Annotated in this window: 34 protein-coding genes, 1 pseudogene and 1 riboswitch (1 of these 36 only partly in view); of the genes and pseudogenes, 21 read left to right on the top strand and 14 right to left on the bottom strand. The window is 63.4% G+C overall.

Annotated features, from left to right (window positions below; genetic code table 11):
• The 3 genes and pseudogenes from GM676_RS19295 to GM676_RS19285 all read right to left on the bottom strand — a co-directional run.
• Nucleotides 1-242, bottom strand: a pseudogene (locus tag GM676_RS19295) (chemotaxis protein CheA); the annotation flags it as partial.
• A gap of 15 nt (nucleotides 243-257) precedes the next feature.
• On the bottom strand, nucleotides 258-911 hold the full coding sequence (gene ribA / locus GM676_RS19290; RefSeq protein WP_155465504.1) for a GTP cyclohydrolase II: 654 nt from the start codon (nucleotides 909-911) through the stop codon (nucleotides 258-260).
• A 99-nt stretch (nucleotides 912-1,010) separates the two neighbouring features.
• Complete coding sequence (locus GM676_RS19285) at nucleotides 1,011-1,712, bottom strand: pirin family protein (protein WP_155465502.1); 702 nt, start codon at nucleotides 1,710-1,712, stop codon at nucleotides 1,011-1,013.
• Between the two features lie 110 nt (nucleotides 1,713-1,822).
• Here GM676_RS19285 and GM676_RS19280 point away from each other — a divergent pair, with 110 nt between their 5' ends.
• The 6 genes from GM676_RS19280 (at nucleotide 1,823) to GM676_RS19255 (ending at nucleotide 7,354) form a co-directional block, all read left to right on the top strand.
• A complete protein-coding gene (locus GM676_RS19280; protein ID WP_155465500.1) occupies nucleotides 1,823-2,752 on the top strand; it encodes a LysR family transcriptional regulator in 930 nt (309 codons plus the stop codon).
• Between the two features lie 60 nt (nucleotides 2,753-2,812).
• A complete protein-coding gene (locus GM676_RS19275; RefSeq protein WP_155465498.1) occupies nucleotides 2,813-3,796 on the top strand; it encodes an EAL and HDOD domain-containing protein in 984 nt (327 codons plus the stop codon).
• Nucleotides 3,789-5,945: a putative bifunctional diguanylate cyclase/phosphodiesterase gene (locus GM676_RS19270; protein ID WP_155465496.1), complete on the top strand. Its 2,157-nt coding sequence runs from the start codon at nucleotides 3,789-3,791 to the stop codon at nucleotides 5,943-5,945. Before GM676_RS19275 ends, GM676_RS19270 begins: the two co-directional genes overlap by 8 nt.
• A 71-nt stretch (nucleotides 5,946-6,016) precedes the next feature.
• Complete coding sequence (locus GM676_RS19265; RefSeq protein WP_155465494.1) at nucleotides 6,017-6,589, top strand: BPSL1445 family SYLF domain-containing lipoprotein; 573 nt, start codon at nucleotides 6,017-6,019, stop codon at nucleotides 6,587-6,589.
• Nucleotides 6,590-6,596: 7 nt separating this feature from the next.
• On the top strand, nucleotides 6,597-6,962 hold the full coding sequence (locus GM676_RS19260; protein WP_155465492.1) for a glutaredoxin: 366 nt from the start codon (nucleotides 6,597-6,599) through the stop codon (nucleotides 6,960-6,962).
• Nucleotides 6,963-6,964: 2 nt separating this feature from the next.
• Complete coding sequence (locus GM676_RS19255) at nucleotides 6,965-7,354, top strand: PPC domain-containing DNA-binding protein (RefSeq protein ID WP_155465490.1); 390 nt, start codon at nucleotides 6,965-6,967, stop codon at nucleotides 7,352-7,354.
• On the opposite strand, the gene GM676_RS19250 is transcribed toward GM676_RS19255, so the two are convergent.
• Genes GM676_RS19250 through GM676_RS19240 form a run of 3 tightly spaced genes read right to left on the bottom strand, consistent with a single transcriptional unit; the run spans nucleotide 7,351 to nucleotide 8,978 of the window.
• Nucleotides 7,351-7,656 (bottom strand): protealysin inhibitor emfourin, encoded by a 306-nt coding sequence (locus GM676_RS19250; RefSeq protein ID WP_155465488.1) that lies wholly within the window; start codon nucleotides 7,654-7,656, stop codon nucleotides 7,351-7,353. The two genes, GM676_RS19255 and GM676_RS19250, sit on opposite strands and share 4 nt — an antisense overlap.
• A 10-nt stretch (nucleotides 7,657-7,666) precedes the next feature.
• A complete protein-coding gene (locus tag GM676_RS19245) occupies nucleotides 7,667-8,695 on the bottom strand; it encodes a M4 family metallopeptidase (RefSeq protein WP_155465486.1) in 1,029 nt (342 codons plus the stop codon).
• A 58-nt stretch (nucleotides 8,696-8,753) separates the two neighbouring features.
• Nucleotides 8,754-8,978: a DUF3820 family protein gene (locus GM676_RS19240; RefSeq protein WP_155465484.1), complete on the bottom strand. Its 225-nt coding sequence runs from the start codon at nucleotides 8,976-8,978 to the stop codon at nucleotides 8,754-8,756.
• 223 nt (nucleotides 8,979-9,201) lie between these two features.
• Here GM676_RS19240 and GM676_RS19235 point away from each other — a divergent pair, with 223 nt between their 5' ends.
• The 3 genes from GM676_RS19235 to sppA are packed head-to-tail and all read left to right on the top strand — an operon-like array spanning nucleotide 9,202 to nucleotide 13,822.
• Nucleotides 9,202-10,413, top strand: a complete 1,212-nt coding sequence (locus GM676_RS19235; protein WP_371866296.1) for an MFS transporter — start codon at nucleotides 9,202-9,204, stop codon at nucleotides 10,411-10,413.
• 45 nt (nucleotides 10,414-10,458) lie between these two features.
• Nucleotides 10,459-11,916: a sodium:solute symporter gene (locus GM676_RS19230; protein WP_155465482.1), complete on the top strand. Its 1,458-nt coding sequence runs from the start codon at nucleotides 10,459-10,461 to the stop codon at nucleotides 11,914-11,916.
• Nucleotides 11,917-11,935: 19 nt separating this feature from the next.
• Nucleotides 11,936-13,822, top strand: coding sequence for a signal peptide peptidase SppA (gene sppA / locus GM676_RS19225; protein ID WP_155465480.1), 1,887 nt, complete (start codon nucleotides 11,936-11,938; stop codon nucleotides 13,820-13,822).
• Here the strand turns inward: sppA and GM676_RS19220 are convergent.
• From GM676_RS19220 to GM676_RS19210, 3 genes are read right to left on the bottom strand one after another with little or no spacing between them, the layout of a single operon-like run.
• A complete protein-coding gene (locus GM676_RS19220) occupies nucleotides 13,819-15,054 on the bottom strand; it encodes a sensor histidine kinase (protein WP_155465478.1) in 1,236 nt (411 codons plus the stop codon). The two genes, sppA and GM676_RS19220, sit on opposite strands and share 4 nt — an antisense overlap.
• The gene (locus GM676_RS19215) at nucleotides 15,054-15,782 is read right to left on the bottom strand and encodes a response regulator (RefSeq protein WP_155465476.1); all 729 of its coding nucleotides are present in this window, start codon (nucleotides 15,780-15,782) and stop codon (nucleotides 15,054-15,056) included. Before GM676_RS19215 ends, GM676_RS19220 begins: the two co-directional genes overlap by 1 nt.
• Before the next feature lie 13 nt (nucleotides 15,783-15,795).
• Nucleotides 15,796-16,230 carry a Spy/CpxP family protein refolding chaperone gene (locus GM676_RS19210; RefSeq protein WP_155465474.1) on the bottom strand — a complete coding sequence of 145 codons (435 nt, stop codon included), beginning with the start codon at nucleotides 16,228-16,230 and terminating at the stop codon, nucleotides 15,796-15,798.
• A gap of 243 nt (nucleotides 16,231-16,473) precedes the next feature.
• Between GM676_RS19210 and GM676_RS19205 the strand changes: the two genes are divergently transcribed.
• From GM676_RS19205 to GM676_RS19175, 7 genes are read left to right on the top strand one after another with little or no spacing between them, the layout of a single operon-like run.
• Entirely contained in the window at nucleotides 16,474-17,784 is a 1,311-nt protein-coding gene (locus tag GM676_RS19205; protein ID WP_155465472.1) for an efflux RND transporter periplasmic adaptor subunit, read from the top strand.
• Nucleotides 17,781-20,888 (top strand): efflux RND transporter permease subunit, encoded by a 3,108-nt coding sequence (locus tag GM676_RS19200; RefSeq protein ID WP_155465470.1) that lies wholly within the window; start codon nucleotides 17,781-17,783, stop codon nucleotides 20,886-20,888. The genes GM676_RS19205 and GM676_RS19200 overlap by 4 nt, the downstream gene beginning before the upstream one ends.
• Nucleotides 20,885-24,196 carry an efflux RND transporter permease subunit gene (locus GM676_RS19195; RefSeq protein ID WP_371866295.1) on the top strand — a complete coding sequence of 1,104 codons (3,312 nt, stop codon included), beginning with the start codon at nucleotides 20,885-20,887 and terminating at the stop codon, nucleotides 24,194-24,196. Before GM676_RS19200 ends, GM676_RS19195 begins: the two co-directional genes overlap by 4 nt.
• Nucleotides 24,193-25,614, top strand: a complete 1,422-nt coding sequence (locus GM676_RS19190) for an efflux transporter outer membrane subunit (protein WP_155465468.1) — start codon at nucleotides 24,193-24,195, stop codon at nucleotides 25,612-25,614. Before GM676_RS19195 ends, GM676_RS19190 begins: the two co-directional genes overlap by 4 nt.
• 56 nt (nucleotides 25,615-25,670) lie before the next feature.
• The gene (locus GM676_RS19185) at nucleotides 25,671-28,214 is read left to right on the top strand and encodes a chemotaxis protein CheB (protein ID WP_229262767.1); all 2,544 of its coding nucleotides are present in this window, start codon (nucleotides 25,671-25,673) and stop codon (nucleotides 28,212-28,214) included.
• Nucleotides 28,211-29,884, top strand: coding sequence for a PAS domain-containing sensor histidine kinase (locus tag GM676_RS19180; protein ID WP_155465466.1), 1,674 nt, complete (start codon nucleotides 28,211-28,213; stop codon nucleotides 29,882-29,884). The genes GM676_RS19185 and GM676_RS19180 overlap by 4 nt, the downstream gene beginning before the upstream one ends.
• 32 nt (nucleotides 29,885-29,916) lie before the next feature.
• On the top strand, nucleotides 29,917-32,037 hold the full coding sequence (locus tag GM676_RS19175) for a S46 family peptidase (protein ID WP_155465464.1): 2,121 nt from the start codon (nucleotides 29,917-29,919) through the stop codon (nucleotides 32,035-32,037).
• A 42-nt stretch (nucleotides 32,038-32,079) separates the two neighbouring features.
• On the opposite strand, the gene GM676_RS19170 is transcribed toward GM676_RS19175, so the two are convergent.
• Nucleotides 32,080-33,063 (bottom strand): hypothetical protein, encoded by a 984-nt coding sequence (locus GM676_RS19170; protein ID WP_155465462.1) that lies wholly within the window; start codon nucleotides 33,061-33,063, stop codon nucleotides 32,080-32,082.
• A 180-nt stretch (nucleotides 33,064-33,243) separates the two neighbouring features.
• Between GM676_RS19170 and pnuC the strand changes: the two genes are divergently transcribed.
• Both pnuC and GM676_RS19160 read left to right on the top strand, forming a co-directional pair.
• Nucleotides 33,244-33,891, top strand: a complete 648-nt coding sequence (pnuC, locus tag GM676_RS19165; RefSeq protein ID WP_155465460.1) for a nicotinamide riboside transporter PnuC — start codon at nucleotides 33,244-33,246, stop codon at nucleotides 33,889-33,891.
• The gene (locus GM676_RS19160; protein ID WP_155465458.1) at nucleotides 33,888-34,403 is read left to right on the top strand and encodes an AAA family ATPase; all 516 of its coding nucleotides are present in this window, start codon (nucleotides 33,888-33,890) and stop codon (nucleotides 34,401-34,403) included. The genes pnuC and GM676_RS19160 overlap by 4 nt, the downstream gene beginning before the upstream one ends.
• Here the strand turns inward: GM676_RS19160 and GM676_RS19155 are convergent.
• On the bottom strand, nucleotides 34,400-36,532 hold the full coding sequence (locus tag GM676_RS19155; RefSeq protein WP_155465456.1) for a TonB-dependent siderophore receptor: 2,133 nt from the start codon (nucleotides 36,530-36,532) through the stop codon (nucleotides 34,400-34,402). The two genes, GM676_RS19160 and GM676_RS19155, sit on opposite strands and share 4 nt — an antisense overlap.
• 54 nt (nucleotides 36,533-36,586) lie before the next feature.
• Nucleotides 36,587-36,686: riboswitch (TPP riboswitch) on the bottom strand.
• A 72-nt stretch (nucleotides 36,687-36,758) separates the two neighbouring features.
• On the opposite strand from GM676_RS19155, the gene GM676_RS19150 reads away from it, so the two are divergent.
• Nucleotides 36,759-37,250, top strand: coding sequence for an Imm26 family immunity protein (locus GM676_RS19150; RefSeq protein ID WP_170304321.1), 492 nt, complete (start codon nucleotides 36,759-36,761; stop codon nucleotides 37,248-37,250).
• Here GM676_RS19150 and GM676_RS19145 read toward each other — a convergent pair.
• The 3 genes from GM676_RS19145 to ompR all read right to left on the bottom strand — a co-directional run bounded on the left by GM676_RS19145 (nucleotide 37,231) and on the right by ompR (nucleotide 40,198).
• On the bottom strand, nucleotides 37,231-37,959 hold the full coding sequence (locus GM676_RS19145; RefSeq protein WP_211923264.1) for a hypothetical protein: 729 nt from the start codon (nucleotides 37,957-37,959) through the stop codon (nucleotides 37,231-37,233). The two genes, GM676_RS19150 and GM676_RS19145, sit on opposite strands and share 20 nt — an antisense overlap.
• Entirely contained in the window at nucleotides 37,959-39,308 is a 1,350-nt protein-coding gene (locus GM676_RS19140) for a sensor histidine kinase family protein (protein ID WP_155465454.1), read from the bottom strand. Before GM676_RS19140 ends, GM676_RS19145 begins: the two co-directional genes overlap by 1 nt.
• A gap of 122 nt (nucleotides 39,309-39,430) precedes the next feature.
• Nucleotides 39,431-40,198 carry an osmolarity response regulator transcription factor OmpR gene (gene ompR, locus GM676_RS19135; protein WP_155465452.1) on the bottom strand — a complete coding sequence of 256 codons (768 nt, stop codon included), beginning with the start codon at nucleotides 40,196-40,198 and terminating at the stop codon, nucleotides 39,431-39,433.
• A gap of 235 nt (nucleotides 40,199-40,433) precedes the next feature.
• On the opposite strand from ompR, the gene GM676_RS19130 reads away from it, so the two are divergent.
• A complete protein-coding gene (locus GM676_RS19130; RefSeq protein ID WP_229262766.1) occupies nucleotides 40,434-40,751 on the top strand; it encodes a hypothetical protein in 318 nt (105 codons plus the stop codon).
• A gap of 302 nt (nucleotides 40,752-41,053) precedes the next feature.
• Nucleotides 41,054-41,218 carry the start of a flagellar assembly protein A gene (locus GM676_RS19125; protein WP_155465448.1) on the top strand. Its footprint extends 1,632 nt past the window's final position, so 165 of the gene's 1,797 nt are visible here — the first part of the coding sequence; its start codon is at nucleotides 41,054-41,056; its stop codon lies beyond the right edge, outside the window.

Here is a 41,218-nt window from a genome sequence, read left to right as displayed (position 1 = left end):
GCCGGCGCTGCCGTGGCTGCTGTGGCGGCGGCCGGCGTCGCTGGGGGCTTGACGCCGCGCGCGGCGGCGATCTCGGCCGCCGTAGGAGCCGGAGTGCGTGGCGCCTTGATGCCGTGGGCAGCGGCGGGGCCGGCGCCAGGCGCCGATGGTTGCGTGACGGGATCGGCGGCGGAGGCGGTAGCGGCCGCTCCGGCGCAGGCCCAGGTGAATGCAAGTATGCTGGCGAGCTTGGTGACTTTCATGCAGTCCTTAAAACGTTACAGCGCGCCATCCTCCACTGGCGCCGGTGTCAGCGGCGTCATCATGTGGCCCAGCTTGGCGGCCTTGGTATCCAGATAATACTGATTGAATGCATTGCGGTTGACCAGCAGCGGCACGCGCTCGGCAACCTCAACACCCAATTTGGTCATGGCATCGATCTTACGCGGATTATTGGTCATGAGGCGTAAGCTTGTCACGCCGAATTGTTCCAGCATCGGTTTCACCAGCCCGTAGGTGCGCTGGTCGGCCTTGAAGCCCAGCTGCTCATTGGCCTGCACCGTGTCGGCGCCGGCCTCTTGCAGGCGATAGGCGCGGATCTTGTTGACCAGGCCGATGCCGCGGCCTTCCTGGCGCAGGTACAGCAGCACGCCGCGGCCTTCGTCGGCGATCTTCTTGAGCGCGCCTTCCAGCTGGGCGCCGCAGTCGCAACGCTGCGAGAACAGCACGTCGCCGGTCAGGCATTCCGAATGCACGCGCGCCAGCACCGGCGCGCCATTGCCGATATCGCCCAGCACCATGGCCAGATGCTCCTTGCCGGTGGTCTTTTCAACGAAAGCGTGCAGGGTGAACTGCGCCCATGGGGTTGGCAGGGCGCAGGAGGTGACGTAATTCAGTTCGTCCGGGGAAGGGATTTCTGCGCTCTGCGACATGGTTTTGCTCTTTAATCTATTCATGTAAAGTAAAAAAGGCGCGCCGGGCTGTTCCAACAGACCCGGCGCGCCCTTCATGATACCAAAATTGGCGGAAACTTATTTCGGCAGGTCAAATACCAGCAATTCCGCGTCTTCCGCCTGTTCCAGCGTCACCAGCGCTTCGTCGGTGATCTTGAGCGCATCGCCGGCTTTCAGGTGCACGCCGTTGACCGTCACCGCGCCGCGGATCAGGTGCACGTACGAGATGCGGCCCGGTTGCAGCGCATGTTTCAGGCTATCGCCCTCGGCCATGATGGAGGCGTAAATCTCCGCATTCTGGTGGATCAGCACCGAACCGTCGCGGCCATCGTTCGAGGCGATCAGGGCCAGCTTGCCTTTTTTGCTCTCCGGCGTGAAGTTTTTCTCTTCATAGCTGGGAGGAATGCCGAGCTGGTTGGGCTGAATCCAGATTTGCAGGAAATGCACCTGCTCCGTGCGGTCGCCGTTGAATTCGCTGTGGCGCACGCCGGTGCCGGCGCTCATGCGCTGGACATCGCCGTAGTGCAGCACCGAGCCGGTGCCCATGCTGTCCTTGTGCTCCAGCGCGCCGCTCAGCACGTAGGAGATAATCTCCATGTCGCGGTGACCGTGGGTGCCGAAGCCCTGGCCGCCCATGACCTTGTCTTCATTGATCACCAGCAGCGGGCCGAAGCCGACGTGCTCGGGATCGTGGTAATGGCCGAACGAGAAGCTATGTTTGGAATCCAGCCAGCCGTGGTTGGCTTTGCCGCGGGAATCGGAATGACGTACTTGTAACATGGTGGGCTCCTTTGAATGTGCGATAATTTTGAAAGCGATGGACACATTGTAGACGTCCGTTCCGGGATAAAAAAACGGAAAATTTACCCCTCTACTATCGAAAATATCGAATGCTCAGATTAAGCCTGGAAGCCCTGCAAATCGTGGACGCCATCGACCGGCGCGGCTCGTTTTCCGCCGCCGGCAAGGAATTGCACCGCGTGCCGTCGACGATTTCCTACACCGTCAGCAAACTGGAGGACGATCTGGGCGTGCAGGTGTTCGAACGCAACGGCCCGCGGGTGGAGCTGACCGCCGCCGGGGCCGAGCTGCTGAAGGAGGGGCGCTACCTGCTGAAGGCGGCGCAGGATCTGGAGCACCGGGTGCGCCGCGTGGCCTCCGGCTGGGAGACCGAACTGACGGTGGCCATGGATTCCATGTTCTCGCCCTGCCTGTTCCACGACGACGTGCCGGCCTTTTACGAGGTGGCCAGGCAAACCCGCCTGCGCATCATGCAGGAAGCCCTGTCGGGCACCTGGGAAGCCTTGCTGGACCGCCGCGCCGACCTGCTGGTGGGCGCCGCCGGTGACGGTCCGGCTGGCGGCGGCTACATCTCCGAGCCGCTCGGCAAGGTCAACTTCGTGTTCGCGGTGGCGCCATCGCATCCGCTGGCCGGTGTTCAGGACAAACTGGGGCGGACGCATTTGCAACACCACCGCGCCATCAGCGTGGCCGATTCCGCGCGCCAGATGGCGCCGCGCACGGTGGGATTGTTGCTCGGCCAAGACACGCTGACCGTGCCCGACATGAAGACCAAATTCCAGTATCAGCTGGCCGGCATGGGATTCGGTTTCCTGCCCGAACCGTGTGCGCGTGCCGCCATTGCCGCCGGTCTGCTGGTCGAGAAGCAGGTGGAGGAGCCCAAGCCGGCCGAAACCTTCTATCTGGCCTGGCGCAGCGGCGAAAATGGCGCGGCGTTAAACTGGTGGCTGAACCGTATGCGCCAGCCGGGCCTGTTCGATCGTTTGCTCACCCATCTTCCGCATCATAATATTGACTAACGCCAATAGTTTCGGAGTACCATAGCAGGATAATCGTTTGTCCCCAGCTGGAACTTCTTCATGACTGTATCGACTGCCACGCCTTTGTTTTTGCAACCTCTGGCCGACCGCAACGGCAGTCCGGCAGCATTGCTGTTCGACGCATCGTGCGTGCCGGCTGGCGCCGCCGGGTTGCCGCTGAAACTGCTGGAGGAGCTGGCGGCCGGCGGCATGGCGTGCTACTACCGTCCCGGCGCCAGCCAGGACTTGAACCAGGCGTTGGGCCAGGCCGGCCTGAGCGCGCTGACCGCGGACAAGATCGCCCGCGCCGATGACGCCTTGCCCAAGGATTTGCCGCCGGCGGTGCAGTGGATCGAGGGCGACTGGTTCCTGGCTCCGCCGGCCAAGCCGGTCGGCACCCAGGCCGCCTCGCGCGCGCTGGCGCTGCAACTGGTGCAACTGGTGTCGGCCGATGCCGATACCCACGAAATCGAAGCGCTGCTGCGCCAGGACCCAACCCTGTCGTATCACTTGCTGCGGCTGGTGAATTCGCTGGGCATGGGCACCGGCCGCCGCGTCACCAGTTTTTCGCAGGCGATCCTGATCCTTGGCCGCTCGCAACTGCGGCGCTGGCTGAATCTGATGCTGTTCTCGTCGCGCGAGGGCGACCAGCGCTCGGCCATGCTGCTGTCGCGGGTGGCGGTGCGGGCCCGTTCGATGGAACTGCTGTCCAAGGCCAGCGGCGAGGACAAGCATCACCAGGAGCAGGCTTTCATGGTCGGCATGTTCTCGTTGCTGGGCGTGCTGTTCGGCATGCCGCTGGAAGAGGTGCTGAAACCGTTGACCATCAGCGAATCCGTGCAGCAGGCCTTGCTGTCGCACGAGGGCGAGCTGGGCCATTTGCTGTGCGTGGTCGAATCGGCCGAGCGCGAGGAATACGAATGCCTGGCCAGCTGCCTGGCGGGGCTGCAAATCGACACCGATACCTACAACCGCATCGCCGTCGACGCCCATCTGTGGATGCAAAGCGTGGCGGCCGGCAAAGCAGGAAGCCCCCATGCGTGATGCCATCGAGCGTTGTCTTGCCCTGAGCCGCCAAGCCCGGAGTGAACAAGGCGACGCGCTGGCACAGACATTGACCGCGCTGGAAGCGGCACTCAAGCGAGCGCAAACGGCCCTGCAGCCGGCCGACATGCCGGCGCTGGACGCCACCCTCGAACTGGACCTGACCGGCTACGTGACCGCGTGGAGCGCCGGCGCCGAGCTGATGTTTGGCTACACGGCGGCCGAGGTGACCGGGCAGCACGTGCTGTTCCTGTACGCCGAAGACGATGACGACGGCAATATCGCCGAGCTGTTCTTCGAGCACAATCCCGGCGAGGCGGCCGCCCGCACCGAGGTGCGGCGCCGCAAGAAGAACGGCGAGATCATCTGGGTGCATCTCGACATCGAACTGCGCCACGAGGAGGGCGAGCCGGCCGGCATGCTGGTGCGGCTGTCGCAGGCCAACCAGGCCTTGTCGGACTTGGACAAGGTCGACCTGCACGCGCGCATCATCGAGGACAGCGAGCAGGGCGTGCTGATCACCGATGCGCATGAACGCATCGTCTCCATCAATTCCTCCTTCACCCGCATCACCGGCTACACGCCGGCCGAATCGATCGGCAAGACACCGGACCTGCTGCGCTCGGGCGTGCACGACGCCGACTTCCGCGCCAGGGTGCGCGAGGCCATGCAGGGCGGCGGGCCGTGGCGCGGCGAGATCGTCGGCAAGCGCAAGAATGGCGAACTGTTTCCGCAATCGGTGACCATCAGCGCGGTGCGCGACCACAGCGGCAAGATCAGCCACACGTTCTCGCTGTTTTCCGATATCAGCGTGCACAAGGATGCCGAGGCGCGCATGCAGCGCATGGCCAACTACGACCCGCTGACCGGCCTGCCCAATCTGTGCCTGCTGTCGCAGCTGGTGGGGCAGGCGCTGACCGAGACCAAGCGCTCCGGCGAGCACGGCGCGCTGTTGGTGATCGAGATCACCCGCGTGGGCGCCATCAGCGACACGCTGGGCCACGAGATCGGCAACGAGCTGCTGTGCGAGATCGGCCGCATGTTCCGCGGCTCGCTGCGCGAAGGCGACGTGCTGGCGCGGCTGGACGGCCACCGCTTCGCCATCGCGCTGCTGCACGTGGAAAAGCGCGAGCATGCCGGCATCGTCGCCAAGAAGCTGCTGGAAACGCTGGCCGCGCCGATCGCGATCGCCTCGCACAGCTTGCAGGTGGGCGCGCACATCGGCATCACCTCGTACAGCGAGGACGGGCTCGACGTGCCGACCCTGATCCGCTGCGCCGACGTGGCGGTGGCCAAGGCGGCGCAAAGCATCGAGTCCAACTTCCTGTTCTACAGCGAAGAGATGAACCAGCGCGCCAAGGAGCATTTGCGCATCGAGAGCGAACTGCGGCAGGCCCTGCTGAAAAACGAACTGCAACTGTACTACCAGCCCAAAGTCAGCCTGCGCAGTGGCCGCATCGTCGGCGCCGAGGCGCTGCTGCGCTGGCGCCATCCGGTGCGCGGGCTGGTGTCGCCGGGCGTGTTCATCCCGGTGGCGGAGGAGACCGGGTTGATCCTCGAACTCGGCACCTGGGTGCTGGAAGAGGCATGCCGGCAAGTGCGCGAGTGGCGCGACGCCAACCTGATCATGCCGCCGATCGCGGTCAACCTGTCGGCGCGCCAGTTCGACAACGAGCTGCCCAAGCGGATTGCGGCCGTGCTGGAAAAACACCGCGTGCAGCCGGACCAGATCAACCTGGAAATCACCGAAAGCCTGCTGGTGCGCGGCACCGACAAGGTGATCGCCATCATGAACCAGCTGGTGGCGATGGGCATGGCGCTGGCGCTGGACGACTTCGGCACCGGCTACTCCAGCCTGGCCTACCTGAAAAAATTCCCGATCAGTACCTTGAAGATCGACCGTTCCTTCGTGATCGGTCTGCCGTACGAAGAAAACGATTGCGCGATTGCGCGCGCCATCGTCACCATGGCGCAGCAACTGCGCCAGGAAATCGTGGCGGAGGGCGTGGAGACGGCCGAGCAAATGGCCTTCCTGCGCGAGCTGGGCTGCGATCAGTTGCAGGGCTATCTGTTCAGTCAACCGGTGCCGGCGGCGGAGTTCGCCGCCATGCTGCGCGAGGGCAAGCGCCTGGCCTTCGGCAGCCGCTGAGCAGTGCGGGGCATCGGCGGATAGCGTGGTATGTTAGGCGCTGTTTCCATCCATCTTACAGGGAGAATTCCATGCTTAAACGTACTTTTGCAGCCGTGGCCCTGGCATGTGCCGGCCTGGCGTTGAGCGGATGCACCACCACCACCGGCGCGGCCAAGCCGAGCAGCGCCGCCGTCAAGACCGAGATCGAGCAGGGCGCCTACACCACGCTGGAGCGCCTGTACAAGGAAGTCAAGGGCTCGCGCGAGCTGGTGCGCAAGGCCAACGGCGTGCTGGTGTTCCCGAATGTGGTGGCGGCCGGGCTGGTGGTCGGCGGTGAATACGGCAAAGGCGTGCTGCGCACCGGCGGCGCGGTGGCCGATTACTACAGCGTGGCTTCGCTGTCGGTCGGCTTCCAGGCTGGCGCCCAGTCCAAGGCGGTGGTGCTGTTGTTCATGAGCCGCGAGGCGCTGGACAAATTCCGCAATGGCAACGGCTGGACCGCCGGCGTGGATGGCTCGGTGGCGCTGATCAAAGTGGGCGCCAATGGTGAAATAGATACCGCCACAGCCAATAATCCGGTGCAGGCATTCGTCTTGACCAATGCCGGGTTGATGGCCAACCTCAATCTCGAAGGCACCAAGATCACCAAACTCAATTTATAAGGCAATAATGACTCGTCTCATCCTGGACCAAGCCCGCATCCATCCCGCCGCCCTGGCGCAGATTGAAAACAACCATCCATCGCTGGTGGCCGAGGTCGAGGCCGCCATCGCCGCCCACAAGGTGGTGGTGGTCGGCATGGGCTTGAATCCATTCCCCGCCAAGGCGCGCAAGCTGCTGGACGCGCAAGGCACGCCATATCACTATCTCAGCTATGGCAACTACTTCTCGCAATGGCGGCCGCGCCTGGCGCTCAAGCTGTGGAGCGGCTGGTCGACCTTCCCGATGATTTTTGTGAACGGCACGCTGATCGGCGGGGCGAATGATCTGCAAAAGCTGATCGCCAGCGGCGAGTTCACGCGCATGCTGGGCTGACCATGCTGCCTTTGCCGCTGCGCTTGCATCCCGGCGACGACCTGCGGGCGTCGGTGGTGGCGGCCTTGCTGGCCAGCGGCCATGAGGCGGGCTTTGTGTTGCAGGGTATCGGCAGCTTGCGCGTGGCGCAGCTGCGTTATGCCGGTCAGCCGGCCTGCGCCGAGCTACGCGGGGATCTGGAGATATTGACGCTGGCCGGTTCGCTGTCGTCGGATGGCGCGCACCTGCACATGTCCGTGTCCGACGCGGATGGCCGGGTGTGGGGCGGGCATGTGGGCGCGGGCTGCATCGTGCGCACCACGGCCGAGTTGTTGCTGGTGCTGCTGCCCGGCCAGCGCTTCACGCGCGAGCATGATTTGCGGACGGGCTATCCGGAGCTGAAGATAGGCTAGTCCGGCGCGACTTCGTCGTTGATTTTTTCGGTCAATTGCCTGAGCGACGGCGGCGCTTCGTCCAGATGATAGCGGACGCAGTGAGTCTGGCCGCCGTCTTCCACTTGCAGATCGTATTGAAAGTCCCAGGACTTGGGCGCCTCCTTCACCAGCTTGGGATGCAGGGCGAAGAAGTCGCTGGCGTGCAGCAACTGCGCCAGTTCGCTGGCTTGCTGTTGCGGCAATTGGGCCAGATCGACCGTGCGCGTTTGCGCGCCGGCCGGTCCGGTAAAGCCGCCTGTGCATTTCAGAGTCAAGCGCATGGCATTTCCTTTATGCTGACACCCCGACCACTTTCCACGCCGCCTGCACCGCATGCTGCTCGGCCGAGTCGGCGCCATACAACAGCGCCGCCGATTCCGAGGTGGCCGTGGCCATGTCGGCAAAGGTGGCGTTGGGCGTCAACAGCGACAAGGCCTTGTACCAGATCGGCGCGGCCTTGTCCCACGAGTTGCCCTTGAGCGCGATGGCGGCGGCGTAGAAGGCGTGGTTGGGGATGCCGGAATTGGTGTGGACATCGCCGCCTTCCACATATCCTGCCATGGTTTTCGGTTGATCGTCGCCCGACCAGGTGAGCTCCTTGTTGCCGGGATCGGCCATCGAGCGCAGCGCTTTGCCGACCTTGGGCGCCATGATGCCGGCGCCGATCAGCCAATCGGCCTGCTCGACATTCTGCTTGAGCGTCCACTGCTTGACCACGCTGCCAAACACGTCGGAAATCGATTCGTTGAGCGCGCCGCTCTGGTCCGCGTACACCAGTCCGCCGGGCACGGCATACTGCGTGACGCCGTGCGTGAGCTCATGCGCGATCACATCGATAGCGCCGGTAAAGCCCAGGAACAAATCGCCGTCGCCATCGCCATACACCATCTGCTGGCCATTCCAGAAGGCGTTGTTGAACTTGACCTGATAGTGCACGGTGGAGTCCAGGCGCAAGCCCTTGCCGTCGATGGAATTACGCTTGAGCACCTCGCGGTAGAAATCGTAAGTGGCGCCGGCGCCGTCGAAAGCCTGATTGACGGCCTGGTCGGTGGACGGTTTGCCATCCTCGCTGCGCACCAGCTTGCCGGGCAGGGAGGACTTATGCTGGGCATCGTACACCGTGCGGCGCTTTTCGCCGGTCGCCGCGACCAGGCCCATCACCACTGGCGCCACCGAGCGCTGACCGCGCAGATGGGCGGACAACTCCACCTGATCGAGCAGGCAATGGCGTTCCTTGACGTTGTCGGTCTCATCCGCCAGCTTGCGCAGCATTTTCGACGGAATGATGAAGCAGGTACAGCCCTGTGGATGAGCAGCCATGACGTTCCCCTAAACAATGCAATAACGTATTTATACACGCATTTTCATTGCCGGGATGTCACTGTTGCCGATGTGCTTGCCGTAGGGGATCGAGGAGGCTGCGCAAGTTATTGTGATCGATTTCGTACATGAGAGCGAGCAGAGCGCCCAGCTCACCCGCCGGAAAGCCCTCGCGCGCAAACCAGCCAAGATAATGCCCCGGCAGATCGGCAATCTTGCGCCCCTTGTACTTCCCATAAGGCATTTCACGGGTGAGGAGCAGGGCGAGTTTTTCAGAGTTCATCCCGTAATTCTAGCGATTAAGCAATTTAGGGTCAGCTCTGTCATTCGGACATTTAAAAAACATTTTGATATTTCTCAAATATTGTTTGCGCGTGTCCGAATGACAGAGCTGACCCTGACGTTGATCGTTGCGTGGGGTGCAAAGGTGTTTTGGGTTTTGACGGCTTTTTCTCATCGGAGGACATCCCGATATTGCATGGCATTAACTTTTCAGGAGTGACGCCGTGCCTATTGCACTGCTTGCGCTGACTATCAGCGCGTTTGCTATCGGGACTACCGAGTTTGTTATCGTCGGCCTGTTGCCGACTATCGCCGCCGATTTGGGCGTGAATTTGCCGTCGGCTGGCTTGCTGGTCAGTTTGTACGCCATGGGCGTGGCCGTCGGTGCGCCGGTGTTGACGGCGCTGACCGGCAAGGTGCCGCGCAAGGCGCTGCTGGTGGGGTTGATGCTGTTGTTTACACTCGGGAATCTGCTGGCCTGGAAGGCGCCCAGCTATGAGTCGCTGGTGATCGCCCGCATTCTTACCGGTCTTGCGCATGGCGTGTTTTTCTCGATTGGTTCGACCATCGCCACCTCGTTGGTGCCGAAGGAGAAGGCGGCTAGCGCGATCGCGATGATGTTCACCGGTCTGACGGTGGCGCTGGTGACCGGCGTGCCGCTTGGGACTTTTATCGGCCAGCACTTCGGCTGGCGCGAGACTTTCCTGGCGGTGTCGGCGCTGGGTGCGATCGCGATTCTCGGCAGCGCCATTTTTGTGCCGTCGTCTATTCAGCACAATAAGCCGGCGTCGCTGATGCAGCAGGTGAAGGTGCTGGCGGAACCGCGCCTGTTGCTGGTCTACGCCATGACGGCGATCGGTTACGGTGGCTCCTTCACCGCCTTCACTTTTCTTGCGCCCATCCTGACCGATATTACTGGCTTTAGCGTGAACGCCGTCGGTCTGGTGATGCTGGTCTACGGTGTATCGGTCGCGGTGGGGAATATCTGGGGCGGGAAGTTGGCTGATCGCCGTGGCCCTGTCGGCGCGCTGAAGATTATTTTCCTTGGCCTGGCAACTGTACTGTTTGTGCTGACGTTTACCGCGCCATATAAATGGCTGGTGCTGGCAACTGTACTGCTGTGGGGCGCGGTGGCCTTTGGTAACGTGGCCGGCTTGCAGGTGTATGTCGTGCAGCAGGCGGAACACTTTACGCCGCGCGCGGTGGATGTGGCTTCCGGGCTGAATATTGCGGCGTTTAATCTCGGTATTGCCGGTGGCGCCTGGGGCGGCGGTTTGATCGTCGAGCATCTGGGACTGGTGCATACCGGCTGGATCGGTGCGCTGGTGGTGCTGGTCGCCTTCGGGTTGACTGCGCTGAGTGGTCGCCTGGATCGCTTGAATCCACGTCCGGCCAGCGTTGGCGGCGGCAAGTCGATCCACGCCGTGGCCCATTGATTGAGGTATATTGGCGGCGATTTGATCATTCGCCGCCAATATCTCATGTCCGCAGTCTCCCTGTTTTGCCTCGTCTCCGCCTATTTCGTCTTGCTGCTCCTGGTGGCGTGGCGCACCTCCCGCAACGCTGACAACGACAGCTTCTTCATCGGTAACAAGCGCAGTAACTGGATGCTGGTCGCGTTCGGGATGGTGGGCACGACGCTCAGCGGCGTCACGTTCATCAGCGTGCCCGGCGCCGTCGGCCGCGATGGTTTCGGTTATCTGCAAGTGATACTCGGCTATGTGCTGGGCTACATCGCGGTGGCTTACCTTCTGCTGCCGCTGTATTACCGTCTCAAGGTCACTTCCATCTACACCTATCTGGAGCAGCGCCTCGGCCCGCGTTCCTGCCAGAGCGGCGCGGCGTTCTTCATTATCTCGCGCACGTTGAGCGCCTCGGCGCGGCTTTATCTGGTGGTGAATATTTTGCAGCTCACCATCCTCGATAGCATGGGCGTGCCGTTCTGGCTGACCACCACGGTCATCCTCGCCATGATCCTGCTGTACACCTATGAGGGCGGCGTGAAAACCATCGTCTGGACCGATATGTTGCAAACCACCGGCATGGTGCTGGGATTGCTGATCTGCGCCGGCTGGCTGCTGCATGAGATGGATCTCGGGCCGCTGGAGAGCATCGCCCAAATGCAGGCGCATGGCCTGACGCGCGTGGTCACCAGCTCGGTCGACAGCCCGGCTTATTTCTGGAAGCAGGTGCTGGCCGGTTTCTTCATTGTGCTGGCCATGACTGGCATGGATCAGGAGACCATGCAGAAAAACATCTCGGTCGCCACCCTGCGTGATTCGCAAAAGAATATGCTGCTGCTCACCGCTGTACTGACAGCTGTACTGGTACTGTTCATGGTCCTTGGCGGGTTGCTGTACCTGTACGCGCCCATTGCTGGTGTATCGGCCACCGGCGACAAGATTTTCCCGACTGTAGTGATGGCGCACATGCCCGCTGTACTGCAACTGATTTTCTTCATCGGCCTGATCTCAGCGCTGTTCCCCAGCGCCGACGGCGCCATGACCGCGCTGACGTCCTCGTTCAGCATCGACATCCTCGGCGTGCAGCGCCGCACCGACATGACTGAGCAGGCCCGGATACGCTTGCGCCACCGCGTGCACCTGGCCTTCTGCGCGATTTTCCTGGCGCTGGTGCTGGTGTTCAAATGGGTGGATAACGCCAGCATGGTCGGGCTGGTGCTCAAACTGACCGGTTACACCTACGGCCCGCTGCTAGGCCTGTTCGCCTTCGGCATTCTGACGCGGCGCGTGCCGCGCGACCGCTGGGTGCCGCTGGTGGCGTTGGCGGGGCCGGTCATCTGCTATGTCATTGATTGCAATCAGGAAATTCTGTTTGGCAGCTACCGCATCGGGCTGGAGCTGCTACTCTTGAATGGCCTGCTGGTTTTTGCCGGCCTACTGTTGATCTCGAAAAAGCAGTATTATCCTTGCAAATAACGCAACCACTGGAGTGTTGATGAGCCAATCACCGTTTTCTTATATCCGTAACGGTTTCGCCTTTTTCTGGCGCGCGCTGGATGCCAGCCGCCGTACGGTGCTTAACCTGATTTTCCTGTTCATTGTGCTTGTGCTGCTGTATGCGATCTTCGGCGGCGGCGCCAAGCCGCTGCAACCCAAGACCACGCTGGTGCTGGATCTGAAAGGGCAGTTGGTCGAGCAGTCGAGCGTCAATGCGCGTGAGGCGCTGGTGACCAATCTGCGCGGCGGCGAAGTGCACAAGATGATTCAGCTGCGCGATGTGCTGGCGGTGCTGGAGCAGGCGGCCAAGGACCCCGATGTCGGCGCCGCCGTGCTGCTGACCGATGAACTGCAAGGCGCCGGCCAGGCCACGCTGCGCGAAGTGGCCAGCGCCATCGACCGCTTCAAGGCGTCCGGCAAGCCGGTGGTGGCCTGGGGTTCCAGCTACGACCAGCGCCAGTACCTGCTGGCCGCCCACGCCAACGAAGTCTATTTGCATCCGATGGGCATGGTGCTGATCGAAGGTTTCGGCCGCTATCGCAATTACTATCGCGATGCGCTGGACAAGCTGGGCGTCACCGTCAACCTGCTGCGGGTTGGCACCTACAAGAGCTTCGCCGAGCCATACATCGCCAACGGTCCGTCGCAAGCGGCCAGCGAGGCTGAGTCCTACCTGAATAGCGCGCTGTGGGCTTCGTACACCGACAACGTGGAGAAGGCGCGCAAGCTGCCGCAGGGTCAGATTATGAAGACCATCAACGACTTGCCGGCACAAGTGGCGGCGGTGAATGGCGACCTGGCCAAGCTGTCGCTGTCGACCAAGTTTGTCGATGGCCTGAAGACCAAGGATGAATTGCGTCAGATGATGATCAAGCGCGGCGCCGCCGACGCGGAGGGCAAGAGCTTCCGTCAGGTCAGCTTTGACGAATACCTGAACCGCGTGCCGCGCAAGCTGACCGGCGATGCTGTCGGCGTGATCGTGGCGCAGGGTGAGATCAGCGATGGCAGTGCTGGTCCGGGCTCCATCGGCGGCGATTCGACCTCCAAGCTGATTCGTCTGGCGCGCGAGGATGACAGCATCAAGGCTGTGGTGCTGCGCATTGATTCTCCTGGCGGCAGCGCGTTTGCCTCGGAGCTGATCCGCCGCGAGCTGGAACTGACGCGAGCCGCCGGCAAGCCGGTGGTGGTTTCGATGGGTAACGTGGCGGCGTCCGGTGGCTACTGGATTTCGATGTCGTCCGATGAGGTGATCGCGGAGCCGAACACCATCACCGGTTCGATCGGCGTGTTTGCCATCCTGCCGACCGCCGACAAGGTGATCGACAAGCTGGGCATCCACACCGCCGGCCAGCCGACCACCTGGCTGGGCGATGCGGGCAATCCGCTGCGCCCACTGGACCCGCGCCTCGGTCAGGTGATCCAGGGCAGCATCAATCACATTTACGCGGAGTTCACCACCAAGGCCGCGGCGGCGCGCAAGACCACGCCGGAGAAGATCGATGAGGTGGCGCAAGGCCGCGTATGGACTGGCGCGCAGGCCAAGGACCGTGGCCTGGTCGACCGTCTGGGCAGCTATGGCGATGCCTTGAAATCCGCAGCGGCGCGCGCCAAGCTGCCGGCCGATTATCGCGTGGTGTACGTGGAGCGCGAGATCAGCAAGTTTGACCGTCTGATCGAGATGGCCGGCGGCGGCACGGCGCAAGCTGCGGTGCAGTCGATCGCGCAAGCCGTGACCTCGCAGCTCAAGCTGGGCGCGGCGGCCACCGCCGGCCTGCCGCCAAGCGCTGCCGCCGGTATCGCGAATGACTTCGGCTGGCTGTCGGATGTCACGGCGCAGAAAAAACCGTTCACCGCCATCACCCACTGCCTGTGCGAATCTCCTTAAAGCAAAGGCAGCGTCACTTCGAAGCAGCTGCGTCCATCTTTCATCAGGGCGCAGCGCGCTTCGCCACCGTGGCGGCGGGCGATCTGGCGCACCAGCGCCAGGCCAAGACCGGCACCAGTGTTGTCCAGCGTCCCGCGCCTGCGGAAGAAGGGCTCGAATACGCGCTCGAATTCCGGGTCCGGCACCCCCGGTCCCTTATCCCACACCCGTAAGGTTGCCATGCCATTGGCGCAGCTGATCTGCACACTCGCCGGTGGCACGCCGTGCCGATGCGCGTTTTCCAGCAGGTTGCGCAGCAGGCGGCGCAGCAGGCGCGGATCGCCTTGCATCATGGCCGATTCGCCATCCAGTGTGGCATCGTCGTAGCGCGCGCATTCTTCGGCGGCCAGTGCCAGCAGGTCCAGTTCCTCGGTGTCGGTATTTTCCTGGATGGCGCCGAGACGGCTGGCCAGCAGGATTTCGTCCAGCAGGTGATTCAGTTCGGCGATGTCCTGTTCCAGGCCGGCGCGCCGTTTCGGATCGATGCCTTCCGGGATCAGCTCCAACGCAAGACGGATGCGCGCCAGCGGCGTGCGCAGTTCGTGCGAGGCGTTGGCCAGCAGCGTTTTGTGCGCGCCAACCAGTTGTTCGATCTGGTCGGCGGCGCGGTTGAAGCTTTGCGCCAGCCGCGCCACTTCATCCTTGCCTTCCACCGGCACGCGCGCGGTGAGGTCGCCCGCGCCCAGTTTCTCGACGCCGTGCTGCAAGCGCTCCAGCCGCTTGGTCAGATGGCGCACCAGCGGGAATGCGGCGATGCCCAGCCCCAGCGCCAACAGCAGCAGGGCGTTGTGCAGCATGGCTTTGGGCCGCGTGAAGCCCAGCGGTTCGCTGGACAACAGCTTGCGGCCGTCCGGCAGGCGCACGAAGGATTCCGGCGGCGGGCCGGTCATGCCCTGGCGGCGCCAGTGGCGTGCCGGAATTTGTTCTCCCACCACGGCCAGCGGATGCCAGTCGCGCGTGTACAGCGTCATGTGGGCGTTGAGGCCTGCGGCCACGCGGGCGAGGGCGGCCTGCTGTTCTTCGGGCGGCGCATCGGCCGGCGCCAGCACGTTCTGGATCACTTGCGCCAGCGTGTTGTTGGAGCGTTCCAGCGGGCTGCCGGTGCGGTTCCAGATCATCACCACCGCCAGCGCGAACAGCACCAGAATGAACAGCAGTGCGACATAAAAGCGGAAGTAGAGGCGCGGTACCATCAGTCCTGCACCTTGGCGAACAGGTAGCCGGCGCCACGCACGGTGATGATGCGGCGGGGTTTCTTGGGATCGTCTTCCACGGCGGCGCGGATGCGCGACATGTGGACGTCGATCGAGCGGTCAAACGCTTCCAGCGGTTCGCCTTTCAGCAGGTCCATCAGCGCGTCGCGCGACAGCACGCGGCCGGCGTGTTTGGCCAGCACCAGCAGCAGGTCGAACTGATAGGCGGTCAGCTCGCACGGCACGCCATCGAGCCGCGCGGCATGCGCGGCCGGATCGATTTCGAGGCGGCCGAAGCGCAGGAATTCCTCGCTGCCCGCCGCGGTGGCGCTGCGCGGCGCGTCGAGGTGGCGCAGATCGACCCTGCGGCGCAGGATGGCGCGCAGCCGCGCCAGCAGCTCGCGTGGCTCGAAAGGCTTGGGCAGGTAATCGTCGGCGCCGATTTCCAGCCCTACGATGCGGTCGATGGCGTCGCCGCGCGCGGTCAGCATCAGCACCGGCACGTCGGAGGTGGCGCGCAGTTTGCGGCAGACGTCCAGGCCATCCATATCGGGCAGCATCAGGTCGAGGATCACCGCGTCGATCTCAGCGGCGGCGATGTGCTCCATGGCGGCGTTGCCGGTGGGGGCGTGGGTAACGCGAAAACCCGCCTGGGTCAGATACTCGGTGAGCATCTCGGCCAGGCGGGGATCGTCTTCAACTAGCAGTATGCGGTCTACAGTGTTCATGCGGTTTATTTTATTACATGCCACGGAACCGGCGTCCGTGGCTCAGGTGCTCGGCCAGTTTTTTGCGCTGCTCCGGCGTCAGCGTGTCGCCAACATCCGCCACCAGCTGGATCAGGCGTCTGGAGGCTTTGTCGGCCAGCGCCAGGCCTTGCTGGCGCGTGGCTTCCAGCGCGGCACGGTCGATGGTCGGCGCGCTGGCTTGTTCGAGTAGTTTTTTATGCAAGTCGTGCAGCTGTTCGTGCAGTGGCTTGAGGTCTGCCATGGCGGCCTTCACCAGCGGGTCGATCTTGGCTTTTTGCGCGTCGGTGGCTTGCACTTCGGCGTACAGGCGGGCGATGTGGCCGCGGTGCCCCTCCTGGTGGCGGTCCACGGCGTAGGCGCCCACGCCCACGGCAAGCGTGGAGCCCAGCAGGAAGGCGGCGATGGTCTGGCGGTTGAAGATGTTCATGATGGCGTCCCTCGGTAAGTTGACAGTGAGGCCAGTATGCGGAGGACACGTTGAGCAGCGATGTCGCGCCGGTAAAGATATGTAAAGCCACATTAACGATAAGTGCGCAAAGTCCTTGATTTGTAGCGAGTTTGTATCGCCGGACGCGCTCTCACAGACATCGCCAAATGCTTATGCTAGAGTCCTCGCATTGAGGCCATGGCGTGTTTGCCATGGACACGCACGCCTACAAAAAGGATAACGATGGATTCGCAAGCCAAGCCGAGTTTGAATGCCAACCCACCTAAGCGCAGCCGCAAGATACTGGGCGGCGTGATCGCCGTTGCCGTCATGGCGGGGCTGGGCGGATTGGCCTGGTATCTGACCCACCAGCCGGCCGCGCCAGGCGGTGGCGCCAGTGCGCAAGGTCCGGGCGGTCCCGGGCCGGGTGGTCCTGGCGGTCCGGGGGGGCGCCGCGCGCCTGCCACCACGGTGGGCGTGGCAACGGCCGAGAAGGCCGATATTCCGGTGACGCTGGAAGCGCTGGGCACCGTGACGGCGGCAGCCACCACCACGGTGCGTGCGCAGGTGTCGGGCATCCTGCAAAGCGTGTTGTTCAAGGAAGGCCAGTTGGTCAAGGCCGGACAGGTGCTGGCGCAGATCGATCCGCGCCAGTTTGAGATGGCGCTGATGCAGGCCACCGGCAATCGCCAGCGCGATGAGGCGCAGCTGGAAAACGCCAGGCTGACGCTGAACCGCTATCGCACGTTGTTGACCCAGGACTCGATCGCCCGCCAGGATGTGGACACGCAGGCCGCGCTGGTCAAGCAGCTGGAGGGCACGGTCATGACCGACAAGGCGGCCGAAGGCACGGCCAAGCTGAATCTGGGCTATACCAGGGTGGTGGCGCCGATCTCGGGCCGCGTGGGCTTGCGCGCGGTCGATATCGGTAATCTGGTGAGTTCCAGCGATACCAACGGCCTGGCCACGATTACCCAGTTGTCGCCGATCGACGTCGAGTTCTCGATCCCGCAGGACAGCGTGCCGGATGTGGCGCAGCGCGTCAACGATGGCGCCAGCCTGCCGGCGCTGGCGCTGGACCGCACCCGCACCAATACGCTGGACAGCGGCAAATTCTACGCGATGGATAATCAGATCGATACGCAGACCGGCACCGTCAAGGCCAAGGCGCGTTTCGCCAACGCCAAGTTCTCGCTGTTCCCCAGCCAGTTCGTGAACGTGCGCCTCGAACTGCGCACCATCAAGGACGCCACCATGGTGCCGGTGACGGCGCTCCGTCATGGCAACAACGGTGACTTCGTCTACGTGCTCAAGGAAGACAAGACGGTCACTGTGCGTCCCGTCAAGCGTGGCGCAGCCACTGTGGACAAGGTGCAGATCACCGAAGGCCTGCAACTGGGCGAACAAGTCATCACCGAAGGCGCCGACCGCCTGAAGGAAGGCGCGAAGGTGACGTTGCCAGGTCAGGGTGGCGGCAAGGGCGGCAGGGATGGCGCGTCGTCGCCATCCGGTGAACATCACCGCCGTAAAAAGGAAGGCGCGGCACAACAATGAGTCCATCCGCACCATTCATCCAGCGACCGGTAGCGACTTCGCTGCTGATGCTGGCCATCGTCCTGGCGGGCATCGTCGGCTTCAAGTTCCTGCCGTTGTCGGCGCTGCCGCAGGTGGACTTCCCGACCATCCAGGTGCAGACGCTGTACCCGGGCGGCAGTCCCGAAGTGATGGGCCAGACCGTGACCGCGCCGCTGGAGCGCCAGTTCGGCCAGATGGCCGGCTTGCAGCGCATGAGTTCCACCAGTGCCTCCGGCGTCTCCATCATCACCCTGCAATTCGGCCTGGGCCTGTCGCTCGACGTGGCCGAGCAGGAAGTGCAGGCCGCCATCAATGCCGGCAACTCGCTGCTGCCGACCGACCTGCCGGCGCCGCCGGTCTACGCCAAGGTCAATCCGGCCGATGCACCGGTGATGACGCTGGCCATCACCTCCGACACGATGCCGCTGACCGAAGTGCAGAACATCGTCAACACGCGCCTGGCATTGAAGATTAGCCAGGTCTCGGGCGTCGGCCTGGTTACCCTGAGCGGCGGCCAGCGTCCCGCGGTGCGGATTCAAGCCGACACCAACGCGCTGGCAGCCTATGGTCTCGGCCTCGATACGCTGCGCACCGCCATCACCGCCGCCAACGCCAACGGCGCCAAGGGCAGCTTCGATGGTCCGACCCGCGCCTACAGCATCAACGCCAACGACCAGCTGGTGACCGCCAGGGATTACAAGGAACTGATCCTGACCTACAAGAACGGCGCACCGGTGCGCCTGACCGACGTGGCGCAAGTGGTGGACAGCGCGGAGAACGTGGAACTGGGCGCCTGGTCCGGCACCAAACAGGCCATCATCCTCAATGTGCAGCGCCAGCCGGGCGCCAACGTGATCGCCACCGTGGACGGGATCAAGGCGCGCCTGCCGGAGCTGCAAGCCGGCCTGCCTGGCGCTATCCATGTCGAGGTGCTGAGCGACCGCACCAATGGCATCCGCGCTTCGGTCGAACACGTGGAGATGGAGCTGGTGCTGGCCGTGGTGCTGGTGGTGCTGGTGATCTTCGCCTTCCTGCATAGCCTGCGCGCCACCGTGATCGCTTCGCTGTCGGTGCCGATTTCGCTGATCGGCACCTGCGGCGTGATGTATTTGCTGGGCTACTCGCTGAACAATCTGTCGCTGATGGCGCTGACCATCGCCACCGGCTTCGTGGTCGACGACGCCATCGTCATGATCGAGAATATCGCCCGCTACATCGAAGAGGGCGAGACGCCAATGGCCGCCGCCCTGAAAGGCGCGCAACAGATCGGCTTCACCATCATCTCGCTGACGGTGTCGCTGATCGCCGTGCTGATTCCGCTGCTGTTCATGGGCGATGTGGTGGGGCGTTTGTTCCGCGAATTCGCGATCTCGCTGGCGATCACCATTCTGATCTCCGCCGTGGTGTCGCTGACGCTGGTGCCGATGATGTCGGCGCGCTGGCTGAGGAACCATGCCGATGAAAAGCCGACCCGCTTCGCGCAACGCTTCCAGCAATTCTTCGACTGGGTGATCGGCCATTACGACAGCTCGCTCACGTGGGTTATCAGGCATAGCGGCCTGACGCTGCTGGTGGCGCTGGGCACGCTGGTGCTGACGGCGGTGCTGTACATCTTCATTCCGAAAGGCCTGTTCCCGACACAGGACACCGGCCAGCTGCAAGCGCGGCTTGAAACCGCCAAGGCCGTTTCGTATGAAAAGATGGCGGCCTTGCAGCAGCAGGCGGCCAGGGTGATCCTCGATGATCCGGACGTGAACAATCTCAGTTCCGTGGTCGGCGTGGATGCCGCCAACAACACCATGCTGCACACCGGCAGCATGCTGATTAATCTGAAGCGCAAGCGCAGCGGCAGCCAGCAGGAAACCATGGACCGCCTGCGCGCGCGCGTGGCCGAGATCCCGGGGCTGACGCTGTACCTGCAACCGACGCAGGACTTGACCATCGACGCCGAAACCGGCCCGACCCAGTTCCGGGTATCGATCGAAGGGGCGGACAACGCCACCGTCAACGAATGGGCCACCAAGCTGGCGGCGCAAATGCGCACCAAGCATCAGGTGCGCAATGTGGTGTCCGACGTCGGCGCCAGCGCCAATGCGGCTTATGTCACTGTGGACCGTGACACCGCCTCGCGACTGTCGGTCACCGCCGCCGCCATCGACGATGCGCTTTACAGTGCCTTCGGTCAGCGCATCGTCTCGACCATCTTCACCGAGACCAATCAGTACCGCGTGATCCTGGAGGCGCGCCGCGACGATATCACCACGCCGGCCGATCTGGGCAACCTGCAACTGAGAACCGGCTCCGGCAAGGCCACACCGCTGTCGGCCGTCGCCACCGTGACCGAGCGTCCGGCACCGCTGCAAATCACCCATGTGGCGCAGTATCCGGCCACCACGCTGGGCTTCGACACCGCACCGGGCGTCTCGCTCGGCACGGCGGTGGACAGCATCCGCGACGCCGCCGCCGAGATCAAGTTCCCGCCATCGGTGACCATGACCTTCCTCGGCGCCGCCGGCGCTTATCAGAACTCCCTGTCGAATCAACTGTGGCTGATCCTGGCCGCCGTGATTTGCGTGTACATCGTGCTGGGCGTGCTGTATGAAAGCTATATCCACCCGCTGACCATTTTGTCGACGCTGCCGTCGGCCGGCGTGGGCGCATTGCTGGCGCTGCTGGTCACGGGGCAGGGGCTGGGCGTGATCGGCATCATCGGTATCATCCTGCTGATCGGTATCGTCAAGAAGAACGCGATCATGATGATCGACTTCGCCATCGAGGCGGAGCGCGATGAGGGCAAGCCGCCGCGCGAGGCGATCCATCAAGCGGCGCTGCTGCGTTTCCGTCCGATTCTCATGACCACGCTGGCCGCGCTGTTTGCCGCCGTGCCGCTGATGTTCGGCTGGGGCGAAGGCGCTGAGCTGCGCCGCCCACTGGGTCTGGCCATCTTCGGCGGCTTGATCGTCAGCCAGATGCTGACGCTGTACACCACGCCGGTGATTTACCTCGGCTTCGACAGCCTGGCGCGCCGCTTTGGCGGCAAGAGCGGCAAGCCTGTGACGCAAGCCGAAGGCGGTGCGCTGTGAACCTGTCCTCGCCATTCGTCAAGCGCCCGATCGCCACCGTCCTGTTGACGATCGGCGTGGCCCTGGCCGGCATAGGCGCGTTCTTCGTGCTGCCGGTGGCGCCGCTGCCGCAGGTGGACTTCCCGATCATTACGGTGAACGCGACGCTGCCGGGCGCCAGTCCGTCCACCATGGCGACCAGCGTGTCGACGCCGCTGGAGCGCCATCTCGGCACCATCGCCGGCGTCAACGAGATGACTTCGCAGTCCAGTACCAGCACCTCCAACATCACCTTGCAGTTCGATTTGAACCGCAATGTGGACTCGGTGGCACGCGAAGTGCAGGCTGCCATCAACGCCAGCCGGGTCGACCTGCCGGCCACGCTGCGCAGCAATCCGACCTACCGCAAGGCCAACACCTCGGGCGCGCCGGCCATGATTCTGGCGCTGACGTCCAAGACTCGCACGCCGGGCCAGATCTATGATTCGGTGTCCAACATCGTGCTGCAACGCCTGTCGCAGGTGACCGGGGTGGGCGACGTGGAACTGGGCGGCAGCTCGCTGCCGGCCGTGCGCGTGGAACTGAACCCGTATGCGCTGAACCGGCAAGGCCTGTCGATGGAGGACGTGCGCGCCGCCATCCAGGCCACCAACGCCAACCGTCCACGCGGCGCGATTCAGGGCGATGGGCGCCGCTTGCAGATTTATTCGGAATCGGCCAATGCCATCGGTGGCCGCAGCGCCTCGGACTATCAGAACCTGATCGTCGGCTTCCGCAACGGCACGCCGATTCGCCTGAAGGATGTGGCGGAGGTGGTGGATGGCGTCGAGGACCAGAACAATCTTGGCCTGTTCAATGGCCAGCCTGCCATTATCGTGATCCTGCGTTCACAAGCCGGCGCCAATGTGATCGAAACGGTGGACAGCGTGCGCGCGCAGCTGCCTACCTTGCAGGCGCAGTTGCCGCCGGACGTGACCATCCAGGTGGCCAGCGACAGCACCAACTCGATCCGCTCCTCGCTGCATGAAATCGAGGTCACGCTGATCATCTCCATCCTGCTGGTGGTGCTGGTGGTGAGCATCTTCCTGCGCAATGTGCGGGCCACCATTGTGCCGACCGTGGCCACCATCGTCTCGCTGCTGGGCACTTTCGGCGTCATGTATTTGCTGGGTTTCAGCCTGAATAATCTGTCGCTGATGGCGCTGACCGTGGCCACCGGCTTCGTGGTCGATGACGCCATCGTGGTGCTGGAAAATACCACCCGCCATATCGAGGCCGGCATGGACCGCTTCAAGGCGGCGCTGCTGGGCGCGCGCGAGGTGGGCTTCACCGTGCTGTCGATCAGCCTTTCGCTGATTGCCGTGTTCATTCCGCTGCTGTTCATGGGCGGACAGTTCGGCGCGCTGTTCAAGGAATTTGCGATTACGCTGTCGGCGGCGGTGATGATTTCTCTGGTGATCTCGCTGACCACCACGCCGATGATGTGCGCATGGCTGCTGTCGCCTGGCGCGCATCACGCCAAACCGCCGGGCCGCATCGCGCGCTTTTTCGAGCGTGGTTTTGACGTCATCCTCAAAGGTTACGAGCACTCGCTGGATTGGGCGCTGCACAGCGTGTGGCTGGTGATGCTGAGCCTTGTGTTTGTGATCGGCCTGAATTTCTATCTGTTCGCGGCCATTCCGAAAGGCGGCTTCCCGCAGCAGGACACGGGCCAGATCAACGGCGGCATCCGCGCCGACCAGAGTATCTCGTTCCAGGCCATGCAGGGCAAGCTGCGCCAGCTGGTCAACATCATCAGGGAAGATCCCGATGTGGCCACGGTGGTGGGCTTTACCGGCGGCCGGCGTGCCGGCGGCGGTTTCATGTTCATCAATCTGAAACCGGCCAACCAGCGCAAGGTGGCGGGACAGGCGGTGATTGCGCGTCTGCGGCCCAAGCTGGCCAGGGTCACCGGTGTGAGCCTGTTCCTCAGTCCAGTGCAGGATCTGCGCTCGGGTGGCCGCTCGGCCAACGCCAACTATCAGTACACGCTGAAGAGCGATAACCAGGCCGACCTGAAAAAGTGGGCTTCCCGTCTGGCGGAGGCGATGAAGAGCCAGAAGGCGCTGATCGACGTGGACTCCGATCAGGCCGACAACGGTGTCGAGACTTTTGTCACCATCGACAAGCAAAGTGCGGCCCGTCTCGGGATTTCGACCAAGGATGTGGACAATGCGCTGTACGACAGTTTTGGCCAGCGTCAGGTGGCCACCATCTACGGTGAGCTGAACCAGTATCACGTGATCATGGAAGTGCCGCGCTGGTACGCCAGGAGTCCGGAAGCGCTGAACGATGTTTATGTGCCGTCCAAAGGCCTGCCATCGCCGACCGCCGCCAATCCGACCGGCGCCCCGGTCGCCACCACCCCGGCCGTCACGACGAGCGGCACCGGCGGCACCGGTGGCACCAGCACCGGCACCGGCACGGCCAGCACCAGTACGGCCAGCACCGCCACCGCCGCCAACGTCGCCGCGCCGGCGGTGAAGGATGCGTCGTCCGGATCGGCGCTGAGCACCACGGCCACCACCATGGTGCCGTTGTCAACGCTGGCGTCGTTCGCCGAAAGCTCGGCCGCCACCTCGATCAACCACCAGGACGGTGAACTGGCCACCACCATCGCCTTCAACCTGGCCGAAGGCGCCAGCCTGTCCGACGCGGCGGAGCAGATCAAGGCGGCGGAGGCGGAAATCGCCATGCCGAACAATGTGCGCGGCAGCTTCGCCGGTTCCGCCAAGGCGGCGCAGGACAGCAACAAGTCGCTGCCTTTGCTGATCCTCGCGGCCATCGTGGTGATCTACATCGTGCTGGGCATTCTGTACGAAAGCCTGGTGCACCCGGTGACGGTGCTGACCACGCTGCCGTCGGCCGGCGTGGGCGCGGTGCTGGCGCTGCTGGTCTTCAAGATGGAGTTCTCGACGATTGCGCTGATCGGCATTTTCCTGCTGATTGGTATCGTCAAGAAGAACGCCATCCTGATCATCGACTTTGCGCTGGAAGCCGAGCGCTCGCGCGGGCTGTCGCCGATGGAAGCCGTGCGTGAAGCCTGCTTGCTGCGCTTCCGTCCCATCCTGATGACCACCGTGGCCGCCGCGCTGGGCGCGCTGCCGCTGGCGATCGGTTTCGGCGAAGGCTCGGAACTGCGCCAGCCGCTGGGCGTGGCCATCATCGGCGGTTTGGTCGCCAGCCAGTGCCTGACACTGCTGACCACTCCCGTCGTCTACATCCTGATGGACAAGCTGCGCCGCCGCAGCCCGTCCGAACAACAACTGAGCCGCATGGTCACAACATGAGTAAATACGCACCATCTCCCCGTTATTCCCTGATCGCGCTGGCGCTGTTGTCGGCATGCTCGGTCACGCCGACCTACAAAACGCCGGACACGTCGCAGCCAGTGGCCTACAAGGAAACCCCGAGCGACGCCGATAAGGCAGCCGCCGGCTGGACCGCCGCCGCACCGGCGGACACGCTGGAACGCGGCCCGTGGTGGCAGCTGTTCGGCGATCCGCTGCTGAATCTGATGGCCGAATCGATCGAGGTGAATAACCAGAACGTGGCCGCCGCCGTGGCTTCCTACGCGCAGGCGAGGGCGCTGGTGGCCGAGCAGCGCGCCTCCTTGTTCCCGAGCGTGGACCTGAACGGCAGCGCCACCCGCTCCGGCGGTGGCGGCAACACGCAGACCGCCAATCAGTACCGCGCCAACATTGGCGCCAGCTGGGAGCCGGATGTCTGGGGCAAGCTGCGCGCCGGCGTCGGCAACGCCACCGCCAGCCTGCAAGCCAGCGCCGCCGACCTGGCCGCCGCGCGCCTGTCGGCGCAGGGCGAGCTGGCCACCAACTACTTCTCGCTGCGCCAGACCGATGCCGAAAAAGCGCTGCTGGACGCCACGGTAGAAGGCTACCAGCGCGTGCTGCAAATCACCCAGAACCGCTTCGACGCCGGCATCGCCGCCAAGTCCGACCTGCTGCAAGCGCAGACCCAATTGGCCAGTGCCCGCATCGACCAGATTACGCTGGTGCGCCAGCGCGCCACGCTGGAACACGCGATCGCGGTCCTGCTGGGCAAGGCCGCCAGCGACTTCACGCTGGCGCCGGCCGAATGGAAGATCGTGGTGCCGGACGTGCCAACCGGCGTGCCATCGACGCTGCTGCAACGCCGTCCGGACATCGCCGCCGCCGAGCGCCGCGTGGCCGCCGCCAACCAGCAGATCGGCATCGCCCGCAGCGCCTACTTCCCCAGCCTGAACCTGACTGGTTCCTACGGCTATGGCGCGGCGTCCACCGGCGGCTTGTTCAATGCCTCCAACAATCTGTGGTCGCTCGGCCTGTCGGCGGCGCAGACCTTGTTCGACGCCGGCGCCACCAGGGCGCGCGTCAGCGGCGCCGAAGCGGCGCGCGACCAGGCTATCGCCACTTATCGCCAGACCGTGCTGACCGCGTTTGCCGATGTGGAGAATCAGCTGACCGCGACCCGCACGCTGGCGCAGCAGCAGGATCTGCGCAAGGCCGCCTCCGAAGCGGCCGACCAGGTGGAAGTGCAGATGCTGAATCGCTACCGCGCCGGCCAGGTGAGTTACAGCGATGTCGTCACGGCCCAGCAGACCGCATTGAGCGCGCGCCGTTCGCTGGTGCAGGCCCAGGCCGACCGCCAGACCACGGCGATCGCCTTGATCCAGTCCCTGGGCGGAGGGTGGCACGCGGCGCAGGAGTAGGCTGCTATAATCATCTGGCAAGATGTACATCAAAACATGCCTCGATGATCCGGAAAATGAACGCTCCCGCCGTCCCAGCGCCGATGCCCATCGTCGGCATCGGCGCGTCCGCCGGCGGGCTCGATCCGATCTGCGAGTTCCTCGTCAGCGTGCCGCCGGACAGCGGCTTTGCCTACGTGGTGATACAGCACCTGGACCCACTGCACAAATGCATGCTGCCGGAGCTGTTGCAGCGCATGACCACCATGTCGGTGCGCGAGATCGAGGATGGCATGGCTGTCCTGCCCAACCGGGTCTATGTCATCCCGCCCAACCACGACCTGACCATCGAGCATTATCACTTTGTGCTGCATGCGGCCGGCGCCCGGCGCGGCCATCACCTGCCGATCGATACTTTCTTCAAATCGCTGGCCGTGCATAGCCGCGACATCGCGGTCGGCATTATCTTTTCCGGCATGGGGGCGGACGGCACCCGGGGTTTGAAGGCGATCCGCGACGAGGGCGGCCTGACGCTGGCGCAGTTGCCGTCGTCGGCGCGCTTCGATCACATGCCGTCCAGCGTCATCGCCGCGCGCGCGGTGGACATCGTCGAGCTGCCAGGGCAGATGACGACCCGCATCGCCGAGTGGTGGAGCACCCAGGAATCGGGCCTGCCGGAACAGGCGCTGATCCAGCGCGAGGGCTTGCAGCAGCTGTTCCAGCTGCTGCTCCAGCAGACCGGCGCCAACTTCTCCGACTACAAACTTAGCACGGTGTTGCGCCGCATCGACCGCCGCATGAAACTGCGCCAGTGCGGCTCGCTGGCCGACTACGTCAAGTTCATGCGCATCAATCCGGCCGAGGTGGATCTGCTGTTCAAGGAGTTGCTGATCGGTGTGACCAATTTCTTCCGCGATCCCAAGGTGTGGGAATACCTGCTCAATACCGCGCTGCCGCAACTATTGGCCGAGCATCCTGATGGCGCCTCCTTCAAGGCCTGGGTGGCGGCCTGCTCGACCGGCGAGGAAGCCTACTCGCTGGCGATTGTCTTCAACGAGGTGCTGGAGCGTTTGCGGCCGACGGCGCGCTACACCTTGCAGATCTTCGCCACCGATCTTGACGACGATGCGGTCGACCAGGCGCGCCAGGGCGTGTTCGGCGCCGACATCGAGGCCGACGTCGCGCCCGACCTGTTGCAGCGTTATTTCATGCCGGCCGAGAAGGACGGTTACCGCATCCGCAAGGACGTGCGCAACATGATCATCTTCGCGCGCCAGAATGTGATCTCCGATCCGCCTTTCACCAAGCTCGATATCCTGTGCTGCCGCAACCTGCTGATCTACTTCACGGCCAAGCTGCAAGAGCAACTGATCCCGCTGTTCCATTATGCCGTGCGCACCGGTGGCCTGCTGATGCTGGGCAGCGCCGACACGCCGGGCCACTTCAACGAGCTGTTCACGCCGATGGCCGGTGCCGGCCGTATCTACCGGCGACTGGACGCCTCCATCCATCGCGTGGCAAACTACTTCCCAACGCGCGTCAGCAGCGTAACGGCGCCTACAGTCATTGAACCTGTCAATCCATCCATGAACGGTAACCTTCAAGTCCAGGTCGAGCAGCAACTACTCAGAAAGCATGCGCCGGCCGCGGTGCTCCTTAACGCCCATGGCGATATCCTGTACATCCACGGTCGCACCGGCGCCTATCTCGAACCGGCAGCCGGCAAGGCCAACTGGAATATCCATGCGATGGCGCGCGACGGCCTGCGCCACGAGATGGCCGAGCTGCTCAAGCGCGCCACCCAGGAGTCGGGCGTGTTCGCGGTGCGCGGGCTGATTCAGCGCGACGAGTCGGGCAAGGCTTCGCAGGCGCTGGACCTGACGGCGGAAGCCATGCCGGAAACCGGCCCCTTGCCCGGCACCGTGCTGCTGACCTTTTCCAGTGTGCCGCTGCCGCCCAAGAAGCGCCGCACGCGTTCGACCAACCCTTATGTCCTGGAGCTGGAGCAGCAACTGGCACAGGCACGGCTCGAAATCCAGGCGGTGCGCGACGAAATGCAGGCCTCGCGCGAAGAACTCAAGTCCGCCAATGAAGAACTGCAATCGACCAACGAGGAGCTTCAGTCGACCAACGAGGAACTGACCACGTCGAAGGAAGAGATGCAGTCCCTGAACGAGGAGCTGTACACCGTCAACGCCGAGCTGCAATCGAAGGTGGACGACCTGTCGCTGGTCAACGGCGACATGAAGAACCTGCTGAACAGCACCGACGTGGCCACCATCTTCCTTGACGGCGAGTTGCGCATCCGCCGCTTCACCGATCAGACCACGCAGATCTACAAGCTGATCCCGAGCGACGTCAATCGGCCGTTGAGCGACATCGTCAACGACTTGCTGTACTCGGATCTGGAGGAGGACGCGCAGCAGGTCCTGCGCACGCTGGTGTTCTGCGAAAAGCAGATCGAGACCCGCAGCGGCGGCTGGTACACCATGCGCATCCGCCCCTACCGCACGGTCGATAACGTGATCGACGGGGTGGTGGTCACCTTCATCAACATCACCGAATTGAAGCAGATGGAGGCGCGCCTGCTGTCCATGCACAAGGACGCCGGCGCGCCATGAGCAGGCGGCCGCGCCCGGCGCTGGATCGCGACGAGCTGCGTGAAGTGGCGGAACGGGCGTTGGCCGCGCTGCCGCAACCATCCGCTGGCGCGGACAGCGACCAGCTCAAACAATGGCATGAGCTGCAAGTCGGCCAGATCGAGCTGGAGATGCAGCAACTGGCGCTGGCCGAACTGGCGAGCGAGCGCGATGAAGCGGAGATCATGCGTCAGCGCTACGCCACGCTGTACGACCTGGCGCCGGCCGGCTACCTTTCCCTGGTCGATGGCGGCCTGATCGTGCGCGCCAACCTGGCCGCCGGCGAACTGCTGCAAAGTGAACGCAATGACCTGATCGGCAAGCGCTTCGAACAATTCCTGGCGCCGCAGGCGCAGGCCGGGCTGCGCCGCTTCCTGGCCCGCCTGGTCGAAAGCGGCGAGCGCGCCGTGATGGAAGCGCCGCTGTTCGACGCCAACGCGGCCGACGGCGCCTCGGTTACGCGGCAGGTGCGCATCGAGGCCAATCTCGATGCCGCCGCCGCCAAGTGCCGCGTTATCCTCACCGACATGGGCACGCCCGGCGTGCGCGATGCCGCCCGGCTGCGCGCCATGCGGGTGCTGGACAATATCGGCGAGGGTGTGCTGGTGTGCGATCTCGATCACAACATCGTCTCGGTCAACCATGCGTTCACCACGCTCACTGGCTATCCGGTGGAGGAAGCGCTGGGACGCAATCCACGCTTCCTGGGCCGCCAGGACGCGCATCCGCCGGGCTATCATGCGGATGCCATGCGCCAGCTGCGCGCGGAGGGCCAGTGGGCTGGCGACGTATTCAACCGCCGCCGTGACGGCACGCCATACACCGCCCGCATGTCGCTGACCGTGATCCGCGACGGCGACGCGATCAGCTATTTCATCGGCGTGTTCTCGGACGTGACGGCCCAGCGCGAGGCCGAGGCGGCGCTACTGCGCTGGTCGCAGGAGCTGGATGTGCGGGTGGCCGAGCGCACCGCTGAACTGAGCGCGTCACGCGAGCAATTGCGCCAACTGGCCGAACACCTGGAAACCATCAAGGAAGAGGAGCGCAAGCGCATCGCCCGCGACATTCATGATGAACTGGGCCAGAACCTGCTGGCGCTACGTATCGACATCTCCATGCTGAGCGCACGCACCAGCGCAAGCCATGGGCTGTTGCATGCGCGCGTGCAAGCGGCGCTGCACAACGTGGACGCCACTATCCGCAGCGTGCGGGGCATCATGAACGAGCTGCGGCCGGCGGTGCTGGACCTGGGCCTGCCGGCGGCGCTGGAGTGGCAGGCGGGGGAATTTGGCCGGCGCACCGGCTTGTCCTGCGCGCTGTCGTTGCCGGATGAAGCGGAATGCGCGGCCATTCCGCCGGAAATGGCGCTGGTCCTGTTCCGCGCGGCGCAGGAGGCGTTGAGCAATGTGCGCCGCCATGCCGCCGCCAGCCGGGTGGAGATTGCGCTGGCGATGGCTTCAGGGCGGTTGACGCTGAGCGTGGCCGATAACGGCATCGGCCTGCCGCCGGATGGCGCCGCGCCAGGCGCCAACGGCGACGCCTTTGGCCTGATCGGCATGCGCCAGCGGGTGGCCGCGTTGGGCGGCCGGCTGGAAATCGGCCCGGCCGCCGGAGGGCGCGGCTGTAGGCTGGCCTTGAGCTTCGATCTATAATATCGGCGCCGATTACAATCTGGGGCCTTATCTTGTTAAAATATTTAGTCATTTCCGCCGTGTTGTGCGCCACAAGCGCGCAAGCGGATGAAGGCCAATGGCAGCCGTATCAGCTGCCGCAACTGAAGTCAGAGCTGAAACGGGTGGGGATCGCCATCCCGGCGGAGAAGCTTGCCGATTTGTCCAAACATCCGATGAGCGCCATCGTCTCGCTGGGCAATTGCTCGGCCTCGTTCGTGTCGGACGCCGGCCTGGTGGTCACCAACCACCACTGCGCTTATGGCGCCATCCAGCGCAATTCGACCCCGGAGCACAACTATATCGCCAACGGCTTCCTGGCCAGGTCGCGCGCGCAGGAACTGCCGGGCGGTCCGAACGCGCTGGTGTACGTGACCGACAAGGTGGAGAACGTCACCGGTCGCGTGCTGAGGAACATTACGCCGTCCATGAGCGGCAAGCAGCGCAGCGAAGCGGTGGAGCGCGCGATCAAGGCGCTGATCGCCGAATGCGAGAGCGACAAAATCTACCGCTGCGCGGTACCGGCCTTCCATCGCGGCCTTGAGTACTACCGCATCCGCCAGATGATGATACGCGACGTGCGCCTGGTGTACGCGCCGGCCAATTCGCTGGGCGACTTTGGCGGCGACATCGACAACTACGAATGGCCGCGCCACGTGGGCGACTACTCCTTCCTGCGCGCCTACGTCGGCAAGGATGGCCGTCCGGCCGATCCGTCGCCGGACAACGTGCCGTATCACTCGAAGGACTTCCTGGTGGTGTCGGCCGCCGGCTTGAAGAACGGCGATCCGGTGCTGCTGGCCGGTTATCCGGGCCGCACCAGCCGTTACAAGCTGCCGTCGGAAATCCGCTACGCGCGCGACGCCGCGTATCCGGCCAAGGCGGCCGAGATCCAGGCTGACCTCGACGTGATCGCCGTCAGCACCAAGGACAGCGAAGCCGCCGCCGTGCGTTACGCCAGCGTGGTCAAGAGCCAGAACAACGTTCTGAAGAAAACGCGCGGCCTGATGGACGGCTTCGCGCGCAAGGACATCGCCGCCATCAAGGACGTGCAGGACGCCCAGTTCCGCGCCTGGTTTGCGAAGCAGCCGAACGCGGACAAGAAACTGCTGGCCGAACTGGATGCATTGATCGCCGCCGACATCGCCCTGAGCGACGAGGAGTTCGGCTACAGCGTCGCCACCACCGGCGACCTGCTGAAATCCGCTGCGACGTTGTACCGCCTGGCGCTGGAAAGCGCGCGTCCGGACGCGGAACGCGAAACCGGCTACCAGCAGCGCGACCTGGCCTTCATCAAGGCGCGCCTGACCCGCCTTGAGCAATCGTATGTGGGCGGCGTGGATCAGGCGCGCCTGAACGCGGCCCTGCAACGCTACGCCGCGCTGCCGAAGTCCATGCACGTTACCGGTCTGGATGCGCTGCTGCCGGCGACGGATGCCGTGCCTGCGCTGTATGCGCAATCGCAGCTGGGCGACACCGCAACGCGCTTGTCGTGGATGGACAAGGGTGCCTCCGCCATTAAGGCTTCGGACGATGCCTTCCTCAAGCTGGCGGTGAAGCTGGACGACGTGGCGCAATCGCTGAAAGAGCGCCGCAAGGAACTGGACGGCAATCTGGAGCGCGTCATCCCGCAATACATGGCGGCCGTCATCGCGTGGAAGAAATCGCAGGGCAAGCCGGTGTACCCGGATGCGAATTCGACCCTGCGCGTGACCTACGGCACCGTGTCGCCGTATTCGCCGAAAGATGGCGTCACCAAAGGCCCGTTCACCACCATCGAAGGCATCGTTGAGAAGAACACCGGCAAGGAGCCGTTCAACGCGCCGGCCAATCTGCTGGAAGCCATCAAGGCTAGGCGTTATGGCCAGTTCAAGGACCCGGTGCTGGGTACCGTGCCGGTCGACTTCCTGACCAGTGCCGACACCACCGGCGGCAATTCCGGTTCGGCGGTGATGAACAAGCACGGTGAACTGGTAGGCCTGAATTTCGATTCGACCTACGAGTCCATCACCAAGGACTGGTACTTCGACAGCGATATCACCCGCGCCATCCACATGGACATCCGGTATATGCTGTGGGTGATGAAGGAAGTCGATCATGCCGACAATCTGCTTAAAGAACTGACCATCAAGTAACCGCACAAGGAGCGGCGGCCGGAAAGGCCGCCGCTTTTTTATTTAGCGCGGATCAGCGCAATTCAAAGCTGGATTGGCAACGCTGCATTTCCATCTCCAGAACACGTTGACTTCTTCATGCAGCTTGACGGAGAAGCTCAAGCCAGGTGAGGTCAGGGTGAGCGAGATGGCATCGCCGCCGAGCAGGCGTGGTGGTTCGTTGGTGCCAACCACTGGTTTCAGGTTTGCGCCGCCACCCACCGTCATCGAGATCTGGCTGTTGGACATGAGGTAGGCCAGATTGTTCTGGATATACTGGCCGACGGCGATGCCTCCTACCACTTTGTCGGCCGGGATCAGACGTTGCAGACCGACTTGCCAGTTCTGATCGCGCAAGAAGAAGAATTTTTGGGTGACGCTGGCCAGGCCGTTCTGAATGCTGTTGGCGATCGCTGCGTCCACTGCGCCTTCTGCTTTGTTGACCAGGATGCTACCCAGTACCGGCAGCATCCACGTCAGATTCGAGTCGCAGTCGGTGGACGTGGACAGGTTGCCATTGATGCCGATCTTATTTGGCGGCAGCGCGCCGTCTGCGCTGCCCAGTTGCGCGGTGATGGTAATGTTGTTGTAGTAGGTCGTGTTGGTGCAGCTGTAATTGATGATGCCGGCCTTGGTGCCGCTGTATGAGGCATTGAAGCGATAGCTTAAACCGCTGAGCGTGACGTAAATGACGCCGCTGGCGTCGGGGCGCAAGGTGATCGTCGGCAGGCCAGTGAGGGTGCCGCTACCAAAGCGCGCACCTTGCGAGTTGACGGCGTTGGCGACGGCCGTGTTCAACGCGTACTGGATCTGGTACGGAACATTCTGGGCATCGACAATCAGGGCGCCCAGCGGACCATTGGAGGCGCGATTCTCGTTGTAAGTCAGCGAACTGTTATTGGCACTGAGGATAACGGAGTTGGTACCTGAAATAACCTGTGGAATAAAGTCGGCATGGGCGGAACCGGCAATCAGCATCGCCGCTGCGATGAATAGAGCTTTACGCATTCGAGACTCCATAAAAAGGATAAGAGGTGCTGCATCCGTATGGTGGTATTAAAAAATTACAAAGTCAACAACTATTATTAAATGTAAACTCTATTTGATAACTATCCTGATAGCCGCTGCTTGCGTATTCAGCTGAAACCTCGCATACTCCCGCGCTACCTCGCGTCACCGCCACGATCCATGAACGAAATTCTCGCGCTGTCTGGTTTTGCTAATAGTCCGCTTACCTTATTGGGTTTGCCTACCACGCCGCTGGAACTGGCGGGCTTTGTGCTGGCTGTGCTGACCGTTCTGCTGAATATCTATCAGCAGCATTGGGCATGGTTGTTTGCGATCTTGTCATCGGCGGTGTATGCGCTTGTGTTCTACGCTTCACGTCTTTACGGCGACATGGGATTGCAACTGGTGTTTATCGCGGTATCGGTATGGGGATGGTATCAATGGTTGCGCCCCGGGCTGGCCGATGCACAGCAATTGCCGGTGACGCAGCTGAATCGCCATGGTCGGTTCTGGTCATTGCTGGGATGGGGCGTGGCTTATGGCGCGCTGTGGTGGTTTCTTGCCCATTGCACCGATACGGATGTGCCGCGCACGGACGCTTTTCTGACCGCCGGCAGCCTGCTGGGGCAAGTACTGCTGTCGCGTAAAAAAATCGAGAACTGGCACGTCTGGATCATTGTCGACGTGCTGTACGTGGCGCTGTACCTGCACAAGCACCTGGTGCTGACCGCTATCCTGTACGCCGTCTTTGTCGGCATGGCGGTGATCGGCCTGCGCGCATGGAGCGGGGATAGCGGCACCGGCGGCCGCCGCCTTGTGATGGAATGAAGCGCATCGCCATCCTCGGCACGGAGGCTTCCGGCAAAAGCACGCTGGCCGCCGCGCTGGCGCGACACTATGGCACCGTGTGGGTGCCGGAATACCTGCGGGAGTTTGTCGACACGGAAGGGCGCGTGCCAGTGGAAACGGACCAGATCCACATCGCCCGCTCGCAGCTGAAGCGCGAGGCGGATGCCGCGCGGCGCGCGCAGCGCTTCCTGTTTTGCGATACCACGCCGTTGATGACGGCGGTCTACAGCATTCACTACTTCGGCGGCATCGACGCGCAGCTGGCCGTGCTGGCCGGCACGCACGCGCAGGATTACGACCTGACGCTGGTGGCGGCGCCTGACATGCCGTGGGAGCCCGATGGCCTGATGCGCGATAACGACGAGGTGCGCCAGACCATCAACCGCATCCTGCTGGACGAACTGGCGGCGCGCGGGATTCCCTACGTGCCGGCCGGCGGCAGCGTTGAGCAGCGCGTCGCCACGGCGGCGGACGCGCTGTCCAGGCTTTAAAGCTCGAACTGCGCCGACAGGCGGAAGGTACGCGAGGCGCCCGGCATCAGATAGCCGCCGAGGTCCGGCGTCACATCGCGCCAGTAGAACTTGTCGAACGCATTGTCGATGCCGGCGCGGAAGGTGGTGCCGACATTGCCGATGCGGGTTGCGTACGACGCGCTCAGGTTCACCACATGATAGGCCGGCACGAACACGGTGTTGGCCACATCGAATGCCTTCTTGCCGGAGTAGAGCCAGTTGGCGCCCACTTTCAGGCCCGCCACTTGCGGCACGGCGTAATCCGCATACACCGAGGACTTGAACGCCGCCACGTCGGTCACGCGCTTGCCGTCCAGCTCCGCCGAGCCGGTGCCGCTTTGCCGCGTGTTCAGCGCGGTGGCCGATACACCGACCAGCAGCGCGGGCGAGACGCGTCCCGCCAACGCCATTTCCAGGCCGCGGTTCTGCGCTTCGCCATTACGCACGTAGGTGTTGGCGGCGTCGGTGTACTCCAGCCCTTTGCGGATCTGGAACAGCGACACGCTGGCGCTCAGGTCCGGACGGATGTCGGCTTTCACACCCACTTCCACCTGCTTCGATTTGCCCGGTTCCAGCGCGCGGCGCTGGTTGACGGTGCCGATCGGCGCCACGCCGCCGTGCTCCAGGCCCTGCGTGTACGACACATAGGTCGACACGTTGGGACGCACGTTGTACACCAGCGCCACATTCGGCAGCCAGAAGCCGATGTCGGTGTGCGCATAGGGCAGCACATTGCCGTCGTCGTCCTTGCCCACGTACTCGTCGCGCTTGACCTGCACGTGGCGCGCGCCGGCGTGCAGTTTCAGTTGTTCGGTGAGGCTCATGATGTCCTGCGCGAACAGGCCGCGTTCATTGTCGGTGCGGCGTTCGGATACCGGACCGCTATCGCCCGGCGCCGGCGCCACCACCACCGGGTGGTAGATGTTGCTGACGCCGGACCAGTCGTACAGGTAGTCGCCCCATTTCTCGCTGTTCTTGAAGAAGGAGAAGCCGGCGGTGACCTCGTGCCTGATACCGCCCGCGTTGTAGCGGCCTTGCAGCAGCGCTTGCGCTGTCAGCGGCGATTTCTTTTCACCCTTGCTGATGTAGTTGTAGACATCGTAGTCGCCATTGCCGCAGTAGCCCGGATACAGATCCTGCGCGCCGCAGCCGTAAGGGAAGGCGGTGTAGTCGTCGCGCTTGAAGTTATGCTGGTTGGCGGTGATGGTGGCGGCCCAATCCGGCGAGAATTTGTACTCGAAACGCAGGCCGACGTTGGTGCTGGTGGTTTCCACCGGACGGCTCCAGGGCTGGTCATTCAGCAGCACGTCCGGATCGATGTTCGGCAGGGTGGTGTTGTTCAGCAGCTGGTAGCCGGGCGCGGTGATCTGCGATTTGCGCTGGTAGTCGGCGTCCAGTTGCAGCAAGGCTTGCGGCGAAATCTGCCAGTCGAAGGCGGCGGAGATGAATTTGCGGTTGCCGTCCGCGCCCTTGACGTAGGAGCGCAGGCGCTCGGCGGCGGCGTTGATGCGGTAGCCGAAGCGGGTGTCTTCAAAGCGGCCGCCCAGGTCGACCGCGCCATACAGCGTGCCGCGTTCGCGGGTTTCCAGCACCACGCTGCGCAGCGGCGTGTCGGTCGGGCGCTTGGTGACGTAGTTGACGATGCCGCCCGGCGCCGACACGCCGGCCTGCAAGCCGGACAAGCCTTTCAGCACTTCCAGCCGTTCCTTGTTCTCCAGCGGGATCTGGGTGTCGCCGGCGATGGCCATGCCATCCTTGCGGTAGCTGGAGGCGTTATCCAGCTTGAAGCCGCGGATCGAGAACTGCTCGGCGTAGCCGACGGCGTTGTAGGCGTCGCTCAGGCTGGAATCGAATTTGGCGGCGTCGGTGGTGGAACGGATTTGCAGGTCCAGCATCTGCTGGGCGTTCAGGACGCTGACCGAGGCCGGCGTTTCCAGCAGCGGCGCGTTGAAGAAGCCGGCCACGCTGGCCGTGGTGGCGCGCACTTTGACGCCGTTGACGACCACTTCCGGCATGGCCTGGTCGGCTTCTTCGGCATAGGCGCCGCCGGAAGTCATCTGTAAAACCGCCAATGCGATGGCGGACACTGCAAAGTTTGGTGTGGACATATCTGCTCTCTACTTGTTCGGCTGGGGCCGGCGAAGAGAGCCATCAAAGGAGGGAGAACCACTTTTGCGCTTTCCTTCGCTGGCATTATCCAGATCAGGTACGAAGGGTATCTCTCACCCGGAAACGACGTTCCCAGGACCCCTAGCGAGCCGCTAGTGTAACACAGTTGTGCGCCGCCTTTTGCGCGGGATGGCTACACTGCGGTCTTCCGATGAAAGGGTTTGAATGAAGCAGTCGTATCAAGAGGGGAGCTGGTTTGCCGTGCCATTGCTGGACGGCGGCTACGGTTGGGGTTTGGTGGCGCGGCTGTCACCGGGTAGCAAAATCATGCTCGCATATCTGTTCGGCCCCAAGCTGCCACGCTGGCCTTCGGTGGAGGAGCTGAACACCTTGCGCCCGCAGGATGCGGTCAAGGTGCTGCGCTGTGGCGACATGGCGCTGGCCAGCGGCCACTGGCGCGTGCTGGGCGATATCGATCACTTCGATCCCGCCATGTGGCCGGTGCCGCAATTCCTGCGCCGCGCCGATGCGCTCAAGCGCGCCTGGCGCGTGACGTATTCCGACGCGGACCCCAGCCGTTCGGAGCGCGAGGAGTCCGTCCCCTACGATACACAAGGGCTAGAAGCCGATTCGCTGTATGGTTATGGCTCGACCGAGCTATTGCTGACCAAGCTGCTGGAAGCGCCGGACCATCCCATCAATCAGCAGCGCAGCTGACATTCCACGCCGCGTATTCGCCGCGGTTCTTGCGCACGGCGACGCGCACGCGCGTGTCGCGATCACTCTCAAACACCATGCCCACCATCTGTGGCGCGCCATTGGCCGGCGGCGCCGGCTCCATGGCGCTGAAGCGGAAGATCAGGGAGCGCTGGCGCGCGCAGCCTGAATTGCCGGCAAACAGAAGCCGCGCGCGTTGCAGCAGCTCGCGGTGCTGGCGCAGCAGCGCGGCCGCGTCGTCGTTGGAAGCGGCCGGGTCCATCTTCACCGTGTACTGGGCGGCGGTACAGATCACTTTGGGCGTCGCCAGCCAGACGTACCACTCCGGCGCGGCGGCCGATGGCGTCCAGCGCTGGCCTTTTGGGGCCTTGGCGTCGTAGATGTAGCTGGTGCGCACTTGGCGGCACAGTTCCGGCGAGTGATGGCGCGGCGAGGAATCCACGCGCGCGATCACCTGCCACGGCTGGCCGTGGCGGCGCTGGATGTCGAAGTTGGGTGCGAACAGCGAGCTGCCGCCGCTGACGCGCGCCGGTACCTGCTCGCGATAGTAGGCGTCGAACGATTCGCGCTCCTCCGCGGTCGGTTCGCGTGTTTGCACGGCTGATACGGCGGGCGGCGTGGCGGGACGCGCGGCGTGGGCCGCGCACGCGCAGACGATGGCGGCAGCCGCAGCGCAGGAAAAGCGCGCGGCGGGGTGGGTGGTGCGCATCACAGCGCCTTCATCACGATCTGGATCTGCAAGCCTCCACCGTCGCGGTTGCGCACATGCAGTTCGGCGTTGTGACGGGTGATCACGCGTTCGACGATGGCGAGGCCCAGGCCCGCACCGTTGGCCTGGCCGCGCGCGGTGTCCAGCCGCGTGAAAGGCTTGAGCAGCTGCTCGATCTGGTCCGGCGGCACGCCGCTGCCATGATCCTGCACTTCGATGATCACGCGCTTGGAAGTGTGCATGCCCTTGACGCTGCACTTGATGTCGATCTCGGTGACGTCCTGGCCTGGCGTCTTGCCATAGCGGCGGGCGTTCTCAATCAGATTATTGATGACCCGCTTGATGTCAGTAGCGTTGCCCATGGCATGCGCGCCGGGCGCGATGTCGGTGTTGATGCGCACATCCGGCAGCCGCGAGGCTTCATGCGCGGTATCGGTCAGCAGCTCGCTGATATCGACGTTGATAAAGCTGGAAGCCTCGGTCGGCTTGGCGTAGTCGAGGAACTGGCCGATGATGGCGTCCATCTGGCCGATATCGGACTGCATGCCCTCGCGCGCTTCCTGCGACAGATTGGCCATCTCCACCTCCAGCTGCATGCGCGCCAGCGGCGTGCGCAAGTCGTGCGAGATGCCGGCCAAAATCACGGCGCGGTCGGATTCAACTTGTTGAAGATCGTCGACCATCTGGTTGAAGCTGCGGTTGGCCTCCATGATCTCGATCGGGCCTTTTTCCGGCAGCGGCGCCGGGCGCTTGCCCTGCGCGAAATCGCGCGTGGCCTGCGTCAGGCGGCGCAGCGGCAGATTGATCAGGCTGGAGATGAAGGCCGCGCCCACCAGCGACACCACCGACACCACGCTGGCCCAGCCCAGCCACTGGATGCCGGTCAGGCCGCGTATGCGTTCGCGTTCCAGCATCAGCCAATACTGGTCGTCGTCGATATTGAAGCTGACCCAGAAGCCGGCCACGCCGTTCACCTTGGACGAGAAGCGTGTGTCGGCGCCCAGCTTGGCCTTGACCAGCTTTTCGATATCCGGCATCAGCGCGTTGCTGGCCGGCGGCTCGACCTTGTCATCCTCCTCCAGCGGGAACACGCGGATGCCTTCATTGGACACCAGCTCGAACAGCAGCTCGCGCCGCAGTTCCGGCGCGGAGTGGGTGAGGGCGGCGTGGGTGATGGTGACCACCGAGATCACCTGCGAGGAAATCTGCTGTACCTGCGGCTCGTGCTGCACCACGCTGATCATGCCGACCCATGCCGTCATGCTGGTGGTGGTGAGGGCGCCCAGCAGGAAGAAGGTGCGCCAGAATAAGCCGCTTTTCAGGCTGGCCAGGCGGAGGGAAAACTTCATACACTTCCACGAATTAGATAGAGATTGTTTCAAAATGCGCGCAGCGAGGCCCGGCGACGAAGACAGTGCAACTTGCACGGCAAGGAGCTGGAACGAAGCTGCGGGCTTTTTGAAACGATCTCTTAGCGCGGCTGCCCTTCTGGGATAAATACATAGCCCAGGCCCCAGACGGTCTGGATGTACAGCGGGCTGGATGGATCAGGCTCGATCAGCTTGCGCAGGCGCGAGATCTGGACGTCCAGGCTGCGGTCGAATACTTCGTACTCGCGGCCGCGCGCCAGTTCCATCAGCTTCTCGCGCGAGAGCGGCTGGCGCGCATGGCGCGCAAACACTTTCAGCACCGAGAATTCGCCGGTGGTCAGCGGCACGGTCTCGCCGTTTTTCTTCAGCGTGCGGGTACCCAGGTCCAGCACGAACTGGCCGAATTCAAAGGTCTGCGGCGTTTCCGACGGCGCGCCGGGGATTTCGTCCGGGCCGCGGCGGCGCAGCACGGCACCGATGCGGGCCACCAGCTCGCGCGGATTGAATGGCTTGGGCAGGTAATCGTCCGCGCCCATTTCCAGGCCGACGATGCGGTCTACGTCCTCGCCTTTGGCGGTCAGCATGATGATAGGGGTCTGGTCGCCGGCGCCGCGCAGGCGGCGGCAGATCGACAAACCGTCTTCGCCCGGCAGCATCAGATCCAGCACCAGCAGGTCGTAGCGCTCGCGCAGCCACAGTTTGTTCATGGCCGTGGCGCTTTCCGCGGTGAAGACGTTGAAGCCTTGCTCGGTCAGGTAGCGGCGCAGCAGATCGCGCAGACGGACATCGTCGTCGACCACCATGATTTTGGCCGCGTGGCCTTGCGCGTTGGCGGCGTTGTTGCCGGATTCAGTCGTTGTGCTAGTCATTTTGTAGCCAGATTTGTCTTATTCATGTTGCTATGGTAACGTCATATTCGTCCTGCGAAAACGCGCACGGGACGACCCATTACAAATTATTACAAACTTTACCCAAATAGCCTTACCCCCTCAGTCAAAGCATCATACACTGCGGGCATGGAATCAGCTTTTTAGGAACGCCATGTTCATCGATCACAAAAAAATATCCGCGGCAGCTAGCGCATCTTTTTGCGTTCGATCGGTTTTGGCTTCCGCGCTGGTGTGTGGTGTACTGGCCGCCGGTGCGGCGCAAGCCGACGGCGGTGACGCCCCGCAGCGTCGTGAACAACCGCAGCATCAGCAACAGGGCCAGCGTAACGAACAGCGCTACGACAGCCGCCAGCTCGACCCGCGCAGCTATGAAGCGCGCGCCGAAGAACAGCGCCGCGCCATGCAGGACGCCGCGCGCAACGCCGAAATGAATCGCCGCGTCGGCCGCATGACGCCGGACGAGCGCCGCGACCTGCGCCGCCAGATCAATGAAGTGGGGCAGGACCTGTACGCCAACCCGCCCCGCCGTTAATTGTCAGACAATTAAAGATATCAAACCAGTACAATTGTTGTGTGAATGATATTGATTTGTCTCAATAACTTCACAGTTGTGCCGTTTTCGGCATCAAAAATCCTTTCTTTTGCATGGTCTGTGTGTAATATTAATTTATTACACGCAACGCCTTTCGGCCCGAGCGTGCCGTTTGGAGGAAGACCGTGGTTCAAGACGTTGCACCCGCAGCGCCAGCCGCCGACCAGGAGCCAGAAGCTCCGGGTCCCGGTTTGCCTATAGGTTTGGGAAAACTGGCGGACGGTATCTACATTGATCTGGGCATGAGCAAGCCGGCGCTGGTCGCCGCGGTGACGCACGTGTTCCAGTCGGGCTGGTACTTCGTCGGGCTGGATTACGCGGCGCTGCTGAAAGCCTTGTACGATGTGGGGCCGGATGTCGGTGCCCAGCAGGCGCTGCGCCTGGCTGATGAGGTGCGCATGTTCGAT

It is taken from the genome of Duganella radicis (assembly GCF_009720825.1).
In the GTDB taxonomy this organism is placed as follows: Bacteria; Pseudomonadota; Gammaproteobacteria; order Burkholderiales; family Burkholderiaceae_D; genus Rugamonas; species Rugamonas radicis.
This window is presented reverse-complemented; position numbering and strand designations above follow the sequence as displayed.

Excerpts from the sequence above, each read along its gene's own strand:
- ribA (WP_155465504.1), bottom strand. The coding sequence starts at position 911 with ATGTCGCAGAGCGCAGAAATCCCTTCCCCGGACGAACTGAATTACGTC.
- GM676_RS19285 (WP_155465502.1), bottom strand. The coding sequence starts at position 1,712 with ATGTTACAAGTACGTCATTCCGATTCCCGCGGCAAAGCCAACCACGGC.
- GM676_RS19280 (WP_155465500.1), top strand. The coding sequence starts at position 1,823 with ATGCTCAGATTAAGCCTGGAAGCCCTGCAAATCGTGGACGCCATCGAC.
- GM676_RS19275 (WP_155465498.1), top strand. The coding sequence starts at position 2,813 with ATGACTGTATCGACTGCCACGCCTTTGTTTTTGCAACCTCTGGCCGAC.
- GM676_RS19270 (WP_155465496.1), top strand. The coding sequence starts at position 3,789 with ATGCGTGATGCCATCGAGCGTTGTCTTGCCCTGAGCCGCCAAGCCCGG.
- GM676_RS19265 (WP_155465494.1), top strand. The coding sequence starts at position 6,017 with ATGCTTAAACGTACTTTTGCAGCCGTGGCCCTGGCATGTGCCGGCCTG.
- GM676_RS19260 (WP_155465492.1), top strand. The coding sequence starts at position 6,597 with ATGACTCGTCTCATCCTGGACCAAGCCCGCATCCATCCCGCCGCCCTG.
- GM676_RS19255 (WP_155465490.1), top strand. The coding sequence starts at position 6,965 with ATGCTGCCTTTGCCGCTGCGCTTGCATCCCGGCGACGACCTGCGGGCG.
- GM676_RS19250 (WP_155465488.1), bottom strand. The coding sequence starts at position 7,656 with ATGCGCTTGACTCTGAAATGCACAGGCGGCTTTACCGGACCGGCCGGC.
- GM676_RS19245 (WP_155465486.1), bottom strand. The coding sequence starts at position 8,695 with ATGGCTGCTCATCCACAGGGCTGTACCTGCTTCATCATTCCGTCGAAA.
- GM676_RS19240 (WP_155465484.1), bottom strand. The coding sequence starts at position 8,978 with ATGAACTCTGAAAAACTCGCCCTGCTCCTCACCCGTGAAATGCCTTAT.
- GM676_RS19230 (WP_155465482.1), top strand. The coding sequence starts at position 10,459 with ATGTCCGCAGTCTCCCTGTTTTGCCTCGTCTCCGCCTATTTCGTCTTG.
- sppA (WP_155465480.1), top strand. The coding sequence starts at position 11,936 with ATGAGCCAATCACCGTTTTCTTATATCCGTAACGGTTTCGCCTTTTTC.
- GM676_RS19220 (WP_155465478.1), bottom strand. The coding sequence starts at position 15,054 with ATGGTACCGCGCCTCTACTTCCGCTTTTATGTCGCACTGCTGTTCATT.
- GM676_RS19215 (WP_155465476.1), bottom strand. The coding sequence starts at position 15,782 with ATGAACACTGTAGACCGCATACTGCTAGTTGAAGACGATCCCCGCCTG.
- GM676_RS19210 (WP_155465474.1), bottom strand. The coding sequence starts at position 16,230 with ATGAACATCTTCAACCGCCAGACCATCGCCGCCTTCCTGCTGGGCTCC.
- GM676_RS19205 (WP_155465472.1), top strand. The coding sequence starts at position 16,474 with ATGGATTCGCAAGCCAAGCCGAGTTTGAATGCCAACCCACCTAAGCGC.
- GM676_RS19200 (WP_155465470.1), top strand. The coding sequence starts at position 17,781 with ATGAGTCCATCCGCACCATTCATCCAGCGACCGGTAGCGACTTCGCTG.
- GM676_RS19190 (WP_155465468.1), top strand. The coding sequence starts at position 24,193 with ATGAGTAAATACGCACCATCTCCCCGTTATTCCCTGATCGCGCTGGCG.
- GM676_RS19185 (WP_229262767.1), top strand. The coding sequence starts at position 25,671 with ATGAACGCTCCCGCCGTCCCAGCGCCGATGCCCATCGTCGGCATCGGC.
- GM676_RS19180 (WP_155465466.1), top strand. The coding sequence starts at position 28,211 with ATGAGCAGGCGGCCGCGCCCGGCGCTGGATCGCGACGAGCTGCGTGAA.
- GM676_RS19170 (WP_155465462.1), bottom strand. The coding sequence starts at position 33,063 with ATGCGTAAAGCTCTATTCATCGCAGCGGCGATGCTGATTGCCGGTTCC.
- pnuC (WP_155465460.1), top strand. The coding sequence starts at position 33,244 with ATGAACGAAATTCTCGCGCTGTCTGGTTTTGCTAATAGTCCGCTTACC.
- GM676_RS19160 (WP_155465458.1), top strand. The coding sequence starts at position 33,888 with ATGAAGCGCATCGCCATCCTCGGCACGGAGGCTTCCGGCAAAAGCACG.
- GM676_RS19155 (WP_155465456.1), bottom strand. The coding sequence starts at position 36,532 with ATGTCCACACCAAACTTTGCAGTGTCCGCCATCGCATTGGCGGTTTTA.
- GM676_RS19150 (WP_170304321.1), top strand. The coding sequence starts at position 36,759 with ATGAAGCAGTCGTATCAAGAGGGGAGCTGGTTTGCCGTGCCATTGCTG.
- GM676_RS19145 (WP_211923264.1), bottom strand. The coding sequence starts at position 37,959 with ATGCGCACCACCCACCCCGCCGCGCGCTTTTCCTGCGCTGCGGCTGCC.
- GM676_RS19140 (WP_155465454.1), bottom strand. The coding sequence starts at position 39,308 with ATGAAGTTTTCCCTCCGCCTGGCCAGCCTGAAAAGCGGCTTATTCTGG.
- ompR (WP_155465452.1), bottom strand. The coding sequence starts at position 40,198 with ATGACTAGCACAACGACTGAATCCGGCAACAACGCCGCCAACGCGCAA.